Annotated in this window: 54 protein-coding genes, 2 riboswitches and 1 other annotated feature (1 of these 57 running past the window's edge); of the genes, 36 read left to right on the forward strand and 18 right to left on the reverse strand. The window is 29.2% G+C overall.

Annotated features, from left to right (window positions below):
* From BUB34_RS02020 to thiE, 8 genes are all read left to right on the forward strand, one after another.
* On the forward strand, nucleotides 1–207 hold a 207-nt coding region (locus tag BUB34_RS02020; protein WP_143153295.1), incomplete at its 5' end, for a pyridoxal-phosphate dependent enzyme.
* Nucleotides 208–223: 16 nt separating this feature from the next.
* Nucleotides 224–754 (forward strand): serine O-acetyltransferase EpsC, encoded by a 531-nt coding sequence (gene epsC / locus BUB34_RS02025; protein WP_084120127.1) that lies wholly within the window; start codon nucleotides 224–226, stop codon nucleotides 752–754.
* 58 nt (nucleotides 755–812) lie between these two features.
* On the forward strand, nucleotides 813–1,244 hold the full coding sequence (locus BUB34_RS02030) for a phage holin family protein (RefSeq protein ID WP_073123751.1): 432 nt from the start codon (nucleotides 813–815) through the stop codon (nucleotides 1,242–1,244).
* A gap of 169 nt (nucleotides 1,245–1,413) precedes the next feature.
* Nucleotides 1,414–1,602 (forward strand): ferredoxin, encoded by a 189-nt coding sequence (locus tag BUB34_RS02035; protein ID WP_073123754.1) that lies wholly within the window; start codon nucleotides 1,414–1,416, stop codon nucleotides 1,600–1,602.
* Between the two features lie 149 nt (nucleotides 1,603–1,751).
* Nucleotides 1,752–2,045 (forward strand): GIY-YIG nuclease family protein, encoded by a 294-nt coding sequence (locus BUB34_RS02040; RefSeq protein ID WP_073123756.1) that lies wholly within the window; start codon nucleotides 1,752–1,754, stop codon nucleotides 2,043–2,045.
* A gap of 63 nt (nucleotides 2,046–2,108) precedes the next feature.
* Nucleotides 2,109–2,203, forward strand: a riboswitch (TPP riboswitch).
* 112 nt (nucleotides 2,204–2,315) lie between these two features.
* A complete protein-coding gene (gene thiD / locus BUB34_RS02045; protein ID WP_073123758.1) occupies nucleotides 2,316–3,110 on the forward strand; it encodes a bifunctional hydroxymethylpyrimidine kinase/phosphomethylpyrimidine kinase in 795 nt (264 codons plus the stop codon).
* Nucleotides 3,111–3,177: 67 nt separating this feature from the next.
* Nucleotides 3,178–3,963, forward strand: coding sequence for a hydroxyethylthiazole kinase (gene thiM / locus BUB34_RS02050; protein ID WP_073123760.1), 786 nt, complete (start codon nucleotides 3,178–3,180; stop codon nucleotides 3,961–3,963).
* A gap of 29 nt (nucleotides 3,964–3,992) precedes the next feature.
* Entirely contained in the window at nucleotides 3,993–4,625 is a 633-nt protein-coding gene (gene thiE / locus BUB34_RS02055; RefSeq protein ID WP_073123762.1) for a thiamine phosphate synthase, read from the forward strand.
* Nucleotides 4,626–4,722: 97 nt separating this feature from the next.
* Here thiE and BUB34_RS13715 read toward each other — a convergent pair whose 3' ends face one another.
* Entirely contained in the window at nucleotides 4,723–5,433 is a 711-nt protein-coding gene (locus BUB34_RS13715) for a collagen-like protein (protein ID WP_084120115.1), read from the reverse strand.
* Nucleotides 5,434–5,747: 314 nt separating this feature from the next.
* Between BUB34_RS13715 and BUB34_RS02065 the strand changes: the two genes are divergently transcribed.
* Nucleotides 5,748–6,527: a hypothetical protein gene (locus BUB34_RS02065; protein WP_073123764.1), complete on the forward strand. Its 780-nt coding sequence runs from the start codon at nucleotides 5,748–5,750 to the stop codon at nucleotides 6,525–6,527.
* Nucleotides 6,528–6,589: 62 nt separating this feature from the next.
* On the opposite strand, the gene BUB34_RS02070 is transcribed toward BUB34_RS02065, so the two are convergent.
* Nucleotides 6,590–7,720 (reverse strand): DUF3810 domain-containing protein, encoded by a 1,131-nt coding sequence (locus tag BUB34_RS02070; protein ID WP_073123766.1) that lies wholly within the window; start codon nucleotides 7,718–7,720, stop codon nucleotides 6,590–6,592.
* 108 nt (nucleotides 7,721–7,828) lie between these two features.
* Here BUB34_RS02070 and BUB34_RS02075 point away from each other — a divergent pair, with 108 nt between their 5' ends.
* Nucleotides 7,829–8,062, forward strand: a complete 234-nt coding sequence (locus BUB34_RS02075; protein ID WP_242948803.1) for a hypothetical protein — start codon at nucleotides 7,829–7,831, stop codon at nucleotides 8,060–8,062.
* A gap of 88 nt (nucleotides 8,063–8,150) precedes the next feature.
* Here BUB34_RS02075 and BUB34_RS13190 read toward each other — a convergent pair whose 3' ends face one another.
* Nucleotides 8,151–8,297 (reverse strand): hypothetical protein, encoded by a 147-nt coding sequence (locus tag BUB34_RS13190; protein ID WP_159430046.1) that lies wholly within the window; start codon nucleotides 8,295–8,297, stop codon nucleotides 8,151–8,153.
* A gap of 71 nt (nucleotides 8,298–8,368) precedes the next feature.
* Nucleotides 8,369–9,289, reverse strand: coding sequence for an AEC family transporter (locus BUB34_RS02080; protein ID WP_073123768.1), 921 nt, complete (start codon nucleotides 9,287–9,289; stop codon nucleotides 8,369–8,371).
* 214 nt (nucleotides 9,290–9,503) lie between these two features.
* On the opposite strand from BUB34_RS02080, the gene BUB34_RS02085 reads away from it, so the two are divergent.
* Together BUB34_RS02085 and BUB34_RS13495 are read left to right on the forward strand one after the other, a co-directional pair.
* A complete protein-coding gene (locus tag BUB34_RS02085; protein WP_242948804.1) occupies nucleotides 9,504–10,994 on the forward strand; it encodes an SEL1-like repeat protein in 1,491 nt (496 codons plus the stop codon).
* 23 nt (nucleotides 10,995–11,017) lie between these two features.
* Nucleotides 11,018–11,371, forward strand: coding sequence for a hypothetical protein (locus BUB34_RS13495; protein ID WP_242948805.1), 354 nt, complete (start codon nucleotides 11,018–11,020; stop codon nucleotides 11,369–11,371).
* A gap of 66 nt (nucleotides 11,372–11,437) precedes the next feature.
* On the opposite strand, the gene BUB34_RS02090 is transcribed toward BUB34_RS13495, so the two are convergent.
* From BUB34_RS02090 to typA, 6 genes are all read right to left on the reverse strand, one after another.
* Nucleotides 11,438–12,445 carry a calcium/sodium antiporter gene (locus tag BUB34_RS02090; RefSeq protein WP_073123770.1) on the reverse strand — a complete coding sequence of 336 codons (1,008 nt, stop codon included), beginning with the start codon at nucleotides 12,443–12,445 and terminating at the stop codon, nucleotides 11,438–11,440.
* A 223-nt stretch (nucleotides 12,446–12,668) separates the two neighbouring features.
* Nucleotides 12,669–13,604, reverse strand: coding sequence for a magnesium transporter CorA family protein (locus BUB34_RS02095; protein WP_073123771.1), 936 nt, complete (start codon nucleotides 13,602–13,604; stop codon nucleotides 12,669–12,671).
* A 515-nt stretch (nucleotides 13,605–14,119) separates the two neighbouring features.
* Complete coding sequence (locus BUB34_RS02100; RefSeq protein WP_143153296.1) at nucleotides 14,120–15,178, reverse strand: NAD(P)H-dependent flavin oxidoreductase; 1,059 nt, start codon at nucleotides 15,176–15,178, stop codon at nucleotides 14,120–14,122.
* Between the two features lie 107 nt (nucleotides 15,179–15,285).
* Nucleotides 15,286–16,182: a homoserine kinase gene (gene thrB, locus BUB34_RS02105; RefSeq protein ID WP_073123775.1), complete on the reverse strand. Its 897-nt coding sequence runs from the start codon at nucleotides 16,180–16,182 to the stop codon at nucleotides 15,286–15,288.
* A gap of 9 nt (nucleotides 16,183–16,191) precedes the next feature.
* The gene (thrC, locus tag BUB34_RS02110) at nucleotides 16,192–17,676 is read right to left on the reverse strand and encodes a threonine synthase (protein ID WP_073123778.1); all 1,485 of its coding nucleotides are present in this window, start codon (nucleotides 17,674–17,676) and stop codon (nucleotides 16,192–16,194) included.
* Between the two features lie 109 nt (nucleotides 17,677–17,785).
* Nucleotides 17,786–18,013: a binding site (T-box leader), on the reverse strand.
* Nucleotides 18,014–18,478: 465 nt separating this feature from the next.
* Nucleotides 18,479–20,305 carry a translational GTPase TypA gene (gene typA, locus BUB34_RS02115; protein WP_073123780.1) on the reverse strand — a complete coding sequence of 609 codons (1,827 nt, stop codon included), beginning with the start codon at nucleotides 20,303–20,305 and terminating at the stop codon, nucleotides 18,479–18,481.
* 363 nt (nucleotides 20,306–20,668) lie between these two features.
* Here typA and BUB34_RS02120 point away from each other — a divergent pair, with 363 nt between their 5' ends.
* The 6 genes from BUB34_RS02120 to hcp all read left to right on the forward strand — a co-directional run bounded on the left by BUB34_RS02120 (nucleotide 20,669) and on the right by hcp (nucleotide 29,515).
* Nucleotides 20,669–20,860, forward strand: coding sequence for a DUF1450 domain-containing protein (locus BUB34_RS02120; RefSeq protein ID WP_073123782.1), 192 nt, complete (start codon nucleotides 20,669–20,671; stop codon nucleotides 20,858–20,860).
* Between the two features lie 512 nt (nucleotides 20,861–21,372).
* Nucleotides 21,373–23,874, forward strand: coding sequence for a heavy metal translocating P-type ATPase (locus BUB34_RS02130; protein WP_073123784.1), 2,502 nt, complete (start codon nucleotides 21,373–21,375; stop codon nucleotides 23,872–23,874).
* Between the two features lie 360 nt (nucleotides 23,875–24,234).
* Nucleotides 24,235–25,329, forward strand: coding sequence for a Na+/H+ antiporter NhaA (nhaA, locus tag BUB34_RS02135; RefSeq protein WP_242948814.1), 1,095 nt, complete (start codon nucleotides 24,235–24,237; stop codon nucleotides 25,327–25,329).
* 309 nt (nucleotides 25,330–25,638) lie between these two features.
* Nucleotides 25,639–26,691 carry an ABC transporter substrate-binding protein gene (locus BUB34_RS02140; RefSeq protein ID WP_073123788.1) on the forward strand — a complete coding sequence of 351 codons (1,053 nt, stop codon included), beginning with the start codon at nucleotides 25,639–25,641 and terminating at the stop codon, nucleotides 26,689–26,691.
* Nucleotides 26,692–26,891: 200 nt separating this feature from the next.
* The gene (locus tag BUB34_RS02145; RefSeq protein WP_073123790.1) at nucleotides 26,892–27,719 is read left to right on the forward strand and encodes an undecaprenyl-diphosphate phosphatase; all 828 of its coding nucleotides are present in this window, start codon (nucleotides 26,892–26,894) and stop codon (nucleotides 27,717–27,719) included.
* 158 nt (nucleotides 27,720–27,877) lie between these two features.
* Nucleotides 27,878–29,515 (forward strand): hydroxylamine reductase, encoded by a 1,638-nt coding sequence (hcp, locus tag BUB34_RS02150; RefSeq protein ID WP_073123792.1) that lies wholly within the window; start codon nucleotides 27,878–27,880, stop codon nucleotides 29,513–29,515.
* 49 nt (nucleotides 29,516–29,564) lie between these two features.
* Here hcp and BUB34_RS02155 read toward each other — a convergent pair whose 3' ends face one another.
* Nucleotides 29,565–30,206 carry a Crp/Fnr family transcriptional regulator gene (locus BUB34_RS02155; RefSeq protein WP_073123795.1) on the reverse strand — a complete coding sequence of 214 codons (642 nt, stop codon included), beginning with the start codon at nucleotides 30,204–30,206 and terminating at the stop codon, nucleotides 29,565–29,567.
* A gap of 219 nt (nucleotides 30,207–30,425) precedes the next feature.
* Between BUB34_RS02155 and BUB34_RS02160 the strand changes: the two genes are divergently transcribed.
* Entirely contained in the window at nucleotides 30,426–31,094 is a 669-nt protein-coding gene (locus BUB34_RS02160) for a response regulator transcription factor (RefSeq protein WP_073123797.1), read from the forward strand.
* Nucleotides 31,078–32,355: a sensor histidine kinase gene (locus BUB34_RS02165; RefSeq protein WP_073123799.1), complete on the forward strand. Its 1,278-nt coding sequence runs from the start codon at nucleotides 31,078–31,080 to the stop codon at nucleotides 32,353–32,355. Before BUB34_RS02160 ends, BUB34_RS02165 begins: the two co-directional genes overlap by 17 nt.
* Nucleotides 32,356–32,540: 185 nt before the next feature.
* On the opposite strand, the gene BUB34_RS02170 is transcribed toward BUB34_RS02165, so the two are convergent.
* Nucleotides 32,541–33,077: a permease gene (locus BUB34_RS02170; RefSeq protein ID WP_073123801.1), complete on the reverse strand. Its 537-nt coding sequence runs from the start codon at nucleotides 33,075–33,077 to the stop codon at nucleotides 32,541–32,543.
* Entirely contained in the window at nucleotides 33,077–33,556 is a 480-nt protein-coding gene (locus tag BUB34_RS02175) for a permease (RefSeq protein WP_073123803.1), read from the reverse strand. The genes BUB34_RS02170 and BUB34_RS02175 overlap by 1 nt, the downstream gene beginning before the upstream one ends.
* 128 nt (nucleotides 33,557–33,684) lie before the next feature.
* Here BUB34_RS02175 and BUB34_RS02180 point away from each other — a divergent pair, with 128 nt between their 5' ends.
* Nucleotides 33,685–33,900: a hypothetical protein gene (locus BUB34_RS02180; RefSeq protein ID WP_242948807.1), complete on the forward strand. Its 216-nt coding sequence runs from the start codon at nucleotides 33,685–33,687 to the stop codon at nucleotides 33,898–33,900.
* A gap of 83 nt (nucleotides 33,901–33,983) precedes the next feature.
* Here BUB34_RS02180 and BUB34_RS02185 read toward each other — a convergent pair whose 3' ends face one another.
* Together BUB34_RS02185 and BUB34_RS02190 are read right to left on the reverse strand one after the other, a co-directional pair.
* Entirely contained in the window at nucleotides 33,984–35,327 is a 1,344-nt protein-coding gene (locus BUB34_RS02185; protein WP_073123805.1) for an MATE family efflux transporter, read from the reverse strand.
* 199 nt (nucleotides 35,328–35,526) lie between these two features.
* Nucleotides 35,527–37,314, reverse strand: coding sequence for an aminopeptidase P family N-terminal domain-containing protein (locus BUB34_RS02190; RefSeq protein ID WP_073123807.1), 1,788 nt, complete (start codon nucleotides 37,312–37,314; stop codon nucleotides 35,527–35,529).
* Nucleotides 37,315–37,677: 363 nt separating this feature from the next.
* Nucleotides 37,678–37,779: riboswitch (purine riboswitch) on the forward strand.
* Nucleotides 37,780–37,864: 85 nt separating this feature from the next.
* Here BUB34_RS02190 and BUB34_RS02195 point away from each other — a divergent pair.
* The 4 genes from BUB34_RS02195 to BUB34_RS02210 all read left to right on the forward strand — a co-directional run bounded on the left by BUB34_RS02195 (nucleotide 37,865) and on the right by BUB34_RS02210 (nucleotide 43,201).
* The gene (locus BUB34_RS02195) at nucleotides 37,865–39,211 is read left to right on the forward strand and encodes an NCS2 family permease (protein WP_073123809.1); all 1,347 of its coding nucleotides are present in this window, start codon (nucleotides 37,865–37,867) and stop codon (nucleotides 39,209–39,211) included.
* Nucleotides 39,212–39,489: 278 nt separating this feature from the next.
* The gene (locus BUB34_RS02200) at nucleotides 39,490–40,731 is read left to right on the forward strand and encodes a peptidase U32 family protein (protein ID WP_073123811.1); all 1,242 of its coding nucleotides are present in this window, start codon (nucleotides 39,490–39,492) and stop codon (nucleotides 40,729–40,731) included.
* Between the two features lie 256 nt (nucleotides 40,732–40,987).
* Nucleotides 40,988–42,586, forward strand: coding sequence for a potassium/proton antiporter (locus tag BUB34_RS02205; protein WP_073123813.1), 1,599 nt, complete (start codon nucleotides 40,988–40,990; stop codon nucleotides 42,584–42,586).
* Between the two features lie 54 nt (nucleotides 42,587–42,640).
* The gene (locus tag BUB34_RS02210) at nucleotides 42,641–43,201 is read left to right on the forward strand and encodes a GNAT family N-acetyltransferase (protein WP_073123815.1); all 561 of its coding nucleotides are present in this window, start codon (nucleotides 42,641–42,643) and stop codon (nucleotides 43,199–43,201) included.
* A gap of 70 nt (nucleotides 43,202–43,271) precedes the next feature.
* On the opposite strand, the gene BUB34_RS02215 is transcribed toward BUB34_RS02210, so the two are convergent.
* On the reverse strand, nucleotides 43,272–44,411 hold the full coding sequence (locus tag BUB34_RS02215; RefSeq protein WP_073123817.1) for a DEAD/DEAH box helicase: 1,140 nt from the start codon (nucleotides 44,409–44,411) through the stop codon (nucleotides 43,272–43,274).
* A gap of 293 nt (nucleotides 44,412–44,704) precedes the next feature.
* Here BUB34_RS02215 and BUB34_RS02220 point away from each other — a divergent pair, with 293 nt between their 5' ends.
* The 10 genes from BUB34_RS02220 to BUB34_RS02265 all read left to right on the forward strand — a co-directional run bounded on the left by BUB34_RS02220 (nucleotide 44,705) and on the right by BUB34_RS02265 (nucleotide 54,546).
* Complete coding sequence (locus tag BUB34_RS02220) at nucleotides 44,705–45,769, forward strand: lysylphosphatidylglycerol synthase transmembrane domain-containing protein (protein ID WP_073123819.1); 1,065 nt, start codon at nucleotides 44,705–44,707, stop codon at nucleotides 45,767–45,769.
* Nucleotides 45,770–45,962: 193 nt separating this feature from the next.
* Entirely contained in the window at nucleotides 45,963–46,148 is a 186-nt protein-coding gene (locus BUB34_RS02225) for a hypothetical protein (protein ID WP_073123821.1), read from the forward strand.
* Between the two features lie 249 nt (nucleotides 46,149–46,397).
* Nucleotides 46,398–47,654 carry a cation:proton antiporter gene (locus BUB34_RS02230; protein WP_073123823.1) on the forward strand — a complete coding sequence of 419 codons (1,257 nt, stop codon included), beginning with the start codon at nucleotides 46,398–46,400 and terminating at the stop codon, nucleotides 47,652–47,654.
* Nucleotides 47,655–47,922: 268 nt separating this feature from the next.
* Nucleotides 47,923–48,519 (forward strand): 3D domain-containing protein, encoded by a 597-nt coding sequence (locus BUB34_RS02235; RefSeq protein ID WP_073123826.1) that lies wholly within the window; start codon nucleotides 47,923–47,925, stop codon nucleotides 48,517–48,519.
* A 141-nt stretch (nucleotides 48,520–48,660) separates the two neighbouring features.
* Nucleotides 48,661–49,941, forward strand: a complete 1,281-nt coding sequence (locus tag BUB34_RS02240) for a methionine gamma-lyase family protein (protein WP_073123828.1) — start codon at nucleotides 48,661–48,663, stop codon at nucleotides 49,939–49,941.
* A gap of 174 nt (nucleotides 49,942–50,115) precedes the next feature.
* Entirely contained in the window at nucleotides 50,116–51,198 is a 1,083-nt protein-coding gene (locus BUB34_RS02245) for an SIR2 family protein (protein WP_073123830.1), read from the forward strand.
* Nucleotides 51,199–51,295: 97 nt separating this feature from the next.
* Nucleotides 51,296–51,982 carry a DUF554 domain-containing protein gene (locus BUB34_RS02250; RefSeq protein ID WP_073123832.1) on the forward strand — a complete coding sequence of 229 codons (687 nt, stop codon included), beginning with the start codon at nucleotides 51,296–51,298 and terminating at the stop codon, nucleotides 51,980–51,982.
* 100 nt (nucleotides 51,983–52,082) lie between these two features.
* The gene (locus BUB34_RS02255) at nucleotides 52,083–52,958 is read left to right on the forward strand and encodes a kinase (RefSeq protein ID WP_073123834.1); all 876 of its coding nucleotides are present in this window, start codon (nucleotides 52,083–52,085) and stop codon (nucleotides 52,956–52,958) included.
* Nucleotides 52,959–53,282: 324 nt separating this feature from the next.
* Complete coding sequence (locus tag BUB34_RS02260) at nucleotides 53,283–53,777, forward strand: QueT transporter family protein (RefSeq protein WP_073123836.1); 495 nt, start codon at nucleotides 53,283–53,285, stop codon at nucleotides 53,775–53,777.
* A gap of 28 nt (nucleotides 53,778–53,805) precedes the next feature.
* The gene (locus tag BUB34_RS02265; protein WP_073123838.1) at nucleotides 53,806–54,546 is read left to right on the forward strand and encodes a cell division protein; all 741 of its coding nucleotides are present in this window, start codon (nucleotides 53,806–53,808) and stop codon (nucleotides 54,544–54,546) included.
* A gap of 116 nt (nucleotides 54,547–54,662) precedes the next feature.
* Here the strand turns inward: BUB34_RS02265 and BUB34_RS02270 are convergent, their stop codons facing one another.
* Nucleotides 54,663–55,760 carry a HAMP domain-containing sensor histidine kinase gene (locus BUB34_RS02270; protein ID WP_242948809.1) on the reverse strand — a complete coding sequence of 366 codons (1,098 nt, stop codon included), beginning with the start codon at nucleotides 55,758–55,760 and terminating at the stop codon, nucleotides 54,663–54,665.
* A 457-nt stretch (nucleotides 55,761–56,217) separates the two neighbouring features.
* A complete protein-coding gene (locus tag BUB34_RS02275; protein WP_073123842.1) occupies nucleotides 56,218–56,931 on the reverse strand; it encodes a response regulator transcription factor in 714 nt (237 codons plus the stop codon).
* 235 nt (nucleotides 56,932–57,166) lie between these two features.
* Here BUB34_RS02275 and BUB34_RS02280 point away from each other — a divergent pair, with 235 nt between their 5' ends.
* On the forward strand, nucleotides 57,167–57,671 hold the 5' portion of the coding sequence (locus BUB34_RS02280; RefSeq protein ID WP_073123844.1) for a metallophosphoesterase. 914 nt of this gene lie beyond the right edge of the window; 505 of the gene's 1,419 nt are visible here — the first part of the coding sequence; it begins with the start codon at nucleotides 57,167–57,169; its stop codon lies beyond the right edge, outside the window.

Raw genomic sequence — 57,671 nt, forward strand, 5'->3', positions numbered from 1 at the left:
GTAGATGAAGTAATATTAGTAGATGACAGCGATGCATTTGAAATGGTTAGGTTATTAGCAGACAAAGAGGGAATATTAGTTGGTATATCCTCTGGAGCAAATGTATTTGGAGCAGTGGAAGTTGCAAAAAAATATAAGGGTAAAAAGGTAGTTACGGTAGCACCAGATGGAATAGATAAGTATATGTCTATGGGGTTATTTGAATAAACATAATTTGTTAGTAATGGAAGGATGGGGACCAGTGTTCAATAAGCTAAACAAGGATATAGAGTATATAATGGAGAATGACCCTGCAGCAAGGTCTAAAATAGAAGTATTTTTATTATACCCTTCAATTCACGCTATTATATGGCACAGGGTGTCGCATTTTTTATATAAAAAGAAAATGTTTTTCACGGCTAGATTAATATCTCAAATTTCTAGATTCATAACTGGGATAGAAATACATCCTGGAGCAAAAATAGGAACAGGTATATTAATAGATCATGGTATGGGGGTAGTCATTGGAGAAACAGCAGAAGTAGGAAATAGGGTTACTATATATCATGGCACTACTCTAGGTGGTACAGGTAAAGATAAGGGGAAAAGACATCCGACTGTAGGAAATGATGTAGTAATAGGAGCAGGGACAAAAGTTTTAGGACCTATAAATATAGGCTCTAATGTCAAGATAGGTGCAAATTCGGTAGTTTTAAAGGATATACCTGATGATTCAACTGCGGTTGGAATTCCTGCAAAAATAGTTAGAAGTTAATTGAATGTAACGTATGCCTCTTTTTCTAATATTATATAGTAGGGAGGCATATAATATTATGAATTTAAACTTATTACTGAACCAAGGATCACAGATACTAGTTATAATATTGTTTATATTGACAATGATGCTTAGGAGCAGTAAACAAATACCAAATTGGATGATACAGTGGATTGTACTAGTAGTAGCTTTAGCGCTTAGTTACTTACAGATTAAATCTATTAGTATAGATGTTATAATGAACGCTTTTGTGGCTACTGGAGTATGTGTTTTTGGTGAAAATGCAATATTTAGAAAGAGTTCAGAAAAGACAGAAGAAGAACATAACATATTAAAATTAATTGATTTATGTAAAGAACAAATGGACGAAAGTAAATCATCAAACAATGAAAATATGGATGAAAATGAAAAAAATATAAAATCAACTTCAGATATTGATGGCATTGAAGATACAATACAAAAAATAATTAGAGAGATTAATGAAAAATAAATCTTTTGTTTATTTTGTATGGATATGTACTTAGTTTTTTATATTATAACCTTTTGAAAGCAAATATAACCTATAAGTATTTTTTTATAATATTAGGCAATAATAAAATTGAATATATTCATTAAGTATATTCAAAATAACATTAACATAAAGCAGGAGGAAATTTAATATGAAAGCAAAAGTAGATAGAGACACTTGTATAGGATGTGGATTATGTCCATCAATTTGTCCGGAAGTTTTTTCAATGGATGATGAAGATAAGTCAGTTCCAATAGAAGGCGATATCCCAAACGACGCTGAAGATTCTGCAAAAGAAGCAGAAGAAAGCTGTCCGGTAGATGCTATAGAAGTAAAATAGCAAAAGGTTATATACCCATAAGAGAAAGTCAGAAGAGAAAGATACCCCTATTTAGTATTTTTAAATTATCTAGATGGAGGTATCTTTTTTGTGATAAACTATAATTAATAAAAATATTTACTTTATAGAAAAAATTAAGAGGTTGATAGATGTACTTTACATATATAATAAGATGCGGTGATAATTCTTTGTACACAGGGTATACAAGTGATATTAATAGAAGAATTAAAGAACATAAGCAGGGAATAAATTCTAAATATACTAGAGCTAAAAAATTTAAAAAACTCGAAGTTTATTTTATATCTGGGACTAGAAGCGAGGCTATGAAGTTAGAGTATTATATAAAGAGGTTAAGCCGAAATAAAAAATTAACTATAATAAAAAATCCACAGATATTAATAGAAGAAGTCAAGGATAAAGGAGAGTACTCTTTAGGTGAATAATCAAATATTTAAGCCTAACTGAAATCTTGACAATAAAACTCAATATACTATAATGAAATTTAAGGAAATAGCTAGGGGAGCCAATGAGCTGAGAGGTTTACCGACCCTTTATACCTGATCTGGATAATACCAGCGTAGGGAAGCTTAAACATAAAATTTAAATATATAAATTATAAAGTATTTGTATATTATGTATGTTAAAAAGCTATACCTAGTTTGGGGATAGCTTTTTTTTATATATAAGTACTAGTAATCCAAGGAGGAATAGTTATGAAAAATTATAAGGTGCCGACACTTACAATAGCAGGTTCAGATTCATCTGGTGGTGCTGGTATTCAAGCGGATTTAAAAACATTTAGTGCAATTGGTACATATGGGATGAGTGTGATAACAGCTATTACAGCTCAAAACACTCAGGGAGTATTTAGTGTAGAGGAACTTAGCAAAGAAATAATAAAAAAACAAATGGAGGCTGTATTTGACGATATACCTCCAAAAGCAGTAAAAGTAGGGATGGTATCAGGACCAGAAATAATAGTTGAAATAGTTGATTCTCTGAAAAAATATAATCCGGAGTATTTAGTGGTAGACCCTGTCATGATATCAAAGAGTGGATACTCACTTTTGAGACCAGAAGCAAAGGAAAACTTAATAAAATACTTAATACCTATGGCTTATATAATAACTCCAAATACACCAGAGGCAGAAGAAATAACTGGAATAAAGGTAGAATCTATAGATGACATGAAGAAAGTTGGACAAAAAATATTAGATATGGGTCCTAAATTTGTCTTAATGAAGGGGGGACATTTAGAGGGTGATGCAGTGGATGTTCTTATAGGAAAAGATGTATTTGAAATATATAAAAGTGAACGATTAGATAGAAAAAATACACATGGAACTGGATGTACACTATCATCATCGATAACTGCTCACCTAGCACTTGGTTATGATATAAAAGAATCCGTGAGATTGAGCAAAACATATATAACAGAGGCGATAAGATACAGTTTTGATATAGGTAAAGGCGTAGGTCCAGTTCACCACTTTTACAAATTCGAGTAAATTAAGTTAGAACGTAAAATAGATACTAATCAAATAATAAAGTATACTCTGAGGGGGAAAATTAATTATGTATAGCTTGGTAAATAAGGTAAGACAGATAAATCCGTTAGTTTTACATTATACTAATGATGTGACAATAAATGATTGTGCAAACACAACTTTGGCAATAGGAGCGAGTCCTTTGATGAGCTTTTCTTATGAAGAGGTTGAAGATTTAGTGGGCATAGCTAGTTGTGTTGTAATAAATATAGGTACAATGAATTCTGATAATTTAGATTTATATGTATTGGCAGGCAAAGCTGCAAATAAATTAAAAAAACGTTTAGTATTAGATCCAGTAGGAGTTTTTGCAAGTAAGGCAAGACAAGAATTAGTAAAAAGACTTTTAAATGAGGTAAGATTTGATGTAGTTAAAGGAAATGTTGATGAAATTAAATTTATCGGCGGTTTTGATGTAAAAGGAAAAGGTGTAGACTCATTTGATGATGGAGGAGACTATACAGAAGTTATAAAAAGGGTTGCAAAAAAACTGGAATGTGTAGTTGCATCGACTGGAAAGATAGATATAGTTACAAATGGGACAAATACATATAAAATAGAAAACGGTACAAAAAAGTTAAAAAGTATAACAGGGACAGGATGTATGACTGCAAGTTTGATAGGAAGTTATATTTCTTGCACAGACGATATACTAAAAGGTGCTACTATGGGAGTACTTACAATGTCTCTAAGTGGGGAATTAGCTGATTGTGATAATCCGCCGATTGGAACTTTTAAGGTAGAACTTATGAATCAAATCTATAGCATTAATGAAGAAACTTTTTGCAATAATTCTAAAATAGAACTTGTGTAAGATAGAATTTGTGTAAGGGAGATATTAAAATGGTAGATAAAAAAAGTTTAAAAGATGCACTAAAATTATACTTAGTTACAGACTCAGTTATTTTAAGAGGTAGGGATTTTTATAAATGCATTGAAGATGCAATAAAGGGCGGAGTCACTATGGTCCAACTAAGGGAAAAGGATATTTCGGGAAGGGAATTTCTAGAAAGAGCTATAAAGCTAAGAGAGTTAACTAAAAGATACGGAGTTAGCTTTGTAATAAATGATAGGATTGATATAGCATTACTTTGTGATGCCGATGGAGTCCATGTAGGCCAAAGCGATATAGGTGCCAAAGATGTGAGAAGATTAGTAGGGGAAGATAAAATTGTAGGCGTATCTGCAAGAAGTGTAGAGGAAGCTAAGACTGCAAAAGAAGATGGTGCAGATTATATAGGCATAGGAGCTATGTTTGCTACTTCCACTAAACTTGACGCTAAATCAGTATCACTAGAAACTGTAGAAAATATAAAAAATAATGTAGATATCCCATTTGTGTTAATCGGAGGTATAAATCTAGAAAATTTAGATACGCTTAAAAAGCTAGATAGTGACGGTTATGCAATAGTATCATCAATCCTAAAAGCTGAAGATATATACTTAGAAACAAAAAAATGGATTTCTGCTATATAAATTAACATTTGCTAAATATTAAAAAGGAAGTAATCGATTCTTTGAGTTTCAATTACTTCCTTTTGTTTTAGAAAATTTATATCATAATTAATTATAATTATTTTTTGTAAGGTACCTTTTTAGGTGGAGTATACTTTTCGTATTCACTTGGAACATATTTTACACCCTGAGGTCCAGCAGGTCCTTGAGGCCCAATATCACCTTTAGGCCCCTTAGATCCAGTAGGCCCTTGAGGTCCAATATCACCTTTGGGTCCCTGAGGTCCAGCAGGCCCTTGAGGTCCAATATCACCTTTAGGTCCCTGAGGTCCAGGAATTCCTTGAGGCCCAATATCACCTTTAGGTCCCTGAGGTCCAGCAGGCCCTTGAGGTCCCTTAGGTCCAACAAGACCTTGAGTACCTTGTTGGATTGGTGGATAAGTATTACATAAAGGATTTACGTAAATCTCTTTGCCTAAATCTACATACTGTATAGAAGAAATCTTTATATAAATAGGACCTTTTCCAGAAGGAGTTTCTCCTATTATAATACAGTGATTAACTTTACATATACGCAGTTTAAGAATACAATCACTACTTTCTAATTTTAATCCCACAATTCTTCCCATAGAATTACATAGTAAATTATACATTTCACAATCACAAAGGTTAACAGGGTATACAAAAAATGGACATAGCTGTTCACCTGTGTTGCAACTTGAAAGACTAGATTCAGATAATTTATTACAATTCTTAGGAGTTTTATTGTAGCACTTTATACTTGAGCTATAATTGCGACTCGAATTTTTGCCTTTATAGTTTTTATGCATATACAACACTCCATGTCAAATATTTTAGTAGAATACCTACTTATTTACTTATATGATAAACGATTTAAAAATGAGACAATCTTACTATCCTTAGTTAGAATAATAAATTCCTAGTAGATAAAAATACTTTAAAATAATTAAAATGATTGAAATAATTAAAAAAATGAAATAAAATATTTATAAAAGTATGATATTATATCAGTATACAGAAAATTTTATCTTTTCAAAAATTTAACATAAAAAAGAAAGGAAATTTATATATAGAGATAGTAATTATTATAAAAGCTATACTCAAAATCAATGGGGGGATTTACATGGTAGAACCTGTAGTCTTAGGTAAATATACTGCTACACTAAATAGAATGGATAAACATAAAGATAGTGATGAATATTGTATATTAATTAATAGATATATAGAGTTAATAGAGGAAAGAGAGGAACTTCAATTTAAAATTGTTCCATACTTAAAATTTAAGTATCTTATAAGTTTTGGATTACTTATGAAAGAAGAATTATATACAATAATAAGTATAAAAAAGTTAAATAAAATTAATCATCTAGCCTCATCTGGTTTTAAAAACAAAATGGAGTTTGAGTTGGGTAAAAAAAAGGATGTTGTACTTAATAGAGAAATAGAATTTCTTCGTGTACAGATTGAAAATATTGATAATATGAGTAAAGGAAGTAAGATTTATATAAACAACTTAACTAATGAAGATATAGACGAATTGAAAGCTATTTTTAAGTTGTTAGCTAGGAGATTATCCCCGGAAATAAACAATAATATTAGTGCTAGAAAAAATAGGTTATGGAATAGAGCCAAAGAGGCTTATAATAAAAATGACTTGGCATCCCTAAAAGTTTTATCAAATCTGCTTAATAATGGAGCTGATTATAATGTAAGGATTAATATAGATGACCTACAGTCTAAAATAAATCAATTATACAATGATATAGAAAATATAAAAAAAGAATTTCCGTTTAATATGAAAGAAAATCTAGCTGATGATAATTGGATACTAGAAAGTAGATGCGATATGATAAGTAGAATAGAAGAGCTAAAAAAAGAGGAAGAACGTTTAAAAAGTGTGTAGAAAATCTTATTTAAAAAAGGAGTTGTATAAAATTAACAACTCCTTTTTTAAATAAAATAAAATTAGTTTTCATCATAAGGGTAGAGCTTGTAGTATGCTAATAATAAATCTACCATTTTCCCATAACTTTTGGTTCCATCTTTAACACCGTTTGATTTTAGATATGAATTGTTAAATTTGTCAGATATTTCCCTTATCTTGCCATTATAATTTTCCCAATAGTTATTATTATACTCTAAGTCTCTTCTCACGCTATCAGAAATATTAGAAGTAAGCAATTCGTAAGAGCTTGGATCTGCATCTCTTAGCGCTGAGGCAGTATGGCTTAGGGCAAGTATATAGCCAGAATAATTAAAATCAATATCAGTGTGATTTATAGATGCTAAATATGCTATAAAATTAGCTTCATCTTCGCTAGCAAAGCCCCTTTGATGAGCCATTTCATGGATTACGGTACAGGGGATATAAATATCTGGTATGTCTATATTTATATTAGCTTCACCGGTAAAAGGAAAATAGATACCTGTTATACCTGTATAAGACATAAATTTTGATGATTTAATGTATTTAGCATTTGAATAATTACCTTGAACTTCAGGTATTATATTAGATATATTATTATATCCAATTTGGGCCCTAGATATTATTCCCTTATAATTTGTATTAGCCATCATACTTCCTTCTTTATTTTGAAGTGTAAAAAATCTAGTTTCATTAGCTTTATTAATCAAGAATTTATATAAGTTTTTTAAATCCTGATTTGTATATTCTACATTTTCAATTTTTGTATTGTTTGATAAATTATATCTATTTAAAAGGGAAGTTTGTAGTGGAAGTCGGTTATAGTTAATCCCCCATAATAAGATAAAAAGGAAATAGCAAATAGACAAAGTAGATAAAATATTTAAAATAGAATTTCCTAAAATACGTTTTGCTACATTGTGTTTTTTGGTGAATACTAATATCAGACGAATCAAAAATATTAACATAGAAATTATCAATATGTATACAATAACTTCATATAAAGAAAATTCGATTAATCCACTAGCCTTACTTAAAACCTCTATAGTAAGTTTGTTAATCCATGTAGAATAGTATTTTTCAACTAAATTAGGGAATTTTGACGCTATGTGGTTAATAAAAAGTGTTATTGGAAAAAGTATCAATGAAATATACTTATATTTTTTACTCATAATCTTCACCCCTTAGGTTAAATATATAATAATTATATAATACACTAAACTTTATATTATTAAAATAATCGGTTATAATGTATTTAAAATTATTTAGAAGGAGGAAATATGGAAAATATAACTATAAAATTAACTAGAGACAACTTTGATTTTAGATTTAAACAATATGAGGGAATGTTTTTTAATGCCACTTTAGATAAAGAAAGTGAAATTATAAAGTACAAAATAACAAAGGATGAAGCTGGATTGGGATTAAAGGAATTTGGAAACACTCATATAAAAGATAATATGATATATATACCACAATTAGAAGCTTATATAGATTTGAATATAGCACCATAATAGTAGTTAGATATTATTTATTAAATATATTAACAAAAAATATCACGTATACCTATATTTACTACGGTATACGTGATATTTTTGTTAATTAAATCAAAGTTTTATAAATCAATAAAACTATAAATAAAATTAAAGCAATTTTAAATCCCGTACCGGCCACAAACTTTATAGCTTTAACAGCAAAGCCGACAACGATAACACAAAATAAAATTCTTAAAGCTGTATCTATATCCATAGTTTTTTCCTCCAATAATATTATTATTCATCTAAAATTAAAGTATACTATTTTATGAATATAGATACAAATTATCCAAATAAAACTATACAAATAAAAGGTATCGTAGCTACTGATAGTAGTGTAGTAAAGAATACTATTTGTGATGCTAAAGTGGTATCAGCTCCGTACTCGTTCGCCATTATAGCAGCATTAGCAGCTGTAGGCATAGCAGTTATTACTACAGGTATAGCAAGTAACAAAGGATCGCTAACTTTTAATCTAAGAATTAGATATACCAGTATAGGTAAGAATATTAATCTTAAAAAAGAAGTAAAATATAATTTTTTATTTGAAAAACACTCTAAAGCTGATGAGTTAGCAAGCAAACTTCCTATTACAAGCATAGAAATAGGTGTGGTTACACTTCCCAATAGTTCTATAGGTTTATTTAAAAATTCTGGTAATCTAATGTTAAAAACAAAAAGAATTAATCCAATAAAAATAGATAAAATAATAGGACTTACAAGTGATTTTAGTGAAAATGAATATTCTTCATTTCCTTTACATAAAAGATAAGTTCCTACTGTATAGGCTAAAACATTGAATGGTAAATTGAAGATTGCTGTATAGAATATAGCCTCTTTACCTAGAACAGCTTCGATGACTGGGTACCCCATAAATGCTACGTTAGAAAATATAATAGCATACTGATATACACCTAGGTTTTTTTCTGATTTGAAAATGAATTTCAAGAAATAAGAAAATAAAATTGATACAGAATATGTAAATATTGATATTAAGATTAGCATAAATATTTTTTTAGCCATGTTAGGATTATATTCTATTTGCATAGAACTAATTATCATCGATGGTAAAAATATACTCATAACAAGAGAGGAAATCATAGAGGTACAGTGTTCGTCTAATAATCCTTTTTTCCTTATCATATACCCTACTAAGATCAATATAAATAAAACTGCTACTTGTATAAAAATGTTGCCAAAGTTCATAAAAATACCTCCTTCACAGATAACATTATATACATGTAAAGGATAAAATTCAATATTAATACAAAATTTATTATATAATTTGATACAAAATTTAAAATAATTTATTTCATTATTAAAAACTTTGGCGATTATATTGATGTTATTATATGGTTATGATATATAATGTATAATAGTAGATATGTTTAAAATATATGAAATAAGTAGGGAGTAATTTATGAAAAGTACAAAATTTTCTATAAAGAGTATAAAGAATATACCTAAAGATCCTAAGATAGTACATGCAAAAGGGGCGCTATTTGAAAAGGTAGGTAAAATAGATCAAGCACTAGAAGCCTATAAAGTTGCAGCATTAGATGATAATATAAAATCACAGTACACCTTAGGAAACATATATGCTAATAAAAGACAGTTTAAAGAAGCTGAAAAATGGTATTCTATGGCATATAGAAATGGATATGATGATGCTGCATTTGATTTAGGAAATATGTATTTTAAAATAGAAGGATATGAGTATTGCATTTATTGGTATGAAAAGATAGCTAAACTAGGCCATTTAGAAGCACAAAATAACCTAGGAGTTACACACTTTAAATTAAAGGACATAGAAAGAAGTGAGCATTGGCTAAGAGAGTCAGCAGACAGTAATTTTGCGAGAGCTTGTTTTAATTTGGGTGTATTATATAGTAATATAGGCAGAGAAGAAGAGGCCTATGAATATTACAAAAGAGGATCAGTACTTTTAGATGACGACGCTAAGTATAATTTGGCTGTTTTAAACAATAAAACTAAAGATACTAAATCAGCTATAAGCCTTTACAAACAATTATACAAGTCAGGGCATGAAAAAGGTTGTTTTAACCTTGGAATACATATGGAGATAGATGGTAATTTGCAGGATGCAGAAAGATACTATAAAAAAAGTGCAGATAGTGGCTATACAAAGTCTGAGTACAGGCTGGCGTATATATATGATAGATTTGAAGATCATGAGAATGCAATAGAGTATTATGAAAGAGCTGTAGAAAAAAACCATACCCTATCTAAATACAGGTTGGCAAATTTGTATAACAGGGAAAATGAAATTGAAAAGGCGAAACTATACTATCATATGGCAGCAGCAGATAATATGTTAGAGGCAAAAAATAATTTGGCTGGTCTATATTTTGAAGAAAAAGATTATGAAAATGCTATTAAATTCTATAATGAAGCAATTGCAGACGGTTGCAAAAGTGCTATTGAAAATTTAGCAGATTTATATTTACAAAATGGAGATGTAGAGAGGGCGATATCTTATTATATAAGAAGTTCTACAAAACTATCATCACAAATAAAATTGGGAAATATATACCTAGATTTAGATAACACTGAAGAAGCTATAGTTTGGTTTAAGAAAGCATCAGAAGCTGAAGATATAGAATCTACTTATAAATTAGGATGCATATATGAAAGCCTAAAAAATATAGAAGAGGCTAAGAAATACTTTATTTTGGCATATGAAGGAAATAACATAAATGCTAACTTACATTTAGGAAGAATTTATATTATGGAAGAAAAACTAGAAGATGCAAAAAAATGTTTGAACTTCCTGCAAATGAAGATAATGTATATTCACAACATATGCTTGCGTATATATATGACATCTATTATAAAGATTATACCAACTCCAAATACTGGTATGAAAAATCAAGAGCTCAAGGATGTGTAGAATCTGTATACAACCTAGGACAATTGAATTTTAAGCTAGGTGATTATGACTCAGCAGAAAAGTACTACAAAGAGGGAGTACAACTAGGAAGTAAAAAATGTGAATATATGCTTGCAAACTTATACTACAAAAAGAGTATAGATATGCATAGAAAGCTAGCTAAAGAAAATTATGATGATTGTAGTAAAATAATTGAATCTGCTGCAGATATAAAATTAGACTTTTATGAAACATTAGTTCCAAAGTTTACTCTAATTGAAGAAAAAATAGATGAAGAAGAATATGTGCCTATTTATATACTAGATATAAATGAAAATCTAGAAGATATGCTAGATGATTTGCAATATGAGATGATAATAGACGAACAAGAAGAATAGGTTTTATGAAAAAATATCCTATAGATTGGACAATTAGAAAATGTCCTCTATAGGATATTTTTAGATTTAGGCAGTTAAGACTAGATTACACATATATACAATATATAGCACAATTAAAAAACTACTTTCAAATTTATTAATATCTCTTTTTCTAAAAGCAAAGATATAAGTTATAGATGTAACTAAAATCATAAGTAAAGCATCTTTAAATATAGCTGGTTCTACTACTATAGGAGATATAGTAGCAGATATTCCTAGGATAAATAGAATATTAAATATATTAGAACCTATTACATTGCCTAATGCTATATCAGCCTCCCCTTTAGTAGCCGCAATTACAGAAGTTACAAATTCTGGAAGAGATGTACCGATAGCTACTATTGTAAGACCTATAAATTGATCGCTAACACCAAAACTACTAGCTATTATAGAAGCAGAAGTTACAACTAAATGGCCTCCTGCTACTATAGAAATAACACCAAGTACGGACATTATCAAAGATTTAGTCATGGATATTGTTTTCGCATCCTCTTTGCCTGAAACTTCAGATTTTAAGGTAACTGTATCTGAAGATAGAGAAACTTCTTCATTTATAGAATTATTTCTAAATCTCAAGGCATATGAAATCAGAGAATACATGAATATAGCAAAAAACATAAGTAGGACTATTCCATCTCCGCGGCTTATTAAGTTGTTAGAATTTCCTTGGAATAATATATCACAAGATAGAACAAACATAAGGATTGAAGATAATAATAGGAATGGAAATTCCTTATGTGTCATACTTTTTTCAACTGATAAAGTTTTTATAAAACCAGAAAATCCTACTACCATTAGCAAATTAAATATATTAGATCCTACTATATTGCCTATAGCCATACCATTTTGACCGTTTATTGATGCAGTTATACTAACAGCAGCCTCAGGTGCACTAGTTCCAAAAGATACAATTGTAAGACCGATTATAATGGAAGGAATCCTAAGTACTTTTGCAATACTTGAAGCTCCATCGACAAAGGCATCGGCACCTTTTATAAGTAAAAAAAGACCTAATAAGAGTAAAATATAATTCATAATAACCTCCCAAAAAAAATTTTAAAAAAGACCTTCAAAACAAATAGAGAACTATTTGTTTTGAAGGTCTTGCTATCAAGTCATAAACTTGTAATCAACCGAGTATAAATACTGTAATGACGATTGATTATACACAAAGTGTAAGCTACTCCCCTTCAAGGTATATATAACATATAAAATATTCTACAATAAAATAGAAATATTTTCAACTTTAATTTCTAAATTAGAGTAATTTATTCCGAGACATGAATGCAGTAACTACTAGACATATTATAGTTGTAATAAATAATATAACCCAAAATCCATTAGGAGTATTAGCAAAAGGAATATCAAGTACATTCATTCCAAAGAATCCTGATATAATAGTTGGAATTGAGAAAATTAGTGTAACAACTGTCAGAAACTGCATAACATTATTTTGGTTGTTACTTATTATAGCACTAAATGCATCCATAATTCTGCTTAATATGTCTCCATATATATTAGCCATCTCAAGTGCCTGTCTGTTTTCAATGACAACATCTTCTAGTAAATCTTCATCATCAGGATATTTTTTTATAGTAGTAGCCCTGACCATTTTATTGAGTACTAGTTCATTGGCCTTTAGTGAGGTAGAGAAGTATACTAGAGATTTTTCTAGTTCTAGTAATTGAATAAGTTCTTTGTTTCTCATAGAATTATAGATTTCACGTTCTATAACTGTAGTCATTTTATTTATTTTTCTCAAATAATGCAGGTAATAACTTGCATTTTTATGAAGGATTTGTAAAATAAAACGAGTTTTTTTAAACGTATAAAAATCTTTAATATGTCCTACGATAAAGTCATTTAGAATTTTAGTTTGAGCAGTACACACTGTTAATATAGCATCATCTACTATTATAATACCTAATGGAATAGTAGAGTAGTGGGAAGAGTTAGAGTCACTCTCATCTACTGGTATATCTATAAGTATGAGTGTGTGGTTGTCCTCAATATCTATTCTTGAACGTTCTTCTTCATCTAATGCAGATTTTATATCTTCGATATCTACATTTAACAGCTCTGAAATTTCGTTAATCTCGCTTTGATTTGGTTCAACGAGATTTATCCAGCAGCCACTCTCAAAGAAACTAAGTTTTTCTAGTTTAGAATCAATAGTTTTATAATATCTTATCATGGCAACACATCCTTTATTCAGTTTTATATAAATCTCATTACTTAATATTATCCATTAAATAACTAATTTATATAATTGAATAAAGTAATTAGCTAATAACTAGATAATATTAAGTGATGGTAAAAAAGTTTTTAGCCGCAACGGACTATGGTCCACTTCCATCACTCTCCTGTAGTTTGAATTTTTTTACATAGTACATATGCATATATAGAAGTCATATTGATTTAAGGTTTGTACAATTATGATTTCTGTATATGCATAGTGGCAAATATATCATAAAATAATTAAATATTTAGTATGAAATATTTTAGGACTCTTAAATAGAATACCTTGTTTAGAAATATAAATCAATATATCATCTAATTTATTTTGAATTTTTTCTAATATATTGAGCATTTATTTATAAATAGATAAGTTTTTTATTTTGAATAAAAAAGGAGCTTCACTCAGTAATTTAATTATCACTGAGTGATAGCTCCTACTATTTTTAATACAAAATGATTTTACTCAATCTATTATAATTTTGATACTAAATCATTGATAACTTCCTCGACAGAAGATAGTTTATCGATTTTATATGCATCACTTCCACAGAATAAAAGAGCATTGTCTAAATCACCATTTACTGCATTTATAAGGGCCTGAGATATACAATAAGGCGTATCTTTAGGATCGCAAGGTATTAAGCAATTATAGCATTTTTTAATTTCTGGTTTGGAAGTCTTAACTTCTTTTATAAATTTGTTTTTTATTGCACGACCAGGCATTCCTACGGGGCTTTTTACTATATGTATATCATCTTTAGTAGAGTTTACATAAGCCATTTTAAAGTTCTCGTGAGCATCGCACTCGTATGTAGCTACAAATCTTGTGCCAACTTGAACACCACTTGCCCCAAGGTCAATATATTTTTTTACATCCTCACTAGATGAGATTCCTCCTGCAGCTACTACTGGAATTTTTGTATTGTATTTTTTTTCATAAGTCTTAGCTACTTCAAGGATTTTTAAAAATTCTTCATCATAATCAATTTTATCTATATCACAAAGTTCCTCATTATTGTATCCTAAGTGTCCACCAGCTTTTGGACCTTCAACAACGATTAAATCTGCAGTTGTTTTTTCTTTTCTATCCCACATCTTAAGTATTACACTTGCAGCTTTTGAAGTAGACACTATAGGTGCAATCTTTGTATTAGTACCTTTGACTAGTGAAGGTAATTTAGTAGGAAGACCTGCCCCAGAGATTATAATATCTATGCCAGATTTTATAGCTTCCTTTACGTACTCCTCATAGTTTTTCATTGCTACCATGAAGTTTACACCGATTATACCTCCACCTGAAATTCTCTTTGCCTCAGAGATATGTTTTCTTAAAGCTCTGATATTAGCATTTATAGTATTAGTTTCAAAGTCTTCTTCATCATATCCGATTTGAACACCAGATATTACACCTATGCCACCTAATTTAGCTACAGCACCAGCAAGAGAGGATTTAGATATTCCTACACCCATACCGCCTTGTATAATAGGAACTTTTGCAACTAAATCTCTTATTATTAATTCTTTTATGATAATCTCCTCCTATTTAATAGTAAAATACACTAGATTATAACACTTAATATTAATACCTAGTCATAAAAATATTATACTATAAACCAAATAAAAAGAGTAGAGTAGATTTAGTTTATTACATTTAGAATTGCTCCACTTACATCACAAGATAATTCTTTTAATTTCCAGTTAGACTTTAGTGGTGATAAAAAATAGGACATATCCTCTAAAAATTTATTATCATCTTCTTTTATTAAAGCCATGATAGTAGGGCCTGCGCCACTTAAAAATACAGCGAGTGCTCCCAGTTTATCTGCTTTATCCACTATGTCTTCATAGTTTTTTATTAGTGAACCCCTATAGTTTTGGTGTAGCTTATCCTTACAAGCAACCTTTATTAGTTCGAAATTTTCATTTATGATAGCAGTTATAAGTAGAGAAACTCTTCCAACATTGTATACGCCATCTGAATAGGAAATAGTAGAAGGTAAAACTCCTCTGGATTTTTCAGTTGAGAGTCTAAAGTCTGGAATCATGGCACAAAACTTAAGATTTTTTGGAACTTTGATTACATCATAGTAAATTTTATTTTTCTCAGAAATAGAAGTTATCATATTACCAAATAGGGCAGGTGCAACATTATCAGGGTGTCCTTCTATTTCAGAAGCAATTTCAAGAAGTTCATCTTTACTAAGATGGGAATTTGAAAGATAATTTGCAGCCATTACACCTGCAACTATACAAGTTGCACTACTACCAAGACCTCTACAGACAGGAATGTTAGTTTCTATTTTGATTTTTATCCCCTTAGGTGTTTTAGAAGGATTTACTTTTGAAAAAAAGTACTTCATAGACTTATAGATTAAATTATTTTCATTCCTAAATTCAGGTTCACATCCTTCTATTTGAAGGCCATTATCGATTTCTTCTATATAAAATTTATTGTATATATTTAGGGCTATACCAAGGCAGTCAAAGCCTGGACCTATATTTGCACTTGTTGCTGGAACTATAATTTCTAACATAATTATCACCTATACTTTCAGAAAATTTTTTATTGCTACTTTTAATTCGTCTTTTTCAAATAAATTATTATGAACGACTTCTTTTTTATTAAGATTTTTTATTGGACTGGGAATATCAATATTAGTAACCTCGGATAATTTATTTAGTATTTCGAAATCATTTAGAGTAGGGTAGCTTGTATTAGTAATAGATTCAAGTACATCTCTAGAAAACTTAAATGGGCTAGCAGTGCTTACTATCACAGTTTTTGTATTATCTAGGGTATCGTTTTTATATTTTTCATAGCAATTATATGCTACAGCAGTATGAGTGTCTATTAGATAATTAAAGTTTTTATAGATTTTATTTATAGTAAACTCTACTTCTTTTTCATTTGAAAACTCAGAGTAAAAACAATTTAGATTAGCTTTCATATATTCTGGAATTTCGTATCTACCTTTTGTATTTAGTTTATCTAAAAGTTTACTTACAATATCAGAGTTTCTATCACTTATTTCAAATAAAAGTCTTTCTAGATTGCTAGATATTAAAATATCCATTGAAGGAGAAGTAGTTAATTTAAGATTTCTATTTTTGTTATATTCTCCAGTAGTAAAAAAGTCATATAGAATATTGTTATCATTTGATGCACAAATCAATTTATTTACTGGCAGACCCATTTGTTTTGCATAATAACCTGCTAATATATTACCAAAATTCCCAGTAGGAACTACAAAATTTATTTTATCAAAAAGTTTTATTTCTCCATCTTTAATAAGTTTCAAGTAAGAGTGAAAATAGTATATTATTTGGGGAAGAAGTCTTCCTATATTTATTGAGTTAGCAGAAGATAATAGATAATTATTATTATCTAAAAGCTTGTTGAAGTCTTTATCAGCAAATATATTTTTGACAGCTGATTGAGCGTCGTCAAAATTTCCATTTATCCCTACAACACAAGTATTTTTTCCTTCTTGAGTCTTCATTTGTAGCTTTTGTATAGGACTAACACCATCTTCAGGGAAAAACACAATTATTTTTATGTTTTCTATATCTTTAAAGCCTTCAAGAGCTGCTTTTCCTGTATCTCCAGAAGTTGCTGTTAGAATTAAAATTTCTTTATTTAAATTATTTTTTTTGATAGATGTTTGTAATAGATGAGGCATTATAGTAAGTGCCATATCTTTAAATGCTAGAGTAGGTCCGTGATAAAGCTCTAGGAAAAAGGAGTTTTCTACTTTTTTTAGAAAAGATACATCTCCATTGGAGAATTTAGTATCATATGAGTTTTTTATACATAATCTTATTTCATTTTCAGTAAAATCAGATAAAAATTTACTAAGTATAAAATATGCAAGTTCAGAGTAAGTTGAATTTATTAAATTTATAAGGTCGTCTTCTATATTAGGAAATTCGTTTGGAACATAAAGTCCTCCAGAATTAGAAATTCCTTTTATTATTGCCTGCGAACAAGTAATTTTTTCTTTGTTATCTCTAGTGCTTATATAATGCATTTAAATCGCCTCCAAATATTTTAATAAAACTAAAAATTATTTTCTGCTTAAATATTTATGTATCGCTACTACTATAGTTTTTTATATATAAAAAAGACCCTCATCCCTAAAAAGGGACGAGAGTCTTATTCCCGCGGTTCCACCCAAATTGATTTGAAAAATCCACTTGAAACTTTAACGTAGTCAAACGCCTATTCTTACTAAAATCTAGAAAAATAACTTCAGATAGGAGCTCATAGGTAGTTTTCAATCTCTCGTGTTAAGGAAACTTTTCAGCTTATAGGTTTCCATCTCTGTTAACTGATTTAGATTTACTCTTCCTAATCATTGCTTTTAAATATTCATAATAGTATTAATTATTCTAAAATATAAATTATATAAAGTCAAGTTATATTTAATTAAAAAGATACTTTTTTGTAACTAAAAGTAATAGTTAAAAATAGAAATAGAGTAAAAAGTTACAGATTTTAAACTGGTATTTAAGAGTAAAAATTAAATATAATATATATAAGGGAATAAAATAATATGTAAAAATCAAAATATTATATACTGAAAATATTCAACTAGAATTCATAAATATTTCATATTTAGAGGGTACAATAATATTAAAAGGAGGTATTAGTCCTATGGCAATTTTACTTATAACAACTGTTTTAGTATTACTTATGTATGGATTATCATTATTATCATATATATCTGAAAATAGTGTATCGGATGATATAGTAAAGCATAACTAATAGATATTTATATAGACATAAAAAAGCCCTTGATGTAGATGAATAATCTAATCAAAGGCTTTAATTTATTTAATTATATTTCTTGATTTATTATATTTTAATCTATCATGTTCATTTAAGAATCTCTTTCTAAGTCTTATAGAGTCAGGAGTTATTTCTACTAATTCATCATCATCTATAAATTCCAACGCTTCTTCAAGAGTGAATATTCTAGCTGGTTGTAATTTAACTGCATCGTCAGTACCGGAAGCACGAACGTTAGTTAATTTCTTGTTTTTACAAGGGTTAACAACCATATCTTCTTTTCTAGAGTTCATCCCTATGATCATTCCTTCATAAACTTCAACACCAGGATCAACAAACATTGAGGCTCTATCGCTCAAAGCATTAAGAGCATAAGCCATAGTAGAACCAGGCCCTTGAGCTATTAAGACTCCATTATTTCTGCCAGGTATTTCACCTTTATGAGATTCAAATCTTTCGAATGAACGAACTAGTGTACCTTCTCCACGAGTATCATTTATAAACTCACTTCTATAACCTAAAAGACCACGTGTTGGAGCTATGAATTCTATTTTAACATAATCTCCTTCTATAGCCATAGATTCCATCATAGCTTTTCTTAAGTTTAATTTATTTATAACAGTCCCTGAGTATACTTCTGGACAGTTAACTATAACTCTTTCCATAGGTTCCATTAATTTTCCGTCTTCTTTGTGCATTAAAACCTCAGGTTTAGATACACCAACTTCATAACCTTCACGTCTCATGTTTTCAAGAAGTATAGATAAGTGAAGTTCACCACGTCCAGATACTCTATAACCATCTGTAGTGTCTAATGGTTCAACCTTAAGTCCTACATTTACTTCAAGTTCTTTGTCTAGTCTATCCTTTAGATGTCTAGTAGTTACAAATTTTCCGCTTCTACCAGCAAATGGAGAATCATTTACTAAGAAGTTCATAGAAAGAGTAGGTTCTTCTATATGAATTAGTTCCATTGGCATTGGATTATCTAAATCACATATAGTTTCACCTATAGATATATCAGGTATACCAGCCACAACAACTATTTCTCCACTAGTGGCCTCATCTACCTCTACTTGTCTTAATCCTTCATAAACTGAAAGTTTAGATATTTTTCCTTTTGATATAGAACCGTCAGCCTTGCATATAGATACTTGAGAACCATTTTTGACAGTTCCTTTGTAAACTCTACCTATACCAAGTCTTCCTATATAATCATCGTATGCAAGTGCAGATATTTGAAGTTGAGTATCTTCATTATCAAAATCAGGATAGGCTTCAACATGATTTATAATTGTTTCAAATAGAGGAGAAAGATCAGTACTATCATCGTCCATTTCACGTTTAGCTATACCTTGTTTAGCTATACCGTATATTATAGGGAATTCACATTGTTCATCAGTGGCATTTAAATCAACGAACAAATCAAACACCTCATCAACAACTTCCTCAGCCCTTTGATCGTTTTTATCTATTTTATTTATAAATAGTATAGGTTTTAGACCAAGTTCTAATGATTTTTGTAAAACGAATCTAGTTTGAGGCATAGGACCCTCACTAGCATCTACTAAAAGTATAACTGTATCAACTGTTTTAATAACACGTTCTACTTCAGACGAGAAGTCACTATGTCCTGGAGTATCTACTATATTTATTTTATAATCACCATAGTTTATGGCACAGTTTTTAGAATATATTGTTATACCTCTTTCTTTTTCAAGGTCATTGCTGTCCATTACGCAGTCTTTAACTACTTCATTGGTTCTAAATACCCCACCTTGAGATAGGAAGGCATCTACTAACGTTGATTTTCCCGCATCAACGTGAGCAATAACCGCGATATTTATAATTTTATGTTTTAATGACATTATTGTTGCTCCCTTCAGATAAAATAACTTATTAATTATAGCATAGTATAAAAATGGATACAAGATAATATTAATTCTAACTGTATTCAAGAATTTAAACGGTAATTATAAAATACTCAACAAAATTCAATATATTTATATACATATTAGAGTATTGTTGAGTGAATTTATCCAAATTTTTAGAAACTAATTAGTAATTATAGTATTTATGTAAATTAAATAATTATAACAAAAGAATATCAGTTTTAAGTTTATATAGAAAAATATAACAAATTATTATTATATGTATAAAAATGTTTTAGTAATTAGAATATGGGTATTATTTTAATAATTAAACAATCAATTAATAGGAGGACGCAATTAATGATAAAGGTATGCCCATATTGTTCAAATGTAGATGTGACTAAGTTAAAAAATTTAGCGGGGAAAGATAATGTGAAGACGGGCTGTATAGGTCAATGTAGATCATACTCAAAAGAAGCAGTAGGTAAAGTAGATGGAGAATTGATTATAAAACAGACTCAAGAAGAGTTTTTCTCAGAGATAAAAAAATAACAAATTAAGTATACAAGGTCTATTTTCGGTATTTAACCGAAGATAGACTTTTTAAGATTTTTTGAGTAAGTATTCCTTATGTAATTTCCAAGTATTATCTTCCCATTTATAAATGCAAATATTATCAAAGCTACATTCAAATTCACAAGGGATTTTGTTTACATAATCCCAAAGTTTGGGAAAAATATTTTGTATCTTTTTAGAGCTTACAGTTATATGAAATACCTTATCTTTGCCGTCTCTATCATTAAATATATAAAATAAATAATATTGGCAAAAATAAATAAAAACTTGTTTAAATTAAAGTTTATTTTATAATGCATAGGAAATTATATTCATTTTTTTATAACTCAAATAATTTATAAAAAGGTTGATTTTAAAAAATAAATAGATTAATATATACCTATAGGGGGTATATATCTTTTATACTAAAAATAAACTACTTAGAGATTTAAATATATAACTAGAGATTTAAATATAGAGAATTAACAACTTAAGAGAGGAGAATAGTTATGAATGAAAATATAGTCAATGAAACTTATAAAATAACAGGTATGACATGTGCAGCTTGCTCAAAAGCAGTAGAAAGGGTAGTAAGGAAATTAGATGGAGTAGAAAGTCAAAGTGTAAATATAGCTACAGAAAATCTAAAAATAGAGTATGATACTTCAAAAATTAAGTTTGATGATATAAAATCTGCAATAGAGAAGGCAGGGTATGGAGTAATAATAAAAGAAAATAATAAGAGAATAGATATAAAGATAGGAAAGATGACTTGTGCATCTTGTGCTAAGGCAGTAGAAAGAGTTGTAAAAAAACTAGATGGTATTGAAGAGGTAAACGTCAATATTGCCACTGAAAAAGCTAGCATAAAGTACGATCCATCTAAGGTTAGATTAGGACAAATAAAATCAGTAATAGAGAAGGCAGGGTATGAAGTAGTAGAAGAATCCTTGGATAGTGCTACAGAGATAGATAGGGATAAGCTGAGAAAAGAAAAAGAAATGAATGTTTTATTTAAGAAGTTTTTAGTTGCAACATTATTTGCAATTCCCCTTTTTTATATAGCTATGGGACCTATGATAATAAAACCTCTAGGGCCTTGGCCATTGCCAAAAACTATAGATCATACCATAAACCCATTAAACTATGCATTGGTACAGCTTGTTTTAGTGCTTCCTATAATGGGAGTAGGATATAAGTTTTATATAAATGGATTTAAGGCATTATTTACTGGAAATCCTAATATGGACTCGTTGGTAGCTATTGGGACTTTATCTGCATTTTCATATAGTATCTATACGACTATTTTAATAGCTAATGGAAGTTTAGATGGTATGCATCACTACCAACTTTACTATGAAAGTGCAGGGATAATAATAGCTTTAATACTTCTTGGTAAATATTTAGAGTCAAGATCAAAAGGTAAAACATCAGAGGCTATAAAAAAGTTAATTGGTCTACAACCAAAAACGGCGACAATAATATTAGGAGATAAAGAAGTAGAAATACCAATAGAAGAAGTTCAAGTAGGAGATATTATACTAGTTAAGCCTGGAAGCAAGATACCAGTAGATGGAATAGTTATAGAGGGACATACATCAGTAGATGAGTCAATGCTTACGGGTGAGAGTATACCTGTTGAAAAAAATATTAAAGACAGAGTAACTGGAGCTAGTATAAACAAGGCTGGAAGTATCAAGTTTAGGGCTGAAAAGGTAGGAAGCGATACGGCTCTTTCACAAATAATAAAACTAGTAGAGGATGCCCAAGGAACAAAAGCTCCTATTGCTAAAATGGCGGATATAGTTTCGGGGTACTTTGTTCCAGCGGTAATATTTATAGCAGTTGTATCTGCACTTTTATGGTATTTTGTTGGAGGTAAAGATATTGTTTTTGTACTAAAGATATTTATTTCTGTGTTGGTTATAGCTTGCCCTTGTGCATTAGGACTTGCGACACCAACGGCGATTATGGTAGGTACAGGAAAAGGTGCTGAAAATGGAATCCTTATAAAAAGTGGTGAAGCTTTAGAAACAGCTCATAAAATAGATACAATAATATTTGACAAAACAGGAACAATAACAGAGGGTAAACCAGTAGTTACAGATATTGTTTTAAATGAAAATATAAATAATTTAGATAAAGATTATATTATGCAGATGGCATCTAGTGCAGAAAAAGCATCAGAGCATCCTTTAGGAGAGGCTATAGTTAGATATGCTAAAGAAAAAAATATAAACTTTAAAAAGGTTGAAAAGTTTAGTGTAATACCTGGCCAAGGTATAGAAGCTATTATAGATAATAAAAACTTACTGCTTGGAAACAAAAGATTAATGAATGAAAAGAATATAGATATAGAGGTTTTAGAAGAAAAGTCAGATCAACTAGCAAGATCAGGAAAAACACCAATGTATATATCTTTAGATGGAAATTTATATGCAATAATTGCAGTGGCAGATACAGTTAAGAAAAGTAGTAAAGAAGCAATAGATAGACTTCATGGTATGGGCATAAAAGTAGCCATGGTTACAGGTGACAATAAAGAGACAGCTAAGGCCATATCAAAACAAGTGGGAATAGATATAGTTCTTTCTGAAGTCTTACCTGAGGATAAGGCAAAGGAAGTTGAAAAATTGCAAAATCAAGGAAAAGTAGTTGCTATGGTAGGAGATGGAATAAACGATGCCCCAGCTCTTGCTAAGGCCGATATTGGCATTGCAATAGGAAGTGGAACTGATATAGCTATGGAATCAGCAGATATAGTTTTAATGAAAAGTGATTTAATGGATGTAGCATTTTCTATAAAGCTAAGCAGTGAGACAATTAAAAACATAAAGCAAAATTTATTTTGGGCATTTGGATATAATACAATAGGTATACCTATAGCAGCAGGTGTATTGTATTTATTTGGTGGATCTCTTTTAAATCCTATGTTTGCCGCTTTGGCAATGAGCTTAAGCTCAGTTTCAGTAGTTTCAAATGCTCTTAGACTTAGAAATTTTAAATACTAAGAAAGTCTAGTATTTAAAGTTGAGTAAAGTAAAAAGAAAAGAAAGAAAAAAAATGTTTTACTTTAATTAATATAGATTAATGTGTGAATTTATCAGATATACATTAATTACTTAATAAATATACAGTGAAAATGGCATTAACCACAAATAGTTTGATTTTTACTATTTGTGGTTATATGTACGCTGTACTATAATAGATTACGCAGGGGTTTTTTTGAAGTGAAAGGGGGACATTAAAAATGCAAGCAAAAAAAGAATTGAATGCAAAGACTAAAAAAAATTTTGAACCAGAGGTGTTAACCCGGAGTTTTATTAATAATATCAACTCTTATAGCCATTATAATAGCTAATACTCCTTTAATAGAAAATTATAATTTTCTATTTCATGATTTAAGTATATTTAAGAATTTTAATTTACACATGCTAGTCAACGATTTTCTGATGGCTATATTTTTCTTATTGGCAGGGCTAGAAATAAAGCATGAGGTTTTACATGGAAATCTATCGTCAGTAAAAAAAGCTACATTTCCGGTTATAGCGGCGTGTGGAGGAGTTATAGTTCCAGCAATAATATTTTTCTATTTTAACTATAAGACTAAATTTATAAATGGGATAGGGGTACCTATATCAACTGATATTGCATTTGCAGTAGGAATATTTATGTTATTAAAAAATAAATTAAATCCTAGTTTAAAAGTATTTCTACTATCACTAGCTGTTGTTGATGATTTAATATCAATAATAGTAATAGGCATAGCATACTCATCAAATTTAAATTTGGTTGGTATAATAGGGGCGGTAGTTGTGCTTTCTATTCTTATGTTTATGAATAAAGTATTAAAAATAAACAAGTCATACCTTTATTTAATGGTAGGTGCTGCTTTATGGTACTTTGTGTATATAAGTGGAGTACATTCTACAATAAGTGGGGTACTGTTATCTCTTGCTATACCATCTAAAGCATATAAAGGAGATGTTTCTGTTTTAGATAAATTACTAGATAAGTTAGGACCTCTTTGTAATTATTTTATACTGCCATTATTTGCATTTTCTAATACTGCAATAAATCTAAACGTAAGTTTAGATTATGGACAAGTAGATAAAATGATGCTTGGTATAATGGTGGGTCTTGTGTTAGGTAAGCCAGTTGGAATAATGCTATTTACGTATATAGGAACAAAGCTTCACTTAACCGAAAAACCTAAAGACTGTAGATGGATTTCGCTTTTAGAAGTTTCTATGCTTGCAGGTATAGGATTTACAATGTCAATATTTGTTGCAGAAATAGCTTTTGAAGGTTCAAGTCAACTTATAGATGTAGCTAAGATATCGATACTTATGGCTGCTGTTTTATCAGCAAGCTTGACATATATGACAATAACATTAAAACCTGTTTTAAGTAAATCAGGTGTCCTAAAGTACTTGCATTCTGGTGGCAATAGGATAAGACAATAATAAATAAAAATTAAGTTTATTAAAAATTAAAGGGCTATAGATAGTTTATGTTAAAATAATCTATCCGTGGCCCTTTTGTAATTCATAGGAAATTATATTTATATTATAGTAAAATATGAATAACAGGTTCAATTGTACTAGTTTTAAAATTGTAATATAATAGTTGTATATAAAATATATAGATTATATAAGTGTACAATTTGTATTTGACAATAATTGCCTAGATAAATAAAATAAAAGAAAATATAATTGGCATCCTCTAAAATTTTAAAGACTAAAATTTATTACATATTAGAAAGGAATTGTATTATGAAAAAACTATTTAAGCTATTAAGTATATCAATTTGTATTATAATAGCAGGTGTGTTATTTGTGGGTTGTGGTAAAACTTATAACGAGGAGATAAGTTTTTTTAATTATGGAGAAAATATAGATGAAGAAACTGTAAAAGAATTTGAGAAAGAATATGGCATAAAGGTTAATATTGAAACTTTTGACGATATGGAAGCAATGTATCAAAAAGTTAAAAGTGATGCTGTAAGATATGATGTTATTTTAGTATCTGATGCTATTATGCCGAAAATGATTAAAAATAACCTTGTCAAAAAATTAAATAAAGATAATATACCTAACATATCTCAAATGGATAAAGAGTATTTAGATTTGGCAATAGATCCAGGAAATAAGTATTCAGTTCCTTATATGTTTGGGACAGTTGGACTTATCTACAACAAAGATGTAGTAAAAGAAAAAGTAGATAGTTGGGACATATTATGGGATGAAAAATATAAAGATAGAATTTTTATGTTTGATACATATAGAGATACAATAGGGGTTGCCTTAAAAAAACTTGGGTACTCTTTAAATTCAAACAATCCCAAAGAAATTAACGAAGCAAAAGAATTACTACTAGATCAAAGAAAATTGGTAAATCCAATATATGGTGTTGATAATGGAACTACGATGATTCCAGCAGGTGAATCAGATATAAATATGATTTGGTCAGGAGAAGGGTTAAATCTTCAAGACGAACACCCAAACCTAGTCTATGTTGTACCTAAAGAGGGGGCAAATTTCTGGATTGATAGTCTGTGTATACCTCATAATGCTAAAAATATTGATGGAGCTGAGAAGTTTATAAACTTTGTAAGTGATAAAAAAAGTGCACTTAGAATAGCTGATGAAATAGGATATACAACACCAAATAAAGAAGCTCGATTAGAACAACCAAAAAAAGTTAGAAACAATCCTAATGCATATATGACTAAAGAAATAATGGACAGATGTGAAATCTATTCCGATTTTCCTAAAGAAGTCAAAAGGTTGTATGATGATGCGTGGATGAAAATAAAAGTTAAATAATTAAAAAGATAACCAAAATACAATAATTAACTTGCTAAGTACTGATAACCGTATCATAAGTAAGGGTACGGTTTTTAAATTCCAAAATGCTTATAATTTTATTACATATATGTAATATTTCGTAAGGTTTATAGATAGTACATTTCTAATTTTTTTATTAAGATAGTACTATAAAATAATAAAAATGAGGTGGAAAGTAAATGGAGTTTATAGAAATAATTAAGGCCATTATATTGGGCGTTATTGAAGGAATCACAGAATGGCTTCCTATAAGTAGTACAGGACATATGATACTAGTTGATCAATTTTTACAATTAGGTATGTCTCCAGAATTTAAAGAAATGTTTTTTGTAGTTATACAGTTAGGTGCTATAATGGCCGTTGTTGTATTATATTGGAAAAAGATTTTTCCGTTTTCACTTAAAGGTGGGGCCTTTGTCCAAAAAGATATAATTATAATGTGGGTAAAAATTGTTTTGGCTTGTATTCCAGCAGCAATAGTTGGTCTTAAGTGGGATGATCAGATAAATGCACTATTTTATAATTTTCAAACAGTAGCCATAGCTCTTATAGTGTTTGGTATTTTCTTTATACTAGTGGAAAATTATAATAAAGGAAGAAGACCTGTAGTAAAAAATATGAATCAATTAACTTACAAGATGGCCTTGATTATAGGGTTATTTCAATTAATAGCAGCTGTATTCCCAGGAACATCTCGTTCAGGTGCAACAATACTAGGTGCATTATTAATAGGGGTTTCAAGAGAGGTATCTGCTGAATTTACATTCTTCTTAGCAATACCAGTTATGTTTGGTGCTAGTTTGCTTAAATTGATTAAGTTTGGAATTGCATTCACTGGTTTTGAGTTAACAGTCTTAATAGTAGGAATGGTAGTTGCATTTATAGTATCTGTATGGGCTATTAAATTCCTTGTTGGATATATCAAAAAACATGATTTTAAAGTATTTGGATGGTATAGAATAATACTTGGATCTATATTGTTAGTTTATTATTTTTTTATAATGTAAATCAATAATTTGTAGATAAACTAGATAAAAAATAAATATGTTAAAAAAAATAAATATGTTAAAAAAAGTAAATCCGTAACGCTAGTTACGGATTTATATTATTTTCCAATATATAATGAGTATATGAAATAAACATTAAAAATATTGGAGGAATGATTATGGATAATAAAATGTTTTGTTTTCAATGTCAAGAAACTGCTGGATGTACTGGATGTACAAAATTTGGTGTATGTGGTAAAAGTCCAGAACTTTCAAATATGCAGGATTTATTGATATATGTAACTAAGGGGCTATCAGAATTAACTACAAGATTACGTATGGAAGGTAAGAAAATAGAAAAAGGTTTAAATCATTTTATTACATTAAACTTATTTACAACAATAACAAATGCCAACTTTGATGATGAAATATTCTATGAAAGAGTAGCTCAATCACTATCATATAAAAAAGAATTAATAGAAAAATTAGATGATAAAAGTAATTTATCACAAGCAGTTTTATGGGAAACTTCTTCAAGAGATGAAATGTATGAAAAATCTTTAACTGTAGGTGTATTAGCAACAGAAAATGAAGATGTTAGATCTCTAAGAGAATTAATAATTTATGGATTAAAAGGTTTAAGTGCTTACGTTAAACATGCTAATGAATTAGGGTATGATAATGAGGAAGTTGATGCTTTCTTACAATCTACATTAGCAAAAACTATGGATGATAGTTTAACAGTAGATGAATTAGTGGCATTGACTTTAGAAACTGGTAAAGTTGGTGTAGACGGAATGGCTTTACTTGACACTGCAAATACTTCAACTTATGGAAATCCAGAAATGACTAAAGTAAACATTGGTGTTGGAACTAATCCTGGAATATTGGTTTCTGGTCATGACCTAAAAGATATAGAAGAGTTATTAATACAAACAGAGGGGACAGGAGTAGATGTTTATACTCACTCAGAAATGTTGCCAGCTCATTACTACCCACAATTGAAAAAATACAAGCATTTAGTTGGTAATTACGGAAATGCATGGTGGAAGCAAAAAGAAGAATTTGAAAGCTTCAATGGACCAATATTAATGACAACTAACTGTATTGTAACACCAAGTGATTCTTATAAGGAACGTGTTTATACAACTGGTGCAGCAGGATTTACAGGATGTAAGCATATAGAAGGTGGAGAAGGAGTAAAAAAAGATTTCTCTGAAATAATAGAACATGCTAAGAAATGTAGTTCACCTAAAGAAATTGAAAGTGGTGAAATAATAGGTGGTTTTGCACATAATCAAGTATTCCAATTAGCAGATGCAGTTGTTGATGCTGTTAAATCTGGAGCAATAAAGAAATTCGTAGTTATGGCAGGTTGTGATGGTAGAGCAAAATCAAGAAACTACTACACTGATTTTGCAAAAGCGCTACCAAAGGATACAGTAATTTTAACTGCGGGTTGTGCAAAATATAAATACAACAAACTTGACTTAGGTGATATAGGTGGAATCCCAAGAGTACTAGACGCTGGTCAATGTAATGATTCTTACTCTTTAGCTTTAATAGCACTTAAGTTAAAAGAAGTATTTGGTTTAGAAGATATAAATGAATTGCCAATTGCATATAACATAGCTTGGTATGAGCAAAAAGCTGTAATAGTATTATTATCTCTATTATATCTTGGAGTTAAAAATATTCATTTAGGACCAACTTTACCAGCATTCTTATCTCCTAATGTAGCAAATGTATTAGTAGAAAACTTTGGTATAGCAGGGATAGGTACTGTAGAAGATGATATGAAAATATTACTTGGATAATAATTTTAAAAAATAATATTAATATAAAAAAATACTAATGGATTAAAAACTAATCCGTTAGTATTTTTTCTAGTTCATCTAAATCTAATATTTTTATAAAATCTCTTGAATAATCTATTATACCTAAATCCTTCATATTAATTAGCTCTCTAGAAAGAGATGGCCTAGGAATACCAAGAGATTCTGCTAACTTTTCCTTTGTAGAATTAAGTCTGATAAACTTGCTACCATATAGTTTATATTCCTCGAGAATGAAGTTACTTAATTTTTGACGTATGGTACTAAAGGATAGACCTGTTATAGATCTATTGAGTATAAAAATTTTATTAGTCAATTCCTTTAGAAACATTCCTAAAAAATCATCATGAGATGTGCAGAATTTTATAAAATCTTCTTTTTTAATAAACATAATCTCAGAATTAGTAGAAGATATCACAGTCGCAGGATAAACGTTTGTATCAGAAAAAGCTATTACTTCACCAAATAGATTTCCAGATGTAAAGGATGAAACATGTATAACTTTATTGGTTAGTAGACGCTTTATATCTATATTTCCAGCCAACACTAAACCAATTGTATTGCATGAGGATCCTTCCATGGCAATTATATCGCCCTTAGAAAAATTTCTTATAGTGTAGTTAGCATCTTTGAAAAACTCCAAGATCTCATTTTTATTTTTACCTTTAAACATTACATTACCAACCTTTAAACATTATATTTTATTATTTACCTTATATATAAAATTATAATTGTATATACTCATTAAGTAAATACAAATTAGCATAATAGAGCATTAGCACTAATATTCTTTTTCACATCAAATTCATATATAAGATATAAAATTATTGTGATAATATTATAGAAGGGATTATACTAGATTGTTAGGAAATTTAGAGTGGAGGTTGGCAAAATGGGTGAATCTATACTTGTTATAGAAGATGATTCAAATATACAGGAACTTATAGTAGAATTTCTGAGTTCTGAAGGGTATGAGGTAGATTATGCAAATGATGGATTAGAGGGCATACAAAAGTTTAAGCAAGGTAGTTATGATTTAATAATTTTAGACATAATGATGCCAAATTTAGATGGATATGGTGTTTGCAAGATGATAAGAAAATCATCAGGAGTTCCAATTATATTCTTAACGGCATTAGATGATGAGAGTGATCAAATAAAAGGGTTTGAATTAGAATGTGATGATTATATAACTAAACCATTTTCTTTTAACCTATTAATAAAAAGAGTAGAGGCGGTACTGAGAAGAAGTAACAAAACTGTAGGTGATAGATATGTATGCTTTGAGAAGCTAAGATTAGATTTAGATACATATATAGTTGATATTGACGGAGAAGTGGTAGAGTTGACCTTGAAGGAGTTCAATATTTTAAAGATGCTTATTGAAAAGTATCCTCAAGTAATAACAAGAGAAGGACTTTTAGACAGTATATGGGGGTATGATTATTATGGTGATACTAGGATAGTTGATGCCCATATAAAGAATATAAGAAAAAAAATGTCGCTACCATATATAAAGACAGTGAAAGGTATAGGTTATACGCTTGAAAAGGATATTTAGTCATTGGGAAAAATTAAATATAAAGTACAAGTTATTTTCAATAACTACTACTTTGCTTTTAGCACTGGCAATGATAATCTATTCATTCTTATATTTTTTATTACCGTCATATTACCATGAATACAAAATAAAACTATTAGAGGAAAATGTAAGGTCATTAATAGATAGATCTGTACACTATGATACAGAAACATTAGAAGAGCGCCTTTATTATATGGCAAAAGATCATAATTTAGCTATACTACTTAGAAACAGCGAAGGCAAATTTATATATGGCAAAAATGAAGTTTTATTATTAAAGTATAGAAGGTATATGCTAGATAATAGTGATGATGAATATAGAGTTTCAGTACTTTTGTATGTAAAAGATTCTGTATATCCATATAAATTAGATATAATAATGCCACTACAACCTATTGATGAGGCGACATCTATAATAAGGACGTTGATTCCGTTTATGATTATAGTAGCTATTTTGATAGCGGTTATTGGTGCATATATATATTCAAATACTATAACAAAACCATTGATAGACATAATAGAAAGTGAAAGAGAAGAGGAAAATAGACGAAAGGATTTTGTTGCAACAATATCTCATGAACTAAAAACACCTATAACTATAATTAGCGGGCAAATAGAGGGGATGATTTATAATATAGGAAAGTATAAAGACAGAGATTTGTACTTGAAAAAATCTTATGAATGTACACAAGAATTAAGAGATCTTGTAGATGAGATGATGGAAGTTTACAGAGCAGATATGGTTGGAAAAGATTTGAATTTAAGCAAGGTAGATTTAAGTAAACTCCTTTATAAGTTGGCACAAAGACAAATATTTTTAGTTGATGAAAAAAATATAAAAATGAACTTAGAGATAGAGGAAAATTTAGTTGTAGAGGCTGATAGAGATAAGATAACCAAGGTAATAAATAATATTATAAATAATGCCATAAAATATTCACCAGAAGGGGAAACAGTAACAGTTAGACTTTATAGAAAACTGAATTCTAAAAAATATAGAAAAAATATAAGTTCTAAGATATTTCTAGAGGTTCAAAATACTGGTGTAAATATAGAAAGTAAATACCTAGATGAAATTTTTAATCCGTTTTATAGGGTAGAAAAATCAAGATCTAGAAAAACTGGGGGGAGTGGCCTAGGATTATATATAGTAAAACAGATATTAGAAAGTCACAATTTTGGGTATAGTATAAAAAATAAAGACAATTCTGTGCTTTTTACTATAGAATTCAAGAAGTAATGACATATTTCAAGTAATTTTCATATTAAATACACAAAAAATTCATATAGTAGATGTATTATAAAGATGTATAAAAGACTAGCTTAAAAACATAATATAATACTCACTTTATAATGGTAATTTTCCCTCAAATCCTCTAAAAATGGTTACCATTATAATAACTTAGGGCTGATTGAAAATTATATTTAATTTTTAAACAGCCCATCTTTTTTATTGAGGTTAAAGTTTTTAGATAAATATTCAACTAAATATCCCATAATAATAACTCCAGGTAGATCTATTAGAAGTCGAAACAAAGTAAACTTATACCCGAGTCCCCCTATCTCAAATAATAAAGTAGAAATTTTTATAACGCACCATGCGTTCATAAAAATTATCACATTAGAAAGCTTTACATCTTTTTTTAGTAGTACTGATGCAAATGGGAAAGCAGCATACATTGGGCCAGCTGCAAAAGATGCTATTAAAATCGATATAAAAATACCAAGTAATCCAGATTTTTCACCCATAAGCTTCATCATAGATTCTCTTGATATCCAAACATCAATAAGACCTAAAATTATCATAATAGGCGGAAGTACAGAAAGCATTTGGAGTAAACTAAATTTTATACTTAAAATTGATGTAGATGCTATTACCTTGTTCGATAAACATATAAGAAGAAAAACAATAAAAAATATAATGAAATATCTGTAGCGCTTGAAAACAAATTTTAGTTTCATTATTTAAATATCACCCCTATAAAAAAAGCTACTATAAAAGAAAAAAAGAATGCTATAAGGTTTCTAAAAAAAGCAGTTTTTTTACCTATATACTTTGCTTCTAATGTAAACGTAATAACACCTACCATCGTTAGTGTAGACACTAAGGCGGCAACTTGAGAGTAGCCAGCCCCATTTTCTAAAAGAGTGTTTGCTGTAGAGAAAGCAACAAAAGTAGGCATCATAGTTATAGAACCCACTATAGAAGATAAAAATACTCCTATAAATCCTGAATTTTTTCCAATTAAGTGTGAAATAGTGTCTGTATCTAGTATAGATAAGATCACACTAATTACTATTATTATTGAAAGAAACTGAGGCATTATATTCTCAAAAGATTTTAAAGCTTTTATAAGAGCTTTTTTAGTTTTATTTTTGTCTTTAAAAAATGATATAAGAAGTAAAAATATAGAAATACTATAGAGAATAAAAGATGTCATTAAATCACTCCCGAAAACTTTGTTGATTATAATATGAATTTTTATTGAGATTGGTTAAATAATTATTATGCAAATAATTTTATGTATGTTGGGAAAAATAATATAAATACTAATTAGGAGGTACTTTTATGGATAATATAAAACAAGATGTAAACAAAATGAAAGATGATTTAGAAAAAGGAATGAAGAAAGCTGGACATGTTATTAAAAATACTGCAGAAGATTTAAAGAATGATGCAAAAGGCGCTATGGCAACTATGGAGATGAAAAAGGACGAAATGATGGAAAACTATGAACAAAAAAATTCTCAAAAGAAATTAAAAAACAAATGGAAAGAGAAATGAAATAATTATTTAATATTAATTTGTATTAAAATCAAAGGGAACTGTCTATAATTCAAAATAAGACAGTTCCCTTTTAAATTATTTTAAGTTGTTTTATGACTCACTACTGATTTGCTTCTCCAATAGCCGAGCCTATAATATACATACGTAATTATTAACCCGAGAATCCATCCAATGGGGATTCCCATCCAAATGCCGTTTACCCCGAAAAACTTAGATAAAATATATGCAGCAGGTATTCTAACCAACCATAAGGAGAAAACTGAACTAAGCATTGCGAACATAGAATCCCCAGCTCCCTTTATAGCGCTTGAAAGTATAAATGAAATACCTATAAATACAAAAAAAGGACCAATTATAAGCAGGTACTGAGAGCCTATAGATATAACATCTTTGTCTGAATTAAATAAAAGTATCAAATTGGATCTATATATTATAATTAGAGCAGAAATCACCAAAGACATATATAATGCCATTTTGATTGATGATTTAACACCCCTTTTAACACGTTCTTTTTCTCCTGCACCTATATTTTGAGCGACAAATGTAGAAACAGCTGAACCTAAGTTCATAATAGGAAGAGCTATAAATGTTTCTACTTTAGATCCAGCTCCAAATGCTGCCATAGCAGATGTCCCGTAGTTATTAACGAGAGTCTGCAGTGCTATGTTTCCAAATGCAAATAGCATCTGTTGTATACCACTAGGTATACCTAGTTTTAAACCCATTTTAAATATATCGTTATCATAAATTAAATTTTTCATCTTTATTTTTAGAAGTGGATGCTTTTTGTTTAAATATATGACACTTATTATAAACGATGCACCTTGAGATATAACTGTTGCAAATGCTACTCCCTCTACACCCATACCAAGTTTAACTATAAAAACTAAGTCTAATAAGATATTTAGAATAGATGCAAAAATAAGAAAATAAAGAGGAGTAACTGAATCTCCAAGACCCATAAGCACCGAGCTTATAAAATTATAACCTGCTGAAAAGAATATTCCAGCAAATATGATTGTTAGATATAGTTTTGATTGGTCAAACACGATACTAGGGGTATTCATAAACTTAAGAATAGAACCACAGAATGTTAAACCTAATATAGTTATAACTATAGATGATAAAACCACAAATATAGAGGCAGTATCTATAGTAGCCACTACTTTTTCAGTATCTTTTGAACCATAAAACTGAGATAGTAATATTGAAAATCCTAAACAAATACCAATAAGTAATGATGCAAGTAAGAACATTATAGGATTGGCTCCAGATACTGCTGCCATTGCGTTTTTACCTATAAACCTCCCTACTATAATACTATCCGCTGTATTATACAACTGTTGGAATAGGCTTCCGATGAACATGGGCATTGCAAATAAAAAAATAGACCTTCCCTCATGTCCAGTAGTCAAGTCTTTCATTAAATATCCTCCAAATCTGTTGAAAATTTTATCTTATAGTAGAATATAAGTTATTTTTTAGATCATAATTTTAAAAGAGCTAAGTAAAAGATACTTATATAGTAAAATATAGTAAAAATAATTGTAATAAGAAAACCCCCAGTAAACCTGAGGGTTTCTTTAGACTAATTTAAAATAAATTAATTTAGATATTTAAAGATTATATTTCTCTTGTATATTTAGCTAACCATTCTTTTTCTTCATCATTTAAATGTGGAGAAACTTTTTCAAAAACAAGCTTGTGATACTCGTTAAGAAGTTTCTTGTCTTCATCAGACATCATAGATGGCTCTAAAGCATCTAAGTCCATTGGGATATAAGTGATTGGTTCAAAGTACATAAATTGACCGTACTCATTTTTTTCACCAGCTTGGCAAAGAAGTTCGTTTTCAAGTCTTATACCGTGAGAACCTTCTATGTATATACCAGGTTCATTAGTTACTATCATTCCAGCTTCAAATGGATGAGCTTCGTGTGCTCTGTGTTGCCATCTAAATCCTGTAGGAGCCTCATGTATATTAAGTAGATAACCTATACCATGACCAGTACCGTGGTTGAAGTTTAAGTTTCTATCCCAGAAAGGTTTTCTAGCTAATATATCTAGTACCTGTCCAGTTGATCCATACATAAATTTAGCATTTGCTAATTGCATGTTACTTATAGCAACTAAAGTAAAGTGTTCTTTCATTATAGCTGGAACTTCACCTAATGCGAAAGTTCTAGTTATATCTGTTGAACCTTCGATAAATCCTGCTCCTGTATCACTTAGGTAGAAAGTACCTTCATGGAACTCTACATCAGTTTCTGGAGAAGAAGTATAGTGAACTATAGCAGCATGTTCTCCAAATGAACTTATTGGCTCGAAACTTGGACGTATAAAGTTGCCCATTTCAGCTCTAAATGAATCTAATTTTTCAGATGCACTTATTTCAGTTATTTTTTCTTTACCAATGTTTTCTTTAAGCCATTTCATAAATCTAACGTGAGCTACACTGTCTTTTATTTGAGCTACTCTTATATTTTTTATTTCAGTTTCATTTTTTATAGCTTTAAATAATATTTCAGGGTTTATTTTTTCAACTTTTTGTGCACCTTCTGGAAGGTTGTTGTATAAAGCATAGTTTAATTTACTTGGGTCTATTAATAATACTTCATTTTTGTCTATTTTCTTAACATCTTCATAGATATCATTGTAAGGACGAAGTTCTATACCATCTTTAGCGAAGTTTGATTTTATTTCATCAGATAATTTTGCTTCATTTATGTAAACTACCATTTTGTCCATAGTGATTACTGCATAAGATAAAACTAATGGGAAGAACTCTATATCATTTCCACGAATGTTTAATGTCCAGCATATATCATCTAAAGTTGTTAATATATGAGTAGTCGCTCCACATTCTTTCATATATTGACGAATACGGTTTAATTTAGAAGCTACAGTTTCTCCAGCATATTCAACACCTAATTCAAATGCAGGTTCCTCAGAAAGAACAGGACGATCTTTCCATATTGAGTCGATTAAATCGTAATCATATAATATTGAACCATTTTTTGCGGAAACGATTGCCTCGTATCCTTGACCTTCTCCCATAGCTACAACTCTACCATCAAATCCTAATACAGTTTTTTCTGGAAGTTTTGCTTCTAGGTATTCCTCTATTGAAGGAACTCCTGGTTCACCCATTTTCATTAATTCAACACCAGTTCCTTCTATTTGTTTAGCAGCCTGGATGAAGTATCTTCCATCTGTCCAAAGTTTTGCTTCAGTAGTAGTTATTACAGCTGTACCAGCACTACCTGAAAATCCTGTTATGAATTTTCTTGCCTTAAAATGCTCTCCAACATATTCACTTTGATGGAAGTCAGCAGTAGGTACAATGTAAGCATCCATATTTTTTTCTTTCATAAGAGAACGAAGTTCTTCTATTCTTTTTGCTATGTTCATGTTTTAAAGTCCCCCTTTTAATTTGTTTGTTGTATATATATTATAGCATATCTTTTTTTTAAGGGAATAAATCCTTTACAATATTTTAGTAAATTTTATATAAATAATTAAATTTAAAGATTAATTTTAAATATAAGTTGATTTTATTATAGAGGATAGGTATATTTAATAGATACAATAAAGGCTTATTTTATAGTAGGAAGTATAAAACAAGTCTTTAACAAGTATAAAATGAGACATTATAATAATGTAATTATAAGTTTTTTAAAAAAGTATATTCGAATATTAAATAAAATAAAAAAGATTTTGTACGTACATATTGACAAAACAATTTAATTAAATTAAAATAATATTCGGGAAGAAAATTAAATTTAATATAGGAATCATATAATTTTGACAATAAGGGTCATGAGTTTCTACCAGAATACCGTAAATGTTCTGACTATGATACTATTCTTGATTATTAATTAATCAAGCAGGAAAATAGGACTCAGTTTGTTTAAAATACAACTGAGTATTTTTTTTGTAAAAGTTAATAGGAGGTGTTGTTATGGAAAAATTATTTCCGATTGTAACAAACAAGAATGTGGACATGAAAAAAGAAGTAATGGCGGGAGTAACTACTTTTTTAACTATGGCTTACATAATAGCCGTTAATCCGAACATTTTATCAGCTACAGGAATGCCCGCAGGAGCGCTTGTTACAGGTACATGCTTAGCAGCAGCATTTGGGTGTATTTTAATGGGGTGTCTTGCAAACCTTCCGTTTGCATTGGCATCAGGAATGGGACTTAATGCATTCTTCGCGTTTTCAGTAGTTTTAGGAAAAGGAGTTCCTTGGGAGTTTGCACTTACAGCAGTATTTGTGGAAGGTATAATATTTATAATCTTATCTTTTTTCAAAGTTCGTGAAGCTGTGGTAAATGCAATTCCTAAAAATATGAAACTTGCAGTGACAGGTGGTATAGGTATATTTATAGCTTTTATAGGTTTAGTAGGAAGTGGAGCTGTTGTTGCAGATGAGGCTACACTTGTAAAAATGGGTGCATTTACACCTACAGTAGCTATAGCTTGTATAGGATTAATCATAATAGCTGTTTTAGACAAGAAGGGTGTAAGAGGGGCTATACTTTTTGGTATAGTTACAAGTTCACTACTTGCATGGGGATTTGCTTTAATAAATCCTAAGTATGCTACTGATTTAGGAATATACTTACCAAATGGTATATTTAAATTTGAAAGCCTAGCTCCAATAGCAGGGAAGGTTGACCTATCTTATGCATTTAATACTGAGAATATAGGGATGTTTATAGGTGTTGTATGTACATTCTTATTTGTAGACTTTTTCGATACAGTTGGAACATTGGTAGGAGTTTGTTCAAAGGCTGGTATGCTAGATGAAGATGGAAATGTTCCTAATGCCGGAAGAGCATTAATGGCAGATGCAATTGCTACTACAGTTGGCGCTTGTATGGGAGTATCTACTGTTACAACTTATGTTGAAAGTTCAACTGGGGTTGCTGCAGGAGGAAGAACAGGATATACTTCTATAACTGTTGGTATATTATTCCTGATAGCTATGTTTTTCTCACCAATATTTACATCTATACCAGCATGTGCTACAGCACCAGCTTTAATCTATGTTGGATACTTAATGTTAGGTGCAGTAAAAGATATAGACTTCAATAATATAACAGAAGGTGTTCCAGCTTTTATAACTATTGTTGGAATGGCTTTAACTTATAGTATAGGTGATGGATTAACTTTAGGTATATTATCATATGTTACTATAAATATATTATATAATTTATTTGGAAACAAAGAAGATACTACAAAAGTTTCTTGGGTTATGATAATACTTGGAATTTTATTTATGATAAAACTTATTGTACTATAAAATTGTAATACAATAAATATATATATTAATAGAAACCACTTGATAAATATCAGGTGGTTTTTGTAATGTACTATAAGTAAATACAATGTATAGAGTATATTGGATTTTGATTGGGTCTATTATTTCTATACTTAAAATGATAAAATTATAAGGTACAAGTTTTATAGTTATATATATGGGTAGAATAATTTAAGTAAATCAATTTATAACTAATAATAAATAGGAAATTAACTTTTATATAATTAATTTCTAAATACTAGATAGATAGAGGAGATAAAATGCAAAAGGTAGAGTTGTTAGCACCAGCAGGTGATTTAGAAAGATTAAAGATAGCTTTTATTTATGGAGCTGATGCAGTATATATAGGTGGAGAAATATTTGGTATGAGATCTGCTGCCAAAAACTTCTCTAAGGAGGATATGCAAGAAGGTGTAAATTTTGCCCATGATATGGGTAAACAGGTTTTTGTAACTATAAATATAATACCTAGAAATAATGAAATTGAAAAATTACAAGATTATTTAATTGAGTTAGATGAAATAGGCGTAGATGCAGTTATAGTTAGTGATCCAGGTGTTTTTACTATAGTAAAACAAACAATTCCGAATATGGAAATACACATAAGTACTCAGGCTAGTACAACCAATTCCCAGGCGGCAAATTTCTGGTATAATCAGGGTGCAAAAAGGGTAGTTATGGCAAGAGAATTATCATTTAAAGAAATAAAGGAATTAAGAGATAATACCCCAGAAGATATGGATATAGAGGCATTTGTACATGGAGCTATGTGTATGTCTTATTCAGGAAAGTGCGTTATAAGTAATTACACAACCGGAAGAGATGCAAATAGAGGAGCATGTGCTCAATCATGCAGATGGAAGTATACTCTAGTTGAAAAAGGTGATGAGGGCGAATTTAAGCCAGTTATAGATGATGTTGGTCCATCATTTTTCTTTAATTCAAAAGATTTATGTATGATAGAATATATACCAGAGATATTTAAAAGTGGCATAACGAGTTTTAAAATAGAGGGAAGAATGAAGACGGCTTATTATGTGGCTACTACTGTAAGAGCTTATAGGATGGCTATAGATGAGTATTATAGAGATCCGGAAAATTGGAAATTTAATCCGATGTGGTTAGATGAACTTAAAAAAGGAAGTCACAGAGATTATAATACAGGTTTCTTTTTCAATAGCCCAGATGCCAATGCACATAACTATAAGTCAGCATCCTATATAAGAAATTATGATTTTATAGGCATAGTAAGAGGTCATGATGAAGAAAATAATCTTGTTGTAGTAGAACAAAGAAATAAGATGAACTTAGGAGATGAAATTGAAGTTATAGGACCTTTTAAGGAAACTATGAAAACTACTATTGAAGAAATGTACAATGAGGATGGGGAACCTATAGAGTCAGCGCCTCATGCAAGACAAATAGTAAAATTAAAGTTAGGTATAGAAGTTTTTGAAAACTATATCTTAAGAAAGCCTATAGTAACTATAAATACACTTTAGATAAAAAGCTACCTTAAATTAAAGTTTTATATAATAATAAAACTTTAATTTTTAAGGTAGTTTTTTTACAATTAAATGGATTTACTATTAAATAATTAAGCGATATTGGGGTTTTAAATAAATTATTAAATAGAATATAGTTTATTATATATACAATTTATGATAAAATTAAATGGTACATAGATAATAACAATTAACATAATCATATATTAAACTATGGTATGTTTATTATATTTTAATTCAAGGGGGATTAGATTTGGCAACTTATTTATTGATAGTGTCAGTTGTGATTATCATGTGTGTTTTTTTCAACAGAATAACAAGTAAGTTAGGAATTCCAATGCTTTTAGCATTCATCTTACTGGGGATGATTTTTGGATCTGACGGATTGTTAAAAATACATTTCGATAATTATTCCTTTGCCGAACAAGTATGCTCTACTGCTTTAATTTTTATTATGTTTTATGGTGGTTTTGGAACAAAATGGAGTGAAGTTAAACCAGTTTTGGTTAAATCTGTACTTCTATCTTCTGTCGGTGTAGTTTTGACCGCAGCAATAACCGCTTTATTTTGTCACTTTGTATTGAAGATAGAAATGCTTGAAAGCTTTCTAATTGGTTCAATTATTAGTTCTACTGATGCAGCTTCTGTCTTCTCCATATTACGTTCAAAACAGCTTAATTTAAAGTACAACACAGCTTCTCTTCTTGAAGTGGAAAGCGGAAGCAATGACCCTTGTGCATATATGTTAACCGCAGTAGTACTTTCTATGATGGGTGGAGGCTCAAATCTTAATAAGATTTTCTATTTGATTTTTTCACAAATTACTTTTGGAGCGTTATTAGGATTTATTATTGCTAGTTCATCACTATGGATCTTAAGGAGATTTAAGTTTTCTTCATCTGGGTTTAAAGCAATTTTTGTTTTAGCTATAGCAATCCTTTCTTATGCTGTTCCAGAAATGCTTGGAGGAAATGGTTATTTAAGTACGTACATAGTAGGTGTGACTATTGGCAACTGTGAAATCAGAAATAAAAAGGCCTTAGTAAACTTTTTTGATGGAATTACAGTTTTGATGCAAATGCTCATTTTTTTCCTACTTGGACTACTATCTTTTCCGTCACAACTTCCTGATGTAGCGCTTCCAGCATTATTAATAGCTCTGTTTTTAACATTTGTAGCACGACCTATATCTGTATTTGCGATATTATCACCATTTAAAAGTAACCTAAATCAAAAGTTACTTGTCTCATGGTCTGGACTTCGTGGGGCTGCATCTATTGTTTTCGCAGTTATGGCGACAACTAGTGATGCATACACCAAAAATGATATATTTCATATAGTGTTTTTTATTGTTATTTTCTCTATTCTTTTGCAAGGATCTTTGTTACCTCTTATATCAAAAAAGTTAGATATGATTGATGAAAATGCTGATGTTATGAAAACTTTCACAGATTATAGCGATGAGGTACCAATACAATTTATAGAATTTACAATTCCATTAAAACATTTCTGGATTGGAAAGAAAATAAGTGAGATTTCACTTCCGCCAGATACAATTCTTGTACTATTACAAAGAGGAGATAAAACTATAGTTCCACATGGTAGGACAATTATTCTAGCAGGTGATACATTTATATTAAGCGCAAAATCTCTTGGTAAAATAGAGGGAGTGTCTCTTTATGAAAAACATATAAGTAAGGGAGACCCATGGGAGAACAGATCTATTTCAAAGGTTGTTAAAAATCCAAATATGTTGATTATAATGATAAAAAGAAAAAGAAGAATCATTATACCAAAAGGTTCGACTGTTTTGAGAGAAAATGATGTATTAGTGATTAACCATATATCATAATTCATTTATAGTTTATATAAATGAAGCAAAAATAAGTATATTGGAGGTATAAAGATGATACAAGGGGAAAATGTTTTTATACGACAGCTTGAATTAGGTGATGAAGAGTATCTACATAAGTGGTGGAATAGCAAAGAAGTGATGGGTCATATTGGATATGAGTATGGATATCTCAAGAGTAGAGAAGCAATAAGGCAAAAAATATTGGCTGATATTGAGAGTCAGGAAATTTTTCCTAAGGAAAAATTATTTATGATAATAAGAAGAGAGAACAAAAAGCCTATTGGTGAAATTAGTTACTATGATTTTGATTCAAGAAACCAAAAGTGTAAATTTAATATAAAGATATGTGATCCAGCAGACCAAGGCAAAGGTTATGGAAAAGATGCATTATATAATTTTGTAGATTTCCTGTTTAAATTTTTAAATTTAAACAAAGTAGATTTAAAAGTACTTGCAGATAATGAAAGAGGGAAAAGACTCTACAAAAGCATTGGATTTAAGGAAATAGGATATATAAGAAAAGATTGTTTTGATAGTAGAAGTGGAGAGTTCGTAGATATACTTTATATGGATTTACTAAAAGAAGATTGGATTAAAATAAGAGAAAATTAAGTGAAAAATAAGCAATACCTTTAAATAGCTATAGTAGTTATCTAAATGTATTGCTTATTTATTTTTTATCTTACCCTCTAAAATCGAAGAGTTTTCCTTGTCTTAATACCTTAGGTTTTATATCTATATTGAATTCTTTTTTATAATCTTTTATTGTAGATAGTTCTTTTTTTGTGATTATTGATATTGTATCACCACTTCTGTTACCTCTAGCCGTTCTTCCAGATCTATGTATATATTCATTTTTATTAGCTGGAAAATCTAAGTTAAATACATGTGTTGTATCAACTATATCTAAGCCACGGGCAGAAAGGTCAGAAGATACTAGTATTTTTGCCTTACCAGATTTAAATCTGTCCATTGCAGTTTTTCTATCCTCTTTAGCCATTTTCCCAAAGATTCCAACAGCGTCATAGTGGTGATAATTTAGTTTTGAAGTTATTACTTCTATGCTGTCTTCATTGTTTACAAATACAATAGCCTTTTTAGGGTTGGTAGCAGCTATGGATTTTCTAAGTAAAGTAAACTTATCTCTAGGTTCACCCAATATATACATATGGTCTATTTTAGGATTTATATATGTTTTAGTTTTTACAATTTCAGGTTCCTTCATTAAGGATTCACACACATCTACAGTAGAGCTGTCAATGCTTGCAGAAAAAGCTTGTATTTGTCTATCTCTAAGGGTAGTTTTTATTATATCTTCGATAACTGATATATTGTTAGAGCTAAGTAAGCTATCTACTTCATCTAATATAATATTTTTTATATTATGGGATTTAAGCTTTTTTTGCTTAATTAGATCCAAAATTCTTCCACAAGACCCTATAACTATATGAGGTTTTATTGATTTAATGTTTTTTATTTGTTTTTGAATATTAACTTCTCCAAAAAGAGCAAGTGAAGTTACAGGAATACCTGAATTTTTGGAGAGTAAAGCTACCTGTTCTGAAATTTGCATAACTAGTTCATGAGTTGGTGCTAATATCAAAGCTTGCGTATCTCTTTTAGAAGTATCTATTTTCTCAAATAAAGGAAGTACATATGCAAGTGTTTTGCCGCTACCCGTTTGAGATGTTACTATTAAATCTTTACCCTCGAGTATTTTTTGTATTACAAGAGATTGTACCTCTGTAGGAGAATTTATTCCTTGTTTTTCTAAACCATCTATTAAATTATTATTTAATTTTAAACTTTCAAATGTTGTCATTCTAATTACTCCTTTTATTTTTTACAAATTAAGTGTGTCTTAATCTATTTAATTATACACTTATTATATGGAAAATCATATAAAATAATTTAAAACACCTACTTTAGAAATAGTATATAATTTTATAAAAATATAATAAAATACTAACATTGTAAATTATTACATACTTAAATATGACAAACTTAAGCATTCAATAGGTTACAGTAATTTAACAAATACAATAAGGTATTGCAAATATAACTAGATAGAGTATACTATGTAAGAATAAATTAATAAATATTAGGAGAAAACATATGAGGAAACTAACTAAGAAAGATAAGACTTTTATCCAATATGGATTTTTAATATTTTTAATTGGACTCACTACTTACTTAGTATCTACTACTCTAGATATAAAACTAATACCCGGAATTGTTAAGCTAGTAAATAAAAAGTATATATTATCAGGAATATTTTTAATGCTAGTGTACATGTCCCTTGAAGTTATCATTATAAAAATAATAATAGACTCTATACAAAGGACTAAAAGTAAATTTATTAGTTTTAAAATAGCTACTATGGGGTTTTACTACAACTTAGTAACACCATTTGCATCGGGTAGTCAGCCAATGCAAATATACGCTCTAAAAAAGAATAATATAAGTTTTAGTAAGGCTGTAGCTATAGTGACAAACAAGACGGTAGTATTTCAAGCAGTTGTAACTTTATTTTGCGGGATTTTAATTCCAAGTAGCATGGGGCTTTTAAAAAGTGAGGTACATTCTGTGATAATACTGGTTGCCGTAGGTATGTCTATGAATACATTTATGCTTATCTTTGGGTTATTGATAGTTTTTAATCCTAAAAAGATAAAAAATACAGTACACTTTACTATAAGTACGCTGGTTAAATTTAGAATTTTTAAATTCTTAGAAAGTAAATTAGAAAAAATAGATCATTATATAGATGAATACAACAAATCAATAAAAATGTTTATAAGAAATAAAACTGCACTGGCTCTAAGCTTAGGTCTTACACTTATTCAACTTATAGTATTTTTTAGTGTAGTTTATTTTATCTACAAATCCTTTAATTTAATGGGCACGTCTTATTTTAATCTATTAAGACTTCAGGTATTTTTATATATGGCGATATCGCCCATTCCAACGCCTGGTAATGTTGGGGCAAATGAAATAGTATTTTTGAAAATATTCTCAGGTGTTTTTCCTAAAGAATATATAGGCTATATGGTATTTTTATATAGTGGGTATGTATATTATTTTGTTTTAATAGTTAGTGGATTATTTACAATTGGAACACATTACAATCTAAGTAAGGGCAAAGAAAAACAATTAAAAAGTATTGCTGAAAAAATTTAAAATAATAATATAAAAGTAGATATGATATCGTATTATATCTACTTTTATTTTTAGAAATATTGATAATAAATAGGTAAAGGTGAATTAAAATATCAAATTAATACCATAATATAAAATGAAACAATTAATAGATGTTTCTATTTGATTTTATAAATTGAGTGAAAATATCTATTTTATATGAAAGGAAGATATTATGGAAAATAAAAAAAAGTTTTCAAACAAAAATCGAGAAAAATTAGATAATAACAAAGAGATGAAAAAATTATTAAAGGAAAATAACAATAAAATGGAAATAGCTGAAGAAATAAAATCAAACAAAAAAATTGCCGATGTATTAGGAAATAGATTGGCAAATAAAAAGAGATTCCCTCCTTGCTAATATTGATAAATTAAAAACTTAATATTCCCTTAACTTACCCTTAACATATACTTAACACTCCCTAGAAATTATGAGTTTATAATTATAAAGACTACAATAACTAATATAACTATTGCTTAATATTTATTAAGCAATAGTTATATTAGGTTTACATGTGTGATAATACAGAAATAAATATAACTATTGTCATTTAACTAAATATTTTACTGTAGCCATGTAAAAATAAAATATCTACTGGGGGTGGATTCTATGGAATCATCTATACACACAATCGCATGTAACAATTTGCTTATTATTTTTGCAATTGTTGCTTTGACAGGAATTGTCTGCACAAAATTTAGCGAAATATTAAAAATACCAGATGTTGTACTATTTTTGATGGTAGGAATTGTAATTGGACCATCATTTTTAAAATTTATAGATATAAGTAAGTATGAGGTTGAAAATCAACTAATACTTACTTTTGGATCTGCTTTTATCCTATATATGGGAGGAAAAGAGATTAGCTTAAAAGTTTTAAAAAATATAAAGGTATCAGTATTTCTTCTTGCTACCTTGGGGGTATTTATATCGGCATTTGTAGTGCAGAAGATTATAGGGGTTGTATTTGATATAAATCCTATTACAGCACTGCTTGTTGGATCTATAGTAGCTTCTACAGACCCTGCCACTTTAGTTCCTATATTTAATCAGGTTAAAATAAAAGATAAGGTAAAACAGGCAGTTATAAGTGAATCTGCATTTAATGATGCCACTGGAGCAATACTTACATCTGCAGTGTTGACTATAATACTATCAGGAAAATTTTCATTGACTCAAAATGTATATAGCTTAATGACTATGGTTGTAATAGGTATAGTTGTAGGTGTAGTTACAGGAGTATTATTACTAAAACTAGTTAACGACAAACCATACGGCATATTTAAAGACTTTGCGCCTATTATATCAATATTATCAGTATTAATCTCTTATGAGCTATCTACAAAGCTAGGTGGGAGTGGATATATGTCTTGCTTTATTGTAGGTATAATAAGTGGAAATAGGAAAAATTTTAAAGTATGGCTTACTCAACAGTCATATGATGCAGATTTTCATGTAGTAGAAACCTTAGGAACTATTTGTCGTATGACAATTTTTATAATACTAGGTAGCCAAGTTGATCTTAGTATACTGAGTAAATACTTTATCCAATCATCAATTGTAACTTTGGGTCTTATGTTTATAGCTAGACCTTTATGTGTAATATTATGTACTTTATTTGATAGAAAGGCAAAATGGAATAAAAAAGAATTGATTTTTATGATGTGGGTAAGAGAAACAGGGGTTATTCCTGCAGCACTTTGCGGTATAATTTCTGCTATGAAAATACCAGGTCAGGAGGTTATTTCTTCTATAGTATTCACAACTATAATTTTGACTTTAGTATTGCAAGGAAGTACAACTAAATTGGTTGCAAAAAAATTAGGATTACTTGAAGAAGACGTTTTAGAAACTAAAGCAATATAGTTTTAGATTAAAAAATAATAATTATTTTTAAAACTAGTAACAAATATTTGTTACTAGTTTTTTTATACCTAAATGTTGAAATTCTAACTATTAATCCATTTAATAATTTACTGAAAACTTTATAGAAAAATAAGAGTTGTATCTTTTTTGTAACTTTTTCACAAAAAAGGGTTTCTAAAATCACTAAAGTGTATTATTATATATACGTGGTTACAAATTGGAAACAAATTGTTAATTAATATTGATTTTTAAAATAGGGAGGTTCTTTATGATAAAGAAAATTATAGTGACTACTATATCACTTTTTTCTGTAGTATGCATCTTGGGTACAAACAATTCATATGCGGCTGAAAAAATGGGAACTATAACTGCTAGCACATTGAACGTAAGAAGTGGTCCATCTTCAAAATATAGAGTTGTAGGAAAGTTAAATAGAGGAAATAATGTTACAATTGTAGACTCTAGCGGAGGCTGGGTAAAGGTAAAATTCTCAGGTGATAAAACTGGATGGTCAAGTAGTAAATATGTTAAAGGAAGTGACACTAGCACTGAGGTTAAAAATAATACTGCAGTTAAAAATAGTTCTACAAATATTCAAAATAAAAGTGTAAAAGTAGTTGCAACAGCATATACAGGGTATAGCACAACTTCAACAGGACAAAAACCAGTGTGGGGAACTATAGCAGTAGACCCTAAGATTATACCATATGGTACAAAGGTATATATACCTTACTTTGACAGAGTGTTTATAGCTAATAATACTGGTGGGGCTATAAAAGGGAACAAGATAGATATATATATGAATAGTAAAAAAGAGTGCCGTAATTGGGGAAGAAAAACAATCGAGATAAGAATTATAAAATAATACATAAAAAGACCTGTTTTTATTATAAAACTATAATTTAAACAGGTCTTTTTGCGTAACTTGCATGAAATTATGCCGTGTGGTAGAATTTGAGTGTGAAATTAAATCGATGTAAAATTAAATTTGAAGACAGGTGATAAAATGCTAGAAGAAACGAAAGAGTTACTAAAGGGCTTCTATGATTTAGATGAGGAGACATTTAAATTATCTGAGGAAGTAATGGAAGATATAAAATATAAATTTGAAGAGATAAAACAAATAAGAGAGTACAATCAGTACAAAGTATTAAAAGCAATGCAGGAAGCTCGCCTAAGTGATAACCACTTTAATTGGACCACAGGCTATGGATACAACGATATAGGAAGAGAAAAAATAGAAGAAATATATTCAAAAGTTTTTAATACAGAAGATGCACTGGTTAGACCTATAATAGTTAATGGAACTCATGCATTGACTCTATGTCTACAGGGACTAGTTAGGCCAGGAGATGAAATTTTATCGGTAACATCAAGACCATATGATACATTAGAAGGAGTTATAGGAATAAGAGAAGAAAAAGGGTCTTTAAAGGAATTTGGGGTTACATATGATGAGGTAGATTTTTTAGAAGATGGAAATATAGATTTAGAGGGAATAAAGAAAAAAATAAACGACAGAACCAAACTTGTAATGATACAAAGGTCAAAAGGGTACTCATGGAGAAAATCCCTTACAATAGAAGATATAAAAGAAGCTATAGATACTATAAAATCGGTTAAACCTGAAGCTATAGTAATGGTTGATAATTGCTATGGAGAATTTCTAGACACTAAAGAGCCAACGGATGTTGGAGCTGATATAATGGCCGGATCGCTAATAAAAAATCCTGGAGGAGGACTTGCTTTAACAGGAGGATATATAGTTGGAAAAAAAGACTTAGTAGAACTTATTTCATATAGATTAACTGCTCCCGGAATAGGAAAAGAATGTGGGCTTACATTTGGAACGAGTAGAAGTGTTTTACAAGGGTTCTTTATGGCGCCATATGTTGTATCTCAAGCAGTTATGGGAGCAATATTCTGTGCAAGAGCATTTGAAAAATTAGGATATGATGTTCTTCCTAAATATGATGATGTAAGAAGTGATATAATACAAGTTGTTAGATTAAATAATGCAGATGAAGTCATTGACTTCTGTCAGGGAATACAAGCTGCGGCTGCAGTTGATTCATATGTAAAGCCTGAGCCATGGGCAATGCCAGGTTATGAGAGTGAAGTTATAATGGCTGCGGGTGCATTTATACAAGGGTCATCTATTGAACTAAGTGCTGATGCACCAATAAGACCTCCATATAATGTATACTTCCAAGGTGGGCTTACGTTTGATCACTCAAAAATGGGTACATTAAAGGCTATAGGTCATATGAAGAAGAACGTAAGATAAGTATGACCATATAACATATTTTTTATATTAAAGGTTAAAATATTATTAAGTTTTAATAAAGTATCAAACATTATTATTAAAACGTTGTACAAAAGAATAAAATAAATATAGGGATTATTATAATAATCCCTATATTTATTTTTAGAAAATCTTATAAGGCTTGGAGGAAATGATATGAAAATAGCTATATTTTTAGGAGCAGGTGCATCTGCGGCAGAACATTCTCCTATTCAAAATGAACTGTTTAGTGAATACTTTAGACACATAACATACAAGGATTTTGGAAATGAAATGAACCAAGAGTTATATAAGTTTTTTAAAGAAATGTTTAATATAGACGTAATTAAAGATGATGTTGATGAGATAAATTTCCCTACATTTGAAGAGGTTTTAGGGATTTTAGACCTAGCTGAACAAAGAAGAGAGTCGTTTAAAAACTTTGGTCTTGAGAGTTTAAACAAAAGAAGTGATAGTATACGATATCTTAGACAGTACTTGATACTATTAATGGCCCAGGCGATATATAAAACGGCAAGAACAAATAATAAATACCATAAACTATTGACTGAAAAGTTGTTGATGGAAGGGATATTATCAGATACTACATTTATTAGCGCTAATTATGATATACATATAGATAATACTATAGTTGAACTATGTAGAGAAACAAATCATAGTATAATGCTTGATTACGGTGTAGATTTTATAAACTTCAATGTAAATGATAGTTGGAATGAACCAAGAGATCCTTCTATTAAACTATATAAGATACATGGCTCCCTAAATTGGCTTTACTGTCCAGTATGTAACAACTTGACTCTTACACCGTTTGAGGGCGGTGTTATGAGGCTTATAGATAAACCAGAAGAGGCAAGATGTATAGAGTGTGGAGAACTTACAGTACCTATAATAATCCCACCAACATACTTTAAGAATATGTCTAATATATTTTTAAGTAACGTATGGCAGGAAACAGAAAAAACTCTAAGACAGAGTGATGCACTTATATTCTGTGGGTATTCATTTCCAGATGCAGATATGCATATAAAATACATGATAAAAAGGGTTCAGACTAGTAGAAAAAAATCACCTCTAAAAATAATGGTCTTTAATAATCACGAAGGAAAACAAAGTGTATCTCTAAAAAAAGAGGAAGATAGATACAAAAGATTTTTAGGCGAAAATATTATATTTACAAAAAAATCTTTTCAAGACTTTGCACAGGACCCTATTAAGTATATAAATATGATTAAATAATCTTAAAATTATAACTTTTCACATAATTGTATAAAAGTATATAATGTAAATAAGGTATTTGCAAATATACCTAGAGACTGACTTAAAGGGGGATAATATGATAGCAACAATAGTAAATTGTCTAGCAATAATTGCAGGATGTTTGGTAGGTTTAATAATAAAAGGAGGAATACCAGAGAAGTTAAGTACAAATATAATGAATGGAATCGCTTTGTGTGTACTTTATATAGGTATATCGGGTTCATTAGGGGGCGAAAATACCCTTATAACTATAATATCCATGGCATTAGGTGCATTGATAGGTGAACTAATAGATATAGATAAAAGTTTAAATAAATTAGGATCTTTTATACAGAGTAAGTTTTCAACAAAAGATGAGGAAGATTCAATAGCCAAAGGATTTGTGTATTCAAGTTTACTGTTTTGTGTTGGTGCGATGGCAGTAGTGGGTTCCTTGGAAAGTGGACTGACAGGTAATTATGAAACTTTATTTGCAAAGTCTGTGTTGGATGGAATAAGCTCTGTGATTTTTACGGCTTCGCTAGGGATAGGAGTTATATTCTCAGCGGTATCTGTATTTTTATATCAAGGAATTATAACATTAGGAGCATCTTTATTGTCAGGTGTTTTGAGTGAGAGTGTAGTTGGGTCTATGACAGCTATAGGTAGTTTATTAATTATTGGATTAGGCCTAAATATGTTAAAGGCTACAAATATAAAAGTAGCTAATCTACTACCTGCAATGTTTATGCCTATAATATTCGGAATATTGGGTATTTTGTAGAAGAACTAAAGTAAATTTAGACAAATTCCTCATTTAGAAGGAGAATAGCATTTGTAATCAAATTAATTAGATAAGAAATGAATTTTTGGAGGTATTTTAGATGATTACATTTGATATAAATGGAGCTAACGTGGAATTTGGAGAAAAACAAGAAAATTATAATGCTATAAGAAAATCTTTTAAAGAATATGCATTAGAAATATCTGATTGCTTTTTTGAAGATTGTCTAGATAGTATGAGAAGCTTAAAACAAGTGTCTGAGAACGGATTAAGCAAAGGAGAGAAATATATAAATGAAGCCCTTAAAAAAGGGGTAGAAACAATAGTAAGTTATAATGTAGTTACTGTAGATATTAATATCTTTAGAGAAGTATACTGCGAAAAATATCTTGATTACAAGAGACTATTTAATAATCTTAATAAGGCGTATTTAGTACCAAATAAAAATAAAAAAAATAACCATATAAACCTATATGACATTAAGTCTACAATAGAAAAGTTAAGAGACTATATATATGATGATTGTTTTAATATACATTTTGCAGTTATAGATGCACTTATAGAAAATGGAGTAACAAGAGTTGGTTCGTATGTTGATGATGAATCAATAAAAAAATCAAATGCGCTGTTTAATAATTATAAAGATGGATTTATAAACAAACCATACGACTGTAATGTGGTAAAACAAATAATTTTACTGAATCCATATAGAGAAGATGTGTATGAATTTTTTGTAAAAGAAGACGGTGACTTTAATAAAGAGATAGAAAGGCTAACTGATTTTTTAGGATATGATATAAAACCATGCAAAGAAAAATTAATGGATTTATATATAAGTGAAATAATTAAAAACCCAGTAGTAGATATAGAGTTCGAGAAAGAAAAGATAGAGAAATATGCTAAGTACATAGGGTATGATGAGGTAAATATATATACTGCAAGAATTGATGCTATTTATACTTTCCAAAATGCATAAGTATTCTTAATTTTATTGTAATAAAAATAATATTTAAATTAATAAAAAATTATAGGCAAGAATAATAAATATTGTATTTAACTTGTTAATAGTATATAATTATGCAAGTAAAGTTAATATGACAGTTCGTGAGCCTCCTGTCTTTAAATAAAACTACGGTAAAAGAGCATTTTTTTAATACTTATTATTTTTGTGCAGAAAACCGTATTTTTTGAGTACGGTTTTTTTTAATTTAAATTAACTTTTAAAGTATAATTAAGAAAATATATGCAAATAAAAGTAATATATAGTTTATTACTTTGCACGATATTGAGGAGGACAATTATGAGAGAAAGTACTAAGAAAATAGTTGTTACGGCCTTAGTTGCAGCAGTATACGCAACATTAACATTATCATTAGGATTTATAAGTTATGGGCCAATACAATTTAGGATAGCAGAAGTAATGATATTATTAGCATTTATTAGGAAAGAATATATAATAGGGCTTACATTAGGTTGTTTTCTTGCAAATGTAATAGGACCTTATGGAGTACCTGATATAGTATTTGGGACAATGGCAACATTAATGAGTGCTATTTTAGTTTACTTGACATCAAAAATGCAAAAAAAATGGTCTTTATTAATAGCTTCTTTATGGCCTACTATTATAAATGCTATAATAATAGGAGCTATGTTAAATATATTCTTTGGAGTTCCATTAATTTTAGGAATGTTACAAGTAGGGTTTGGACAATTTGTTGTTATAACGATTATAGGTATTCCGTTTTTCAAAATGGTTAATAAAAAATATGGTAGTTTGATAGAGAGTGTATTTTAACAAATATTAAAAATAGTGAGGCGACGATATGAATAATTTAAATAATTTAACAAAAAATGCAAAAATAATAGGTATTGGTGATGATGGTATAAAAACTTTGGATTCTATAATAGATAAAATAAAAGATACTATGGATATTGAAAAGATTAGTATTAATCAGGATATTGATAAAGATTATGTTAGAGGTTTGTTAGATGGAGTAGATATACTTACATTAACTTATTCTAGTAAAGATTTGAGATCAAAAGAAATAGTCAAAGCTATAGGATACATGGCATCAGAGAGAAGAGTTTTATCAATAGGACTAGACTCTTCACCTGATGAAATCAAAGACGATTTGGGATTAAATAGAGAGTTAAAAATATCTAAAAACATTGAACTAATTGATTTGGTTAAAATGATGGTTGATTCAGTATCAGACCTTTGTATGATAAATATAGATTTAACTGACTTAAAAGAACTATTATCAACAGATAAATCTATAAAATATACATATGGAGAGTTTGATAAGTCTAGTAGCTACGATGATATTACAAAGTTATTATTTGAAAATATGAAAGATACAGGCAAAGAATTCATAGATAAAAAAAGCATAATATTTGTGGATATGGATGAAAATTATATAGGAGAAGATGCTACATTAATAGAGCTAAATGAATTGCTGAATAAAATAGAAAAAAATTCTAGATCAAAGGCAGAGTCAATATTCTCCTTATATCTAAGAAAACAATTAGATGCCAAAATTAGAGTTGGCATAATATACAACTAAAGCTTAGGATAGATAAAAAATTCCTCTATAATAACAGTTATTAATCAACTGAATGTTATAGAGGAATTATTTTATATATAACATATAAAATACTAAAATAATATAATAAATTAAAATCAACTTATGGTATTAAATTTTATTGTAACTTTAAACAAGTCTCCGTCTATATCTAAACCAAGACTTCCATTTTGTAGTTGGACTAGGCTTTGTGCTATAGAGAGTCCTAGACCGCTTCCTTCGGTGTTACGGGAAACATCACCTCTTCGAAACCTTTCTAAAAGCTCCTCTGATGAAATATTTAGTTTGTAGTTGGATATATTTTTCATAGTTATTATTACAAAGTTATCTTTTGTATACATATCTAAATAGACTCTAGTATTTTCAAGCGAATATTTAATTATATTAGATATAAGGTTCTCAAATACTCGAAAAGTTTTTTTACCATCTATATTAGTAAATACAGGATGATCTGGAGTATTTATTATGAAGTCTAGATTAGATTTTTTTATTCTATCGTCTAGTTCAACTAAGCTTTGGATTAAAAGCTCTTTTATATCTGTTTTTTCTATATTAAGTTCTATATCTCCACTATTTATTTTAGAGGCTTCAAATATGTCCTCAACAAGTGATTTAAGCCTCTGAGTTTTTTTATCCAATATATTTAGATAAGTAGTAGTAGTACTTTTATCTAGTTCATTGTTTTTTAATATATCTACATAGTTTACTATTGAAGTTAAGGGAGTCTTTAGGTCGTGACTTACATTAGTTATAAGTTCAGTTTTCATCTTTTCACTTTTAATTTGACTTTTTACTGCATTTTCAAGGCCGTCAGTTATTTTATTTATACTATCGGCAAGTTGTGAAATTTCATCTTCTCCTTTGACTTTTAATTTATATTTGAGATTTCCAGATTCTATATTTTTTATATTTTCACTTATAGCTCCTATATAATCTAATTTTTTAGAGAATGTAGAGTACATATATAAAGTAGGAGCGGAGTATAATAATGGGAAAAATATAAGAAGGAAAATAGGTTCATATACTATATTTTCATATAGATATAAAATTATAAATGTAAGTATAAATAAAGTTATGAAGACTAATATAAATACAGTGACTAATCTTTTCTTTAAAGAATTTTTATTATGCTTATATGATAAATCTTTAAGTAACTTATATGTTGAAATCTTAGATTTTAGATTTTTTCTATTCATTAAAATATACTTATATAAAATATATACAATAAAGAGTATTATTGTATCAAATACTATTAAGCCATTATCAAAAAAGGGAGGCGTAGTCCTCCACTCACAATATCTCATAGCTAGTACAATAAAAAAACTAAAAATGATTACTTCTAGTTGAAGTTCTTTTAAAAGATCCAGTATATAATTAGAGGACTTTGTGCATGTGTTTTTGTTTATTCTATAAATATTATAAAAAAGTAAACCAAGTAAAAATGATCCTAAAGCTATATAAGAGTAATCGTCTTTAATATCTGATAGGTACAATTCTTTGACGTACCCTAAAAAATAATACGCTTGAATACGAGTAGTCCTCCATTGGTCTTTACTAAGAAAGTTATACCTTAAATCAAAGCACGATTCAAAGCAAATTGATATAGATACAAATGTAAGAAATAAAAATATAAGCTTTGATTTATAATTGCCTTTAATTGAGTTCTTCAATTTTGTAACCAATTCCCCACACCACCTTTAAATATTTTGGATCTTTTGAATTAATTTCTATTTTTTCTCTTATCCTCCTTATATGTACAGCAACAGTTTTCTCACAGTTGTAAGGAGTATCTTCCCACACGTGTTGATAAATTTCGGAAGATGAGAATACAATCCCCTTTTTTTCTAATAAAAATTCTAGTATCTTAAATTCAATAGGAGTCACCTTTACTTCATCACCATCTAAGGTAACAACTTTTGTATCTTTATTTAAGTGTAATCCGCCACTAGATAATGAATTAGAATTACACTTTGCACTGCTTGAATTGTTCATATTGTTTAAATTTATATATCGTCTTAATTGTGACTTAACTCTAGCTATTAACTCTAATGGGTTAAATGGCTTTGAAATATAATCATCTGCACCCATGTTTAGACCGATTATTTTGTCCATATCTTGATTTTTTGCTGACAGTAATATTATAGGAATATTATTGTTTTCTCTTATCTTAAGAGTAGTTTTCAAACCATCCATATTTGGCATCATAACATCCATTATTATAAGATCAATATTATTATCTATCAAAGCCTCTATAGCGTTTAGCCCATCATAAGCCTTAAACACATTAAAGCCCTCTGGCTTTAAATAAAACTCTATGGCGTCTACTATTTCTCTTTCGTCATCAACGACTAATATATTTTTATTCATCTAAATCACCTCTTCAGGTTTCATTATAGCATAGAAATAAAGCTTTAAAATTTACATAAATACTCCTAAATTATTAAGAATTTATTACGAAAAAAGATAAATACTACGAATTTATTACTTAAAACATACGATAACTTTAAATTTCAAATTTTTGAAAATCTTGATGATATTATTAGTGTATAAAAGTTAAATATAGGGTGAAATCAAAGAAAATTAATATGAGAGGAATAAAAGAATGAACTTTAAAAGAAAATTTAAACTAAAGAAAAAAATATTAGTTGGAGTTATGCCTATTTTTTTATTGGGAATATTATCAGGTTGTACTAGTACAGAAACATCAGAAATAAATATATTAGCAACGACTGACTTGCACGGAGAGATACCATATAATTTGTCAGAATATATTAAAGAAGAAAAGAAAAAAGAACCGAATAGTATATTAGTTGATGCAGGAGATTTTTTTGATATAGGGATTGGAGAAATGGGCAAGTATTTTGATGATAGAGATGATTATATAAGACAAGGCAAGGAAAAACATTTGGAGGTACCAATTGCAAATACTATGAAAGAGTTGGGATATGATTCGGTAGTACTTGGAAATCATGAATTTGTTGCAAATAATAGGTTTTATTTAGACAGTATGATATCAGATTTTGAAAAAAATAAAATAAATGTTCTTTCGGCAAATACGTATAGAGATAGCGGTGAAAACTATACAAAACCATATACCATAAAAGAGG

It is taken from the genome of Asaccharospora irregularis DSM 2635, from assembly GCF_900129815.1.
In the GTDB taxonomy this organism is placed as follows: Bacteria; Bacillota; Clostridia; order Peptostreptococcales; family Peptostreptococcaceae; genus Asaccharospora; species Asaccharospora irregularis.

Excerpts from the sequence above, each read along its gene's own strand:
- epsC (WP_084120127.1), top strand. The coding sequence starts at position 224 with ATGGAAGGATGGGGACCAGTGTTCAATAAGCTAAACAAGGATATAGAG.
- BUB34_RS02030 (WP_073123751.1), top strand. The coding sequence starts at position 813 with ATGAATTTAAACTTATTACTGAACCAAGGATCACAGATACTAGTTATA.
- BUB34_RS02035 (WP_073123754.1), top strand. The coding sequence starts at position 1,414 with ATGAAAGCAAAAGTAGATAGAGACACTTGTATAGGATGTGGATTATGT.
- BUB34_RS02040 (WP_073123756.1), top strand. The coding sequence starts at position 1,752 with ATGTACTTTACATATATAATAAGATGCGGTGATAATTCTTTGTACACA.
- thiD (WP_073123758.1), top strand. The coding sequence starts at position 2,316 with ATGAAAAATTATAAGGTGCCGACACTTACAATAGCAGGTTCAGATTCA.
- thiM (WP_073123760.1), top strand. The coding sequence starts at position 3,178 with ATGTATAGCTTGGTAAATAAGGTAAGACAGATAAATCCGTTAGTTTTA.
- thiE (WP_073123762.1), top strand. The coding sequence starts at position 3,993 with ATGGTAGATAAAAAAAGTTTAAAAGATGCACTAAAATTATACTTAGTT.
- BUB34_RS13715 (WP_084120115.1), bottom strand. The coding sequence starts at position 5,433 with ATGCATAAAAACTATAAAGGCAAAAATTCGAGTCGCAATTATAGCTCA.
- BUB34_RS02065 (WP_073123764.1), top strand. The coding sequence starts at position 5,748 with ATGGTAGAACCTGTAGTCTTAGGTAAATATACTGCTACACTAAATAGA.
- BUB34_RS02070 (WP_073123766.1), bottom strand. The coding sequence starts at position 7,720 with ATGAGTAAAAAATATAAGTATATTTCATTGATACTTTTTCCAATAACA.
- BUB34_RS02075 (WP_242948803.1), top strand. The coding sequence starts at position 7,829 with ATGGAAAATATAACTATAAAATTAACTAGAGACAACTTTGATTTTAGA.
- BUB34_RS13190 (WP_159430046.1), bottom strand. The coding sequence starts at position 8,297 with ATGGATATAGATACAGCTTTAAGAATTTTATTTTGTGTTATCGTTGTC.
- BUB34_RS02080 (WP_073123768.1), bottom strand. The coding sequence starts at position 9,289 with ATGAACTTTGGCAACATTTTTATACAAGTAGCAGTTTTATTTATATTG.
- BUB34_RS02085 (WP_242948804.1), top strand. The coding sequence starts at position 9,504 with ATGAAAAGTACAAAATTTTCTATAAAGAGTATAAAGAATATACCTAAA.
- BUB34_RS02090 (WP_073123770.1), bottom strand. The coding sequence starts at position 12,445 with ATGAATTATATTTTACTCTTATTAGGTCTTTTTTTACTTATAAAAGGT.
- BUB34_RS02095 (WP_073123771.1), bottom strand. The coding sequence starts at position 13,604 with ATGATAAGATATTATAAAACTATTGATTCTAAACTAGAAAAACTTAGT.
- thrB (WP_073123775.1), bottom strand. The coding sequence starts at position 16,182 with ATGTTAGAAATTATAGTTCCAGCAACAAGTGCAAATATAGGTCCAGGC.
- thrC (WP_073123778.1), bottom strand. The coding sequence starts at position 17,676 with ATGCATTATATAAGCACTAGAGATAACAAAGAAAAAATTACTTGTTCG.
- typA (WP_073123780.1), bottom strand. The coding sequence starts at position 20,305 with ATGTCATTAAAACATAAAATTATAAATATCGCGGTTATTGCTCACGTT.
- BUB34_RS02120 (WP_073123782.1), top strand. The coding sequence starts at position 20,669 with ATGATAAAGGTATGCCCATATTGTTCAAATGTAGATGTGACTAAGTTA.
- BUB34_RS02130 (WP_073123784.1), top strand. The coding sequence starts at position 21,373 with ATGAATGAAAATATAGTCAATGAAACTTATAAAATAACAGGTATGACA.
- BUB34_RS02140 (WP_073123788.1), top strand. The coding sequence starts at position 25,639 with ATGAAAAAACTATTTAAGCTATTAAGTATATCAATTTGTATTATAATA.
- BUB34_RS02145 (WP_073123790.1), top strand. The coding sequence starts at position 26,892 with ATGGAGTTTATAGAAATAATTAAGGCCATTATATTGGGCGTTATTGAA.
- hcp (WP_073123792.1), top strand. The coding sequence starts at position 27,878 with ATGGATAATAAAATGTTTTGTTTTCAATGTCAAGAAACTGCTGGATGT.
- BUB34_RS02155 (WP_073123795.1), bottom strand. The coding sequence starts at position 30,206 with ATGTTTAAAGGTAAAAATAAAAATGAGATCTTGGAGTTTTTCAAAGAT.
- BUB34_RS02160 (WP_073123797.1), top strand. The coding sequence starts at position 30,426 with ATGGGTGAATCTATACTTGTTATAGAAGATGATTCAAATATACAGGAA.
- BUB34_RS02170 (WP_073123801.1), bottom strand. The coding sequence starts at position 33,077 with ATGAAACTAAAATTTGTTTTCAAGCGCTACAGATATTTCATTATATTT.
- BUB34_RS02175 (WP_073123803.1), bottom strand. The coding sequence starts at position 33,556 with ATGACATCTTTTATTCTCTATAGTATTTCTATATTTTTACTTCTTATA.
- BUB34_RS02180 (WP_242948807.1), top strand. The coding sequence starts at position 33,685 with ATGGATAATATAAAACAAGATGTAAACAAAATGAAAGATGATTTAGAA.
- BUB34_RS02185 (WP_073123805.1), bottom strand. The coding sequence starts at position 35,327 with ATGAAAGACTTGACTACTGGACATGAGGGAAGGTCTATTTTTTTATTT.
- BUB34_RS02190 (WP_073123807.1), bottom strand. The coding sequence starts at position 37,314 with ATGAACATAGCAAAAAGAATAGAAGAACTTCGTTCTCTTATGAAAGAA.
- BUB34_RS02195 (WP_073123809.1), top strand. The coding sequence starts at position 37,865 with ATGGAAAAATTATTTCCGATTGTAACAAACAAGAATGTGGACATGAAA.
- BUB34_RS02200 (WP_073123811.1), top strand. The coding sequence starts at position 39,490 with ATGCAAAAGGTAGAGTTGTTAGCACCAGCAGGTGATTTAGAAAGATTA.
- BUB34_RS02210 (WP_073123815.1), top strand. The coding sequence starts at position 42,641 with ATGATACAAGGGGAAAATGTTTTTATACGACAGCTTGAATTAGGTGAT.
- BUB34_RS02215 (WP_073123817.1), bottom strand. The coding sequence starts at position 44,411 with ATGACAACATTTGAAAGTTTAAAATTAAATAATAATTTAATAGATGGT.
- BUB34_RS02220 (WP_073123819.1), top strand. The coding sequence starts at position 44,705 with ATGAGGAAACTAACTAAGAAAGATAAGACTTTTATCCAATATGGATTT.
- BUB34_RS02225 (WP_073123821.1), top strand. The coding sequence starts at position 45,963 with ATGGAAAATAAAAAAAAGTTTTCAAACAAAAATCGAGAAAAATTAGAT.
- BUB34_RS02230 (WP_073123823.1), top strand. The coding sequence starts at position 46,398 with ATGGAATCATCTATACACACAATCGCATGTAACAATTTGCTTATTATT.
- BUB34_RS02235 (WP_073123826.1), top strand. The coding sequence starts at position 47,923 with ATGATAAAGAAAATTATAGTGACTACTATATCACTTTTTTCTGTAGTA.
- BUB34_RS02240 (WP_073123828.1), top strand. The coding sequence starts at position 48,661 with ATGCTAGAAGAAACGAAAGAGTTACTAAAGGGCTTCTATGATTTAGAT.
- BUB34_RS02245 (WP_073123830.1), top strand. The coding sequence starts at position 50,116 with ATGAAAATAGCTATATTTTTAGGAGCAGGTGCATCTGCGGCAGAACAT.
- BUB34_RS02250 (WP_073123832.1), top strand. The coding sequence starts at position 51,296 with ATGATAGCAACAATAGTAAATTGTCTAGCAATAATTGCAGGATGTTTG.
- BUB34_RS02255 (WP_073123834.1), top strand. The coding sequence starts at position 52,083 with ATGATTACATTTGATATAAATGGAGCTAACGTGGAATTTGGAGAAAAA.
- BUB34_RS02260 (WP_073123836.1), top strand. The coding sequence starts at position 53,283 with ATGAGAGAAAGTACTAAGAAAATAGTTGTTACGGCCTTAGTTGCAGCA.
- BUB34_RS02265 (WP_073123838.1), top strand. The coding sequence starts at position 53,806 with ATGAATAATTTAAATAATTTAACAAAAAATGCAAAAATAATAGGTATT.
- BUB34_RS02270 (WP_242948809.1), bottom strand. The coding sequence starts at position 55,760 with ATGAATAGAAAAAATCTAAAATCTAAGATTTCAACATATAAGTTACTT.
- BUB34_RS02275 (WP_073123842.1), bottom strand. The coding sequence starts at position 56,931 with ATGAATAAAAATATATTAGTCGTTGATGACGAAAGAGAAATAGTAGAC.